The organism is Nostoc sp. UHCC 0870 (assembly GCF_022063185.1).
Taxonomy (GTDB): domain Bacteria; phylum Cyanobacteriota; class Cyanobacteriia; order Cyanobacteriales; family Nostocaceae; genus Trichormus.
The window spans coordinates 1-55,062 of sequence record NZ_CP091917.1 but is presented as its reverse complement, the minus strand read 5'-3'; the positions used below and the strand labels follow the sequence as shown (position 1 = coordinate 55,062).

The 55,062-nt window shown below is 41.7% G+C and carries 50 protein-coding genes and 5 pseudogenes; 33 read left to right on the top strand and 22 right to left on the bottom strand.

Translation table 11 applies throughout. The features are described from left to right. Window positions 1-102 precede the first annotated feature (102 nt). Together L6494_RS29620 and L6494_RS29615 are read right to left on the bottom strand one after the other, a co-directional pair. The gene (locus tag L6494_RS29620) at window positions 103-3,072 is read right to left on the bottom strand and encodes a plasmid replication protein, CyRepA1 family (protein ID WP_237997395.1); all 2,970 of its coding nucleotides are present in this window, start codon (window positions 3,070-3,072) and stop codon (window positions 103-105) included. A 454-nt stretch (window positions 3,073-3,526) separates the two neighbouring features. Continuing rightward, window positions 3,527-3,748, bottom strand: a complete 222-nt coding sequence (locus tag L6494_RS29615) for a ribbon-helix-helix domain-containing protein (protein ID WP_237997394.1) — start codon at window positions 3,746-3,748, stop codon at window positions 3,527-3,529. Window positions 3,749-3,996: 248 nt separating this feature from the next. On the opposite strand from L6494_RS29615, the gene L6494_RS29610 reads away from it, so the two are divergent. Next, entirely contained in the window at window positions 3,997-4,593 is a 597-nt protein-coding gene (locus L6494_RS29610; RefSeq protein WP_237997393.1) for a hypothetical protein, read from the top strand. A gap of 27 nt (window positions 4,594-4,620) precedes the next feature. Here the strand turns inward: L6494_RS29610 and L6494_RS29605 are convergent. The 3 genes and pseudogenes from L6494_RS29605 to L6494_RS29595 all read right to left on the bottom strand — a co-directional run. Then, window positions 4,621-5,202: pseudogene (locus L6494_RS29605) on the bottom strand (Tn3 family transposase); the annotation flags it as partial. Window positions 5,203-5,325: 123 nt separating this feature from the next. Then, complete coding sequence (locus tag L6494_RS29600; protein ID WP_237996935.1) at window positions 5,326-5,889, bottom strand: plasmid pRiA4b ORF-3 family protein; 564 nt, start codon at window positions 5,887-5,889, stop codon at window positions 5,326-5,328. Between the two features lie 54 nt (window positions 5,890-5,943). Then, window positions 5,944-6,546, bottom strand: a pseudogene (locus tag L6494_RS29595) (recombinase family protein); the annotation flags it as partial. A gap of 138 nt (window positions 6,547-6,684) precedes the next feature. Between L6494_RS29595 and L6494_RS29590 the strand changes: the two are divergent. From L6494_RS29590 to L6494_RS29570, 5 genes and pseudogenes are all read left to right on the top strand, one after another. Further along, entirely contained in the window at window positions 6,685-9,639 is a 2,955-nt protein-coding gene (locus L6494_RS29590) for a Tn3 family transposase (protein WP_237996429.1), read from the top strand. A 106-nt stretch (window positions 9,640-9,745) separates the two neighbouring features. Next, window positions 9,746-10,639: pseudogene (locus tag L6494_RS29585) on the top strand (tyrosine-type recombinase/integrase). 298 nt (window positions 10,640-10,937) lie between these two features. Further along, entirely contained in the window at window positions 10,938-11,192 is a 255-nt protein-coding gene (locus L6494_RS29580) for a hypothetical protein (RefSeq protein WP_237997392.1), read from the top strand. A 1,410-nt stretch (window positions 11,193-12,602) separates the two neighbouring features. Next, window positions 12,603-12,860, top strand: a complete 258-nt coding sequence (locus tag L6494_RS29575) for an HU family DNA-binding protein (RefSeq protein WP_237997391.1) — start codon at window positions 12,603-12,605, stop codon at window positions 12,858-12,860. Between the two features lie 109 nt (window positions 12,861-12,969). Then, on the top strand, window positions 12,970-13,296 hold the full coding sequence (locus tag L6494_RS29570) for a hypothetical protein (RefSeq protein WP_237997390.1): 327 nt from the start codon (window positions 12,970-12,972) through the stop codon (window positions 13,294-13,296). Window positions 13,297-13,769: 473 nt separating this feature from the next. Here the strand turns inward: L6494_RS29570 and L6494_RS29565 are convergent, their stop codons facing one another. After that, window positions 13,770-15,149 carry a WD40 repeat domain-containing protein gene (locus L6494_RS29565; protein WP_237997389.1) on the bottom strand — a complete coding sequence of 460 codons (1,380 nt, stop codon included), beginning with the start codon at window positions 15,147-15,149 and terminating at the stop codon, window positions 13,770-13,772. 76 nt (window positions 15,150-15,225) lie between these two features. Next, window positions 15,226-16,005 carry an iron-containing redox enzyme family protein gene (locus tag L6494_RS29560; RefSeq protein ID WP_237997388.1) on the bottom strand — a complete coding sequence of 260 codons (780 nt, stop codon included), beginning with the start codon at window positions 16,003-16,005 and terminating at the stop codon, window positions 15,226-15,228. Window positions 16,006-16,125: 120 nt separating this feature from the next. On the opposite strand from L6494_RS29560, the gene L6494_RS29555 reads away from it, so the two are divergent. Beyond that, a complete protein-coding gene (locus L6494_RS29555; RefSeq protein ID WP_237997387.1) occupies window positions 16,126-17,106 on the top strand; it encodes a LysR family transcriptional regulator in 981 nt (326 codons plus the stop codon). A gap of 342 nt (window positions 17,107-17,448) precedes the next feature. On the opposite strand, the gene L6494_RS29550 is transcribed toward L6494_RS29555, so the two are convergent. Next, window positions 17,449-17,757: an RNA recognition motif domain-containing protein gene (locus L6494_RS29550; protein ID WP_237997386.1), complete on the bottom strand. Its 309-nt coding sequence runs from the start codon at window positions 17,755-17,757 to the stop codon at window positions 17,449-17,451. Between the two features lie 242 nt (window positions 17,758-17,999). Beyond that, complete coding sequence (locus L6494_RS29545) at window positions 18,000-19,001, bottom strand: hypothetical protein (RefSeq protein ID WP_237997426.1); 1,002 nt, start codon at window positions 18,999-19,001, stop codon at window positions 18,000-18,002. A 175-nt stretch (window positions 19,002-19,176) separates the two neighbouring features. On the opposite strand from L6494_RS29545, the gene L6494_RS29540 reads away from it, so the two are divergent. From L6494_RS29540 to L6494_RS29525, 4 genes and pseudogenes are all read left to right on the top strand, one after another. Next, window positions 19,177-19,812, top strand: a complete 636-nt coding sequence (locus L6494_RS29540) for an AAA family ATPase (protein ID WP_237997385.1) — start codon at window positions 19,177-19,179, stop codon at window positions 19,810-19,812. Then, on the top strand, window positions 19,799-20,695 hold the full coding sequence (locus L6494_RS29535) for a ParB/RepB/Spo0J family partition protein (RefSeq protein WP_237997384.1): 897 nt from the start codon (window positions 19,799-19,801) through the stop codon (window positions 20,693-20,695). Before L6494_RS29540 ends, L6494_RS29535 begins: the two co-directional genes overlap by 14 nt. Window positions 20,696-20,699: 4 nt before the next feature. Then, complete coding sequence (locus L6494_RS29530; RefSeq protein WP_237997383.1) at window positions 20,700-21,041, top strand: DUF2281 domain-containing protein; 342 nt, start codon at window positions 20,700-20,702, stop codon at window positions 21,039-21,041. Further along, window positions 21,041-21,139 (top strand): annotated as a pseudogene (locus L6494_RS29525) (type II toxin-antitoxin system VapC family toxin); the annotation flags it as partial. The gene L6494_RS29530 and the pseudogene L6494_RS29525, both read left to right, overlap by 1 nt. 253 nt (window positions 21,140-21,392) lie before the next feature. On the opposite strand, the gene L6494_RS29520 reads toward L6494_RS29525, so the two are convergent. Further along, window positions 21,393-21,536, bottom strand: coding sequence for a hypothetical protein (locus L6494_RS29520; RefSeq protein ID WP_237997382.1), 144 nt, complete (start codon window positions 21,534-21,536; stop codon window positions 21,393-21,395). Window positions 21,537-21,740: 204 nt separating this feature from the next. Here L6494_RS29520 and L6494_RS29515 point away from each other — a divergent pair, with 204 nt between their 5' ends. From L6494_RS29515 to L6494_RS29505, 3 genes are read left to right on the top strand one after another with little or no spacing between them, the layout of a single operon-like run. Next, window positions 21,741-22,511 carry a ParA family protein gene (locus L6494_RS29515; protein WP_237997381.1) on the top strand — a complete coding sequence of 257 codons (771 nt, stop codon included), beginning with the start codon at window positions 21,741-21,743 and terminating at the stop codon, window positions 22,509-22,511. Beyond that, complete coding sequence (locus L6494_RS29510; protein WP_237997425.1) at window positions 22,511-23,578, top strand: ParB/RepB/Spo0J family partition protein; 1,068 nt, start codon at window positions 22,511-22,513, stop codon at window positions 23,576-23,578. The genes L6494_RS29515 and L6494_RS29510 overlap by 1 nt, the downstream gene beginning before the upstream one ends. Window positions 23,579-23,626: 48 nt before the next feature. Beyond that, a complete protein-coding gene (locus L6494_RS29505; protein WP_237997380.1) occupies window positions 23,627-26,500 on the top strand; it encodes a DEAD/DEAH box helicase in 2,874 nt (957 codons plus the stop codon). Between the two features lie 132 nt (window positions 26,501-26,632). On the opposite strand, the gene L6494_RS29500 is transcribed toward L6494_RS29505, so the two are convergent. From L6494_RS29500 to L6494_RS29480, 5 genes are all read right to left on the bottom strand, one after another. Next, window positions 26,633-28,840, bottom strand: coding sequence for a pentapeptide repeat-containing protein (locus tag L6494_RS29500; RefSeq protein WP_237997423.1), 2,208 nt, complete (start codon window positions 28,838-28,840; stop codon window positions 26,633-26,635). Between the two features lie 21 nt (window positions 28,841-28,861). Further along, entirely contained in the window at window positions 28,862-29,803 is a 942-nt protein-coding gene (locus L6494_RS29495; protein ID WP_237997422.1) for a PIN domain-containing protein, read from the bottom strand. 11 nt (window positions 29,804-29,814) lie between these two features. After that, window positions 29,815-30,267 (bottom strand): helix-turn-helix transcriptional regulator, encoded by a 453-nt coding sequence (locus L6494_RS29490; protein ID WP_237997421.1) that lies wholly within the window; start codon window positions 30,265-30,267, stop codon window positions 29,815-29,817. Between the two features lie 526 nt (window positions 30,268-30,793). Then, window positions 30,794-32,587, bottom strand: a complete 1,794-nt coding sequence (locus L6494_RS29485) for a relaxase/mobilization nuclease domain-containing protein (RefSeq protein WP_237997420.1) — start codon at window positions 32,585-32,587, stop codon at window positions 30,794-30,796. Next, a complete protein-coding gene (locus tag L6494_RS29480) occupies window positions 32,559-32,975 on the bottom strand; it encodes a plasmid mobilization protein (RefSeq protein WP_237997419.1) in 417 nt (138 codons plus the stop codon). Before L6494_RS29480 ends, L6494_RS29485 begins: the two co-directional genes overlap by 29 nt. Before the next feature lie 538 nt (window positions 32,976-33,513). Here L6494_RS29480 and L6494_RS29475 point away from each other — a divergent pair. Continuing rightward, window positions 33,514-34,035 (top strand): hypothetical protein, encoded by a 522-nt coding sequence (locus tag L6494_RS29475; RefSeq protein ID WP_237997418.1) that lies wholly within the window; start codon window positions 33,514-33,516, stop codon window positions 34,033-34,035. Between the two features lie 12 nt (window positions 34,036-34,047). Next, entirely contained in the window at window positions 34,048-34,854 is an 807-nt protein-coding gene (locus tag L6494_RS29470; RefSeq protein WP_237997417.1) for a hypothetical protein, read from the top strand. On the opposite strand, the gene L6494_RS29465 is transcribed toward L6494_RS29470, so the two are convergent. From L6494_RS29465 to L6494_RS29455, 3 genes are read right to left on the bottom strand one after another with little or no spacing between them, the layout of a single operon-like run. Then, the gene (locus tag L6494_RS29465) at window positions 34,851-35,090 is read right to left on the bottom strand and encodes a hypothetical protein (protein ID WP_237997416.1); all 240 of its coding nucleotides are present in this window, start codon (window positions 35,088-35,090) and stop codon (window positions 34,851-34,853) included. The genes L6494_RS29470 and L6494_RS29465 overlap by 4 nt on opposite strands. Then, window positions 35,065-35,370 carry a type II toxin-antitoxin system RelE/ParE family toxin gene (locus L6494_RS29460; protein ID WP_237997415.1) on the bottom strand — a complete coding sequence of 102 codons (306 nt, stop codon included), beginning with the start codon at window positions 35,368-35,370 and terminating at the stop codon, window positions 35,065-35,067. The genes L6494_RS29465 and L6494_RS29460 overlap by 26 nt, the downstream gene beginning before the upstream one ends. Beyond that, the gene (locus L6494_RS29455) at window positions 35,367-35,636 is read right to left on the bottom strand and encodes a type II toxin-antitoxin system ParD family antitoxin (protein WP_237997414.1); all 270 of its coding nucleotides are present in this window, start codon (window positions 35,634-35,636) and stop codon (window positions 35,367-35,369) included. The genes L6494_RS29460 and L6494_RS29455 overlap by 4 nt, the downstream gene beginning before the upstream one ends. A gap of 255 nt (window positions 35,637-35,891) precedes the next feature. On the opposite strand from L6494_RS29455, the gene L6494_RS29450 reads away from it, so the two are divergent. Both L6494_RS29450 and L6494_RS29445 read left to right on the top strand, forming a co-directional pair. Beyond that, on the top strand, window positions 35,892-36,416 hold the full coding sequence (locus tag L6494_RS29450) for a hypothetical protein (protein WP_237997413.1): 525 nt from the start codon (window positions 35,892-35,894) through the stop codon (window positions 36,414-36,416). 444 nt (window positions 36,417-36,860) lie between these two features. Then, the gene (locus tag L6494_RS29445) at window positions 36,861-37,301 is read left to right on the top strand and encodes a hypothetical protein (protein ID WP_237997412.1); all 441 of its coding nucleotides are present in this window, start codon (window positions 36,861-36,863) and stop codon (window positions 37,299-37,301) included. A 242-nt stretch (window positions 37,302-37,543) separates the two neighbouring features. On the opposite strand, the gene L6494_RS29440 is transcribed toward L6494_RS29445, so the two are convergent. The 3 genes from L6494_RS29440 to L6494_RS29430 form a co-directional block, all read right to left on the bottom strand. Continuing rightward, window positions 37,544-41,110, bottom strand: a complete 3,567-nt coding sequence (locus L6494_RS29440) for a PriCT-2 domain-containing protein (RefSeq protein WP_237997411.1) — start codon at window positions 41,108-41,110, stop codon at window positions 37,544-37,546. A gap of 277 nt (window positions 41,111-41,387) precedes the next feature. Continuing rightward, window positions 41,388-42,113: a hypothetical protein gene (locus L6494_RS29435; RefSeq protein WP_237997410.1), complete on the bottom strand. Its 726-nt coding sequence runs from the start codon at window positions 42,111-42,113 to the stop codon at window positions 41,388-41,390. 98 nt (window positions 42,114-42,211) lie between these two features. Next, window positions 42,212-42,400, bottom strand: coding sequence for a ribbon-helix-helix domain-containing protein (locus L6494_RS29430; protein ID WP_237997409.1), 189 nt, complete (start codon window positions 42,398-42,400; stop codon window positions 42,212-42,214). 237 nt (window positions 42,401-42,637) lie between these two features. On the opposite strand from L6494_RS29430, the gene L6494_RS29425 reads away from it, so the two are divergent. From L6494_RS29425 to L6494_RS29360, 14 genes and pseudogenes are all read left to right on the top strand, one after another. Further along, window positions 42,638-43,753 carry a ParM/StbA family protein gene (locus L6494_RS29425; protein ID WP_237997408.1) on the top strand — a complete coding sequence of 372 codons (1,116 nt, stop codon included), beginning with the start codon at window positions 42,638-42,640 and terminating at the stop codon, window positions 43,751-43,753. 4 nt (window positions 43,754-43,757) lie between these two features. Further along, a complete protein-coding gene (locus L6494_RS29420; RefSeq protein ID WP_237997407.1) occupies window positions 43,758-44,021 on the top strand; it encodes a hypothetical protein in 264 nt (87 codons plus the stop codon). Continuing rightward, window positions 44,018-44,284 carry a hypothetical protein gene (locus tag L6494_RS29415; RefSeq protein ID WP_237997406.1) on the top strand — a complete coding sequence of 89 codons (267 nt, stop codon included), beginning with the start codon at window positions 44,018-44,020 and terminating at the stop codon, window positions 44,282-44,284. The genes L6494_RS29420 and L6494_RS29415 overlap by 4 nt, the downstream gene beginning before the upstream one ends. Before the next feature lie 11 nt (window positions 44,285-44,295). Beyond that, complete coding sequence (locus tag L6494_RS29410) at window positions 44,296-44,493, top strand: hypothetical protein (protein ID WP_237997405.1); 198 nt, start codon at window positions 44,296-44,298, stop codon at window positions 44,491-44,493. Continuing rightward, window positions 44,493-44,993: a hypothetical protein gene (locus L6494_RS29405; protein WP_237997404.1), complete on the top strand. Its 501-nt coding sequence runs from the start codon at window positions 44,493-44,495 to the stop codon at window positions 44,991-44,993. Before L6494_RS29410 ends, L6494_RS29405 begins: the two co-directional genes overlap by 1 nt. Continuing rightward, on the top strand, window positions 44,993-45,598 hold the full coding sequence (locus L6494_RS29400) for a hypothetical protein (RefSeq protein ID WP_237997403.1): 606 nt from the start codon (window positions 44,993-44,995) through the stop codon (window positions 45,596-45,598). The genes L6494_RS29405 and L6494_RS29400 overlap by 1 nt, the downstream gene beginning before the upstream one ends. A 53-nt stretch (window positions 45,599-45,651) precedes the next feature. Then, window positions 45,652-46,032 (top strand): hypothetical protein, encoded by a 381-nt coding sequence (locus L6494_RS29395; RefSeq protein WP_237997402.1) that lies wholly within the window; start codon window positions 45,652-45,654, stop codon window positions 46,030-46,032. 31 nt (window positions 46,033-46,063) lie between these two features. Then, window positions 46,064-46,219, top strand: a complete 156-nt coding sequence (locus L6494_RS29390) for a hypothetical protein (protein WP_237997401.1) — start codon at window positions 46,064-46,066, stop codon at window positions 46,217-46,219. After that, window positions 46,216-48,009, top strand: coding sequence for a hypothetical protein (locus L6494_RS29385; protein ID WP_237997400.1), 1,794 nt, complete (start codon window positions 46,216-46,218; stop codon window positions 48,007-48,009). The genes L6494_RS29390 and L6494_RS29385 overlap by 4 nt, the downstream gene beginning before the upstream one ends. A 204-nt stretch (window positions 48,010-48,213) precedes the next feature. Next, window positions 48,214-48,420, top strand: a complete 207-nt coding sequence (locus L6494_RS29380; protein ID WP_103141026.1) for a hypothetical protein — start codon at window positions 48,214-48,216, stop codon at window positions 48,418-48,420. A gap of 405 nt (window positions 48,421-48,825) precedes the next feature. Beyond that, window positions 48,826-49,377 carry a tyrosine-type recombinase/integrase gene (locus L6494_RS29375; protein WP_237997399.1) on the top strand — a complete coding sequence of 184 codons (552 nt, stop codon included), beginning with the start codon at window positions 48,826-48,828 and terminating at the stop codon, window positions 49,375-49,377. 546 nt (window positions 49,378-49,923) lie between these two features. Next, window positions 49,924-51,291: an AAA family ATPase gene (locus L6494_RS29370; RefSeq protein WP_339394307.1), complete on the top strand. Its 1,368-nt coding sequence runs from the start codon at window positions 49,924-49,926 to the stop codon at window positions 51,289-51,291. Continuing rightward, complete coding sequence (locus L6494_RS29365; protein WP_237997398.1) at window positions 51,288-51,968, top strand: Rho termination factor N-terminal domain-containing protein; 681 nt, start codon at window positions 51,288-51,290, stop codon at window positions 51,966-51,968. The genes L6494_RS29370 and L6494_RS29365 overlap by 4 nt, the downstream gene beginning before the upstream one ends. 96 nt (window positions 51,969-52,064) lie before the next feature. Continuing rightward, a pseudogene (locus tag L6494_RS29360) lies at window positions 52,065-52,181 on the top strand (site-specific integrase); the annotation flags it as partial. Between the two features lie 401 nt (window positions 52,182-52,582). On the opposite strand, the gene L6494_RS29355 reads toward L6494_RS29360, so the two are convergent. Next, on the bottom strand, window positions 52,583-54,124 hold the full coding sequence (locus L6494_RS29355; protein ID WP_237997397.1) for a hypothetical protein: 1,542 nt from the start codon (window positions 54,122-54,124) through the stop codon (window positions 52,583-52,585). A gap of 334 nt (window positions 54,125-54,458) precedes the next feature. On the opposite strand from L6494_RS29355, the gene L6494_RS29350 reads away from it, so the two are divergent. Next, complete coding sequence (locus tag L6494_RS29350; RefSeq protein ID WP_237997396.1) at window positions 54,459-54,773, top strand: hypothetical protein; 315 nt, start codon at window positions 54,459-54,461, stop codon at window positions 54,771-54,773. Window positions 54,774-55,062: the final 289 nt, after the last annotated feature.

The following is a 55,062-nucleotide window of genomic DNA, read 5'->3' as shown; positions in this document are numbered from 1 at the left end:
CCTGTTCTAGACGTAACCAAGGCATGAGGAAACTAGCTGTAGTCTATGGGCTACAACTGGCACGGCTATTTATTTAGTTAGGTTTAAAGTTGGGAATTGTGGTTAAGCCGGGGCGGCATCCCTGGACAGCCAGTTTTGGAAGATTTCATCACGCCCATCGTCACCGCCAACCACACGGTAAATTCGTTGGCGATCGCCAGTTCCATCTCTACGGAGATACTTCAGTTTCAGCCCTATCTTCTTCAGCAGTCGCCGTAAGATGACGATGGGGCTGTCAAGATCATTGAGGGTAATCCCCAGAACTGTTTTGATTTGCCACTTCACAGATAGGGCATTATTAGCCATCTGCACCAAATCGTCATCAGTCCCCCTTAGCTCCCGGTCATTGGCGATAAAGTTGGGGAGATTGAGCATTTCTAAAGCATGAATCACTAAACCCAGTTGACCACCGTTAAAATCTGGTAGCCATGCGCTCTTAGAGGCGAGCATTTTTTCGCCCAGCTTGCGATCGCGCGACTCTACAAACTCTCTGCCTATTGTGAGAAAGTAACACAGCCTCAGTTGTGGGTAATAGCCAGCGTCGTCCTTTTTCACCAGTTCTCTTGTAACTTCCACACCATAACGCTGCTGTAGCTTGTATTTACGCTCAATGTAACGTTCTGTTTGGGTCTTAGTCCGTTGCTGCTGTAGTGCCTCATATTTAGCTGGTGTCATGTGGCTAGTGTCAGCCGCCGAAATCTCCTGACATTCAGCATCATAAGTTTCATGGGTCTGGGCGGTGATTTCGTTTTTTAATGTGCCTAGTGTTTTGTTGTCATGGACATCGATAATGTTGTGGCCTTCGTTGTCTAATTCCTCTAACACTGTTTGACGGAAATTAATCATGCCGGCATTGATGCGGCAGGCCATCTTTGCCCAGACGTTGAGGGCAGTACGGTTAATGTTAATTTCGTCACTGCTAATCACTAAGGACATATCTTGCAGCAATCTCAAATTAGCCTTAAAACATTGATGCTCACTGGCTAGGAGTGATTTCAGGTTCATAGCTCCGTTGCCAATCTTCCCAAGTCCATGACGGGCAACCCACAGATGGCGCGGTACATCCTCACGTACACGGGCTAGAGCTTGACGAGTGGCATTTTCTGGGGCAACCCCCTGGAAGCACCCCCAAACGCTCGTAAAATGCCCTCTAATGTCAATGCTGACCCCTGTGCCGATGGATGGGGAAGCCAGTACAATATCGTAGTCCCACAGCACCTTATTGAGTCGCTCAATACAGCCATAAGCGGCGTGTTCTGGGTCGGCAATGCTTTCAGAGTCAATGCGAAGTATTTTGAGGTTGGGGAATTGTTTCTTTAACCTAGCCTCTAAAACTTTCGTTCCCCATTTGGATTTAGCTTTTTGGCAGTCAACGGCAATAAACGGCTTACCCCCTGCTTTGATGTCGGCTTCCAGGGCAGCTAGCCAGTTCACCGGGGTGGTTTGTTTGTAGTGGTAAATGTTCCAGGGTTGACCCTTCCAGGTGTTGACCACCACCCAAGGGGTAACTTTGGTTTCTGCTAGACCCATGACTGTTTCTGCTGATAAATCCGATAAATCAGCATCAGCCACGATGACTCTACCACGTCCTGGAGCAAGGGCATTTTTAAATAATTGTGACAATTGGTTAAGAACTTCTACCCGATGTTTTTTCACTTCTGTGTTGGCAGAGAGCAAATGCCAGATTACCTGCTCGGATTCGTCAATGATGACTAAGGGTTCTTTCCAATTGGTAGCGTTAAATCTGGCTTGTCCATTGGGGTGTAAACTATCTACACATAACGCAAAGCCGAATAAAATCCCCGTTTCGCTGTTTCTGACTTCGGTGATGTAGGGGATGCCTAACCTGTCGGCGATCGCTTGGGCTAACTGTACCCTGTGGGATAACAACAGCACCGGTTGACCGTTGGCGATTGCCTCAGCAACGATGGCAGCAAAGGATTCAGTTTTACCTGTGCCTTTGGGGGATTTGAGCAAAATCAGCTTGGCGGCTTTGGGGATGGGCAATTCACCCAGGTAACGCTGATTCAGGATGAGTGCTGCTTCATAAGACAGTCGGCTGTAGCCTTTAACCTGCCATTGTTCTAAAGTTAGTGCTTGTGAGATGACATCAACAGCGACAGCTGACCCTCTGGCAACAATCAGGTCATCAATGCCTTTTTCTGGGTAACTCCAATCTGTAACTAGAACTTGACAGCCATACTTGGTTAACAGCTTTGTGGTTTGGGCGATCGCAATATTCACCCGTTGGATGGTTTCGGGTTTGGTGTCGTGGTCAAAGCAGATGGTGAATTTACGTCCCAGGGTGGCGAAGTGTTGCAGGTCTGGGATTAGATGTTTTTCCCCTGTGGGATGCCCCAATTCATCTTTAGGATTACGGTAGCCACCGTTTACCCCAGGTAGCGCAATCGCCGCATAACCCAAAGTCAGCAATGCCCCGGCTTTTTTCGCCCCCTCACAAATCACCACAGGGATGTTGTACTGCCAAACCCAATACCAGAAGCCTAATGCTCTATCCTCATCGCTAATGGGTTTGTCATACCGTGCGGCCACACTCTCCCAGATGTCATCCGGTACGGCCAAGAAAAATGCCCGTGTTGGCACTCGCAACGGATGTTCATATTTGATGACTTTATCAACTTTGTTCGGGTCGCGCCTGGGGCGGTCGGGTTTCATGCAGCCCCATTGCATCGGGCTGTAATCGTGGAGTGGGTCAACGCCGTTGCACCACCAGGAAAGTCCTTCGATGTGGTGATACTTCTTCAGTACGCCGTCTCTGAGTCGTCCATCGTTACGGCGGGGGACGTTCTGACCATAGAACAGGTAATCGTAGGCGACTGTGCCTGATACGGAAACAACGTTTAAGGTAATAATTTCTGGGTCAACGGCACTGGCTAACCATTCATGCCAGTGGGTTGCTTCTATATAAGATGGGCGGGATGTTGTCTCGAACCCCCCCATAACTTCATGTGGTTGAAGTGCGTAGTTGCTATTTATCACAGATGTACCCTCAAATAACTGGTTTTTCAGCATTTGGAGGGGGTTATCGCACTGCTACACCTGATATCTATGAGATTTACTGTTTTGCTGGTTTTAACAATTTTTTTTTGATTGTCCAAAAAAATTGTTAAATTTTAATCCCAAAATTTCCCAGTGAAAATATAGAAATTTTCACAGCAACTCATATAATATGAGTAAGCAGCGCGGAACAATCTCTGTTGCCAATTCAGTGGTGTAGCTTCCAACTAACAAGCCACTTCTTTGGTTTTTGAGAGATAAACCCCGCTCTTAGATATTCAAATATTTAATTTTTCAGTCGGGCAAAGCGTTTACGGTTTAGTACGCTTTGTCTTTTTTATGTTTGGCGTTGTTCTATCTGTACCTCCGTTAAACGTTTCATTTAAGCAATAGCTCGATTTTACAGAAGTTTTTGTCTTCTGTAACTTGGTATTAGTTTGATTTTTTACTTTACATTTCTCCATATTTTTTACTGATTATTTTGTTTGGAACTAGCCGGAGGGCTATCGTTTGTCTCCTCGCCATGCTCAAACCATAGTCTGAGTGCCTCTTCTAAAGCTTCACTTTGAGTCACATCCCTCTCTGCACAAAGAGCTTTGAACTTTTTGTACATTGCTGTAGGTATGTGGCCACTTAGTTGCCGATAATCTTCGCTTCTTCGCCGATCAACCATCCAATCTAAATAACTCATTCTCTCCTAATTTGCCTCCATGACATCTAATTGTCTAGTAATTTTAATATTGTGTTGACACAATGTCGTGACAAAGATAATATATCAGGTATAAGGCAGAAATGCCAAACCAATAATAAATCTGTGTTAGCTGGTGAAAATGCCGCAGAAATTCTATTGGCTACCACGTTAATGCAGAGGTAATCAAAACCAAGGCAGCAAGCCTATTTCAGAAGCTTGTCAATTGAATATTTTGAGGATAAAACCCTATGACAGAATTGGCAGTCATGCCCTTTAATGCCACCATTGGGCAAAAGGGTACACTCACCCTCATTGCTGGTTATGACCTCGGTAATTCCGGCGTGAAATTCTTTACGTCAGACCAAAAAATCAGATTTCCCAGTTATTTAGAGAATTGCTACTACCGTCCAACCGAGCTACCAACAGAGGGTTATGTAGAGTACCTAGAAGGAGATGCCATCACCAAACTCGACTACAAACAGTGGTTGTCAGGCTATGCCGCATACGACGCAAACCCCAAAAACCACCTGCGAGTCACCGACGATGCCACCGCCAAAGTCACCCAATCCCTCAAACACCTATTAGCAGCACTTTCTTACTATCCCTATAAGCCAGTAATTAACTTAATTATCTGTGCCTCCTTGCATGAGCGAGGAGATTTAGAAGAGCAGTTAATTGGTGCGATTGCAGGTAAACACATCGTCAAATTTGGTGGCAAGCCCATACCAACAACAGTCAACATCCACGTTTTAAAAGTTTACGACGAAGGACACGCAGCCATCGCCGCCAATGTTCACCAACTAGACACGGCATCACCGTGCCAAAACGGGAAAATTGTACGCTAAGGGTGAAACCTATATTGCATAAGCATTTCAGCGATACTTATTTTCCTTAACCCGTAAAGGGCGCAACTTGTCAAAACTAGTCGCCTGCTTCAAATTCCACACATAATCGCCAGTGAGATTGATATGCTCCCACCCCAATGGCGACAAATGTTGCAAATATTCTTCACTGATATCCAATCCCTGTTGTTTCAAATAATCCACGGCTTTTTCTAAGTACACCGTATTCCAAAGAACAATAGCAGCAATAACCAAATTCAAACCACTGGCCCGATAAAACTGATCTTCGTAAGAGCGATCGCGTACTTCCCCCAGCCGATTAAAAAACACCGCTCTTTTCAGGGTATGTTTCGCCTCACCTTTATTTAGGCCCGCCGTCGCCCGTCGCCGCAATTCTGGACTCTGCAACCATTCCAAAGTAAACAAAGTCCGCTCAATCTTTCCCAACTCCCGCAAAGCTAAAGCTAAACGATTCTGGCGAGGATAAGAAGCTAATTTCCTCAACATCAAAGAAGCTGTCACCGTCCCCGTCCGAATTGAGCTAGCAAGACGTAGAATCTCATCCCAAGACTCTTGAATCAATTTCACATTAATCTTGTCGCCTAACAAGGGGTAAAAGTAGCGAAGAGAGAATTTGCCGCCACGCAATGGCTGAAAAGCATATCTAGAAAGCATTTCAGAAAAAAAAGCTAATTTACCTACCAAAACTGTTATGTTATTGGAGATACCAGTAAATTATTTGAATTCTTGTAACCTTTGATTAACTTCATTGATGTCGAAGGTATCTGGATTAAAGCTTTCACCTACCCACTCCATCCTCTCTTCGTATTCTGGATGTGACGGTGAAGTAATAATTTCCAGTAACTCTGCATAGCCCCAAGAACCACCACAATCTTCAGGAGGACAAGCACGCTTCCCAGTGATACATATGGGGTAGTTTGTATTAGGAGTTGATGGTAGTTCTTTTTCTACCAAAATTTCGTGTTCCCAGCTATCTCCAAAATCGTAAGTGTAAGAAAATTTGAACTTCTCACTCTTAACCACCTGACTTAGCTTTACAGTCTTTTCTGAACGCACATTAAACTCTCTTTGAGTTTGACCATAATCAATGCCAGCAATGGAAAATTGGTGCATATGATAGTTATCCCAGCCCATTACCTCTTGCACAATCAGATGTAGCTGTTCAAGCGTCGTCGAACTTAATACCTGTATCCTTCTCCAAATAGGGGGTCGAATGTTCTTGAGGGTGATTTTGAGTTGGTAAACGGTTTGATTACTTGCAGATTTTTTTGAAGCCATAGTTGCTTGCTCAAGATTAGATATCAAATTTGTCTGATTGTCCTTAGCTGCATTTGACGAAAGTCGATGTCGTTTGACAATATCTAAGACCGTTGTTTTCGATAGATGTAGCGAAGCAGCAATTTTGCGGTAGGAGTAACCAGTTTGCACCATCTGCAAAACTTTGGGGGCTAACTTGTCTGCTTTCACCCGTTGTCCCGGTTGCCTGCCAAATTTTTGACCTCGTGCTTTAGCCGCCGCCACCCCCGAACGCACTCTTTCTCGCACCAAATCCCGTTCAAATTCAGCCAAGGATGCCATTAAATGAGCAATTAGCCTGCCTTGTGGTGTATTCAAATCAAATTGCAATCCAGTTTGAGCAATTAAGGAAACACCCCAACTATGGAGTGACTGCAACGTCTCAATCAGGTCAATGGTGCTGCGTCCCCAACGGGTCATCTCCGTTACCAGAATGGCATCAATTTTATGACTTTGAGCTAACGCCATCACAACAGATCGCTCGGTACGGCTATTTTTAGTCCCAGAAATTGTTTCCTTCCAAACTCCAACCACTTGATAGCCACTCAAGGCCGCATACTCTACTAAGTCCCGTTCTTGTCGCTGACAGGACTGATCAGTTGTAGAAACTCGGCAATAAATGGCAACTCTTTGTACCAATTAAACCCTCTGGATTTTGTCGGTCTCAAACCCGTACTGCACTGTTCAATTTTAGTGTATCAAATAACTTATACTTTAGCTGATACGATAATTAGATAAACTTTTGTATCCTATGACTAGGGTGAGGAACGGTAAGGAGTGAAACGTCAATGGGATGCAGAAGAACTGGTAGAAAATTTTACGCTCCTGCCAACAGAAATGGCACTGCTGTCAAATAAAAGTGAGGAAAATCGCTTGGGCTTTGCTGTGCTACTGAAATTCTTCCAGATGGAAGCAAAATTCCCCCGCACCAAACAGGAAGTTCCCAAACAGATTGTTTCTTACATTGCGAGACTTCTCTCCGTATCGCCAAAACAATATGGTGAATACTCGTTTCATGGACGCACTATTGAACGTCATCGCGCTGAAATCCGTGAATTCTTTGGTTTTCGAGAATTCAACCCACAAGACAAAACAGAACTGATTGCTTGGTTGTGCGAATTTGTCTTGGCATACGACCGTCAAGCCTCCTCATTAGAAGCAGCAGTGTATCAACGTTTACGGGAGTTAAAGTTAGAACCACCAATACCCGAAGCGGTAGAACGGCTGATTCGGTCTGCGGTCGTCACTACTGAAAAAGAATTCTGTGCTGGCATCTTCAACCAAATTGAATCAGAAACGCTGACCAAAATGGATGCCCTTCTCAATACTCAAGATGCTCTAGATGATGACCAGAGCCAATTTAAACAGTCGGTCTTCAATTTCCTCAAAACAGACCCCGGTCGTACCAGTCTCAAGAGTATCTTCAAAGAAGTCTCCAAACTTGAATGTATCCGGGATTTGGGACTACCGACCAAACTGTTTGCTAATGTTCCCCCCAAAATTATTACTCACTACCGTCGGCGGGCTAGCGCAGAAACACCCCGCGAACTGCGTCGTCATCCTGCGAAAATTCGCTACACATTAGTGGCAGCCTTCTGCTGGCAACGCAACCAAGAGATTACCGACAGTTTGGTGGAGTTGCTCATTCAAATTATCCACCGCATTTATGTTAATGCCGAACGGCGGGTGGATAAACAACTTATTGAGGAATTTAAACAGGTGGATGGTAAGCCACGCTTGTTATTTGAAATTGCTCAAGCTTCACTCGAACGTCCAGAAGAACCTGTTAAGGATGTTGTTTACCCAGTAGTTAGCCCGAAAACACTGCAAGCGGTAGTCAAAGAATATAAATCTAACAGTCCTACATATGAGGAAAAGGTTTACACAGTGATGCGTTCATCATATCTGCATCACTATCGGCGCATGGTTCCTCAACTGCTATCCACACTAGAGTTTCGCTCTAATAATGATATGCACCGCCCAGTAATTTCTGCTTTGTCATTGCTTAAAAGATACCAATCCAGCAATCAGCGATACTATGCAATCGGTGAGGAATTGTTCATCAATGGTGTTCTCTCCAAGGAGCAACGCCACCTGATTTTGGAACAGGACAAGGATGGGCAGGAACGGGTAAATCGGGTCAATTATGAAATATGCGTGCTACAGGCACTGCGAGATAAGCTGCGCTCCAAGGAAATTTGGGTAGTTGGGGCTAAACGCTACTGTAACCCAGAAGAAGACTTGCCCCAAGACTTTGAAGTACATCGAGAAACCTACTACTTGGCTTTAGGGCAACCATTAGATGCTCTCACTTTTATCAGCCAACTCCAGCAGGAAATGACTCAGGCTTTAACAATGCTGGATAAAGGAATGCCCAGCAATACTAAAGTCAAGATTCAAAAGAAGAAAAATGGCTGGATTAGCGTCTCTCCTCTAGAAGCACAGCCAGAACCACTCAATATCTTGCAACTTAAACGTGAGATAGAAAGACGCTGGCCCCTGACCAGTTTGCTGGATATGTTGAAAGAAGCCGACCTGCGGATTGGTTTTACTAATCATTTCAAGAATACGGGTGTGCGTTCTAACCTAGACCGAGAAACCCTACAACGACGATTGTTGTTGTGTTTGTATGGATTGGGTAGTAATACTGGACTCAAGCGTATGTGCGGAGGAATTAACAGTGACTTAGAGTATGATCTGCGTTATGTCAAAAAGCACTACATTCACCGAGAACACTTGCGTAATGCTATCGCAGAAGTTGTAAATGCTACTTTCAATGTTCGTAAGGTAGCAATTTGGGGAGAAGGTACGACAGCGTGTGCTAGTGATTCCAAAAAGTTTGGCTCGTGGGATCAAAATTTGATGACAGAATGGCATATCCGCTACGGAGGTCGGGGAGTGATGATCTATTGGCACGTTGAGAAAAAATCTGCCTGCATCTACTCTCAGCTTAAGACTTGTTCTTCTTCGGAAGTGGCAGCAATGATTGAGGGTCTTCTACGGCATTGCACTGATATGAAAGTAAAGAAAAACTATGTAGACACCCACGGTCAAAATGAAATTGCCTTTGGCTTTTGCCGTTTACTGGGCTTTGAGTTGATGCCTCGGATCAAGCGCATCGGCTCCCAAAAGTTATATCTACCAAGTGCTGGACAAAAACAAGATTTTCCTAATTTACAACTTGTACTGACTAAAGCGATTGATTGGGAACTGATTCGCCAGCAGTATGACCAGATGATTAAATATACTACTGCTTTACGTTTAGGAACGGCGGAAGCAGACACGATTTTGAAACGTTTTAGCCGTTCTTCTCCTCAACATCCAACACAAAAGGCACTTTCTGAGCTAGGTAGAGCAGTGAAAACTATATTTCTGTGTCACTACCTCAACTCTGAGGCTTTACGACGTGAGATTAATGAAGGGCTGAATGTGGTGGAAAACTGGAATAGTGCTAATGGTTTTATTTTTTACGGCAAAAACAGTGAAATTGCTACTAACCGCCTAGATGAACAAGAATTATCGGTTTTGTGCCTCCATTTGCTGCAAATCAGCCTTGTTTACATCAATACGCTGATGATTCAAAGGGTTTTAGCAGAAGCCACTTGGATGAAGCAGATGAGACAAGAAGATTTCCGGGCGTTATCACCGTTGATTTGGGTACATGTTAACCCTTACGGCACTTTTCGACTGGATATGAACGAGCGATTACAAATTGATGCTGCGTCTCCTTGATTTTTTTTTCTGAAACCTAATCTGGGTAAGATTTTCAGCCGTCGCGTGGCGGCAAATTCTCTCTTCGCTACTTTTACCCCAAATTATAAAAAGCTCCTCTAAAGTAATGATGACTTTAGCAGCTATAGCCACCAAGTTTCTAGAACGTCCAGGACTAGCCAAAAGTACTCTGCGTTCATATCAGTCTACGATTATCCCCTTGCTCAAGGAGTACGGTCGATGGTCAATAGAAATCATCGACAGACAAGTTTTGATGGAATATCTCAATCATTTAACTGATGTTTCCTATACGACCCACCACCGTCATCAAGCCGTAATCACGGCTTTGTTCAGTTTTGCTGTTGATATGGGATATCTCAAATCCAATCCTGTTGCGGGACTCACAAGACGTAAACCCAGTCGAGAACAAGGAGAACACGCTACAGATGAGGCTGTGCGTTACCTTACTCCATACCAATTAAGTATCCTGTATCGTGTCATCAAACAAGATGTTCGTTTGTCTGCATTAGTGCGTTTGTTGCATACCAGTGGCGCTAGGATTGCTGAGGTACTAGCTCTAAATTTAGATGACATAGACCTCAAAGCCCGGAAATTTCAGGTTGTTGGGAAAGGCAACAAGCAACGGTGGTGTTTTTACAGTGAAGTAGCTTCTCAAAGTCTAAATCAGTACATTGAATATTATAGACATCCTAAGTATCCAGCACTGTTTACTGCTCAACAGCCAAAGACTTTGGAAGTATCCCGCCTTTCTTACCGCATGGCGCATAAATCCTAGATTAAGCTCATCAGAGATAGTCCTGAACTCCAATTCATTCGTATTCACGACCTACGGCACACTTTTGCTACAGAGCGAGTGGGATTAATGGGGATTGAAGAACTCAGGGCGCTCATGGGGCATGAAAGCATTCAGACAACATTACGGTATCAAAAAGTAACGTCACAACGTGCAGAAGTTGTGGCACAATTGGCGTTAAAGAACCTACCTACTTTTTCTGAATAATTTTAGATATAACTCACTAAGTGTGATAATAAAAAAATACTTTTGCTAAAACATACCATCCTTGGTGCAAAGAATACATACTACTCTGCACCAACAAAATAAGGATAATCAACCACTCAGACAAAGCATCAGCCATCGCACTGAAAAACAATAAAACAAGATTATCCATCAAGTGACGATAAGGGAATTATGGAATATTACGTAGTTGAAACATATTGCCATCAATTGAGATGCTTTTTATACAAGATAAAAAGAAGTGTTACCAGTCATGACAGCGTTATTTTGATTTCAGATAGCTATGAGTGTTGCAAAGAGTTTGTTAAATCTCAAAACTAGCCAAGTTACGAAAAAGGAATTACAGCTAATGGAAGAATACAAGGGTTACAATATCAAGATTTTTTGGGATCAAGAGTGCTTTAGCTGGCTTTATGATATTTATGCTGCTGGGGTAGAGCAACCTATTGCGAAGAGTTGGGAAAGTTTTGAGCTTGAGAGTGAATGCCTAGAAGCAGCTAAAAAGCGGATCAACGAATTTGTGCTTGCAGCCAACTAACAAAACAGGAATTTTGACTATGCACCTAAACGAAGCAGAGAAAATTGATATTGATGCAGCATTAGCGCAAATAAAATGCTATTTAGATACTTTTGGAGAGCATATAAGTTGCCTTGATTACTCGATTGAATGTTTAGAAAAACGATGAACAGTGTAAACCTTTCCAGCAATTTGGTATTGTAAAGTTTTATGTTTCTCCACACTTTCACCCAAATGGATACATTGAAATTGTGGATGAAGTCGGCGACACAATTCTTTTCGGCAACGCAGTTAAAGGGATTCAGAAAGCGAAAACTTTTTAGTTGACTTTGTGAGTTGAAAAGGGAATTATGCTTCATTTAATAGTCGAAGTTAGAGAAGATGACCTTCAAGAAAACCATTAAGGCAGGGTAAATATGTCTAAAAATATAAGTATTAGTATTTTTGAGAATCTTATAGGCTGAAAGTTATTCATAGCAGTACTTTCAGCCTATCTTGCCTCTGCTGAAAGCTTCGCTGTATTTACGCCAAATTACACCTACAGGAAGCTCAATCTCACTTACGGGTGTTATTGAAAAATGGGTGGCTAAGATGCTTATGGAGGAAGGCTTTTAGCCTTAGCGTACAATTTTCCCGTTTTGGCACGGTGATGCCAATTATTAAAAACCATTTGTTGAAGCGGGAGAGATTTCCGCAATCACCCCTGGAACACCCCGCAATCACCCCGTAATCATCCCTGTAATATGTTTTGGTTTTTTCAAAGGGGTGATAAATTTTTCTCCTCAAATACCCCGCAATCACCCCGTAATCACCCCGTAATCACCCCTCAAATACCCCTAATCTTATTTCAGTGGTTCAATAGTTAATTCAAACACTTTATATTACTGAGGAACAACATTTAAATCAGTGAACAGTCAACAGTTAGTGGTTTTTGTAGTGCTTATGTAGTGTAGTGGTAGTAAACAAAGGTGCTGTGAACGCGATTTTTTGGTGATTTGGCTGCCGAATTGAAAAAAACTTTCCGCCAAAGATGGCGTATTGTGCGTCAATTTTTTGTGGATTTCAGCCGTTTTCTATGAGTCGAGAAATTGGTGAAAATGGGGAATGTTGGGGTGCAGTGGGGAATTACTGGGATTAATTGGGTTAGATTGGGTTAAATTGAGTTAATGAGAATATAGTCAATAGAAACTGCTGAAAATTTCAAATTGGGGGAAATAGTGGGGACTATTGAAATTTGATGAGGAATATTTGGGATGAGTTGGGAGAGATTGGTAAGCATTGGGATGAGTCGGGTGAGTAACGCTTTTTCTGCAAGGGATTAGCCATTTTTATGATGATGTCTGTGCTAAAAGTCTTGAAAACTCGTTGCTCAGTTTCTATTGGGATGATTTCGCAATAAACATATCTAAAATTTTTAGGTAACTCTTCAAGATGTCTATCGATAAAAAGGAACTGGTACGACGCGTTTCTAAACGCTTAACCAAAGGTAGTGGCACAGTTGAAGAAATTCTTGATGCCACTATAGAAGAAATATATGAATCACTCAAGCAGGGGGACAGTGTTTCTCTACGAAACTTTGGTACTTTTTATGTCAGAACAGGGCGAGAATGTTGGGTGTTTAAGTTCAATCCCTCACAACGGTTACGTCAAGCGTTTGGTTGGTCGTCAACTCATAAATCCAAGTCCTAACATGATTTGAAGATGATATTTCTGCCGTGCAGTCAAGTTGTGGTCAACTTCAAGCCTGATAAAATCAAGAGCGAAAAATTTGAGTCTTTGATCAGCCAGGGGGCAAGCTATGCAAGTAAAGAGCGAAGTTACAATTAAATTTAGTGGCTCACTGCCTGAAGCTAAACCAGCAGAGAACAAAAAAGTTGAAGTCTCGCTGACTGACCAGAACGGTGTAGTATTTACTGCTCTGATCAACGCGAAAAGTTGGCGCAAGGCAGAAACTAACACGTCTGAATTTGCTGACTGGGCGGGTGCTATATCTGGTAAGCTTGGTCAACGAACAGAAAATGGGTTTGAGGTAGTTGATGCTGGGCTTCAAATCTTTGAAAAAAAGGTGAAAGAGCCTAAACCAGATGCAGAGGTGGCCGTAGCTGAAGCTGCCGCAGCTTCGTAGATTTGTAGACAGCATTTAACAACAAATTTCTACCTCTGCAATGAAATGTGTGTAGAGGTAGAAGCACTTTTAATTGCCAATTCCACTTTTTTCTAACAACGTAGAAGCAATAATTTTCGTCCTAGATTCCACGAAATAGCCCAAAGGTGGAATGGTGCATGAATTATGAACCTTAACAATAAGCTAACGGTCACTTAAAGGATAAAGTGACCGTTTTTAAAGGATAAAATGGCCGCAGAACAGAACCTATGGCAGAAGCGTAGTTGAAAAGATTGAATGTGTTAGCGTTCGCGCAGCGTGTCGCTTTGCGACTCAGCTTAACGAAGTTATCGCTTGTAAAATATGGCGAAAGTAGGGCGAGGCAAAAATAAGCATTGCAAGTTTTTAGGGCAGCTACTTTATCCTTTAATTCCGGCCATCTTTTCCTTTAAGTGGCAATAAAATTAAGCTTTTTCAGGATTATAATTGACAATTTATCTTAGCCGCCACATTCTAATTGCCCCATCTGCATGACCACTAACTAAAATTTGTTGATTATGGCTAGGATGAAATGCTAATGATTTAACTTCTGCACGGAAATCACTCGCAAAAGAACAAACTTTTTTAGCTGCAAGAGAAGATGAGCTATTACTTAGTTGCCAAAGCGTGATATATCCTATTCCATGACCACAAGCTAGAGTTTGACTATCCGGGCTAAAGGCAAGAGAGTGAATAAACGAACCATAAAACTTGCTACCAACTCTGATGCGAGAAAGTTCTCTTCCTGTAGCTACATCTACTAAGCAGATGATCCACCTCTTACCGAGAGAATATTTTGTGGAGGCTAACAATTGTCGCCTATCATATGACGCATTTGGGTCGATAAATTTAGCTCCAAAAAATGCCGAAAATGCATCCAGAACTTTAATCCCCGAAATCTTTGGGATGGATAGAACGTCAACCCAGGATGTTTTATATACAGACCCAAATCCTTCAACTTGTTCTAATGCAACAGCAACCATTTGACCATCAGGACTAAATGCAAGATTACCAATACAACCTCCTGTTCTTCGGAAATCTAGAGAGATTTGCTGGTTTGCAGCAACGTCACATAATAAAAGTCTGTCATAGTCACCAATTACTTTAGCGAGGATTCGTCCATCTGGGCTAAATTGAGTAAGGCGATAATCATGTATTGGCTCAAACGGAGCTGACAAGGACGGAATATCAACTTGAATGTAGTTTTTTTTATTCCATATTCTTGTAGGAAAATTAGTTTCTCTTCGCTGAAAACTAACGAGTGTCTGAAAATCAGGACTAAGAGCAATACTCCAGTGAGCATCCACATTTTCAGCAATCTTTTGTGTTCTTTGCTTTGTTTCTATATCCCAGAGCCAGTCTCTTCCTGCTAATGTTTTTCCATCTTCACTGAAACCGAAAAAAAAATCATCATTAAAGGTATGTAGTTCTTCCCCTGTGGCAATGTTCCACAATTTGACCCATTTTTCGATGGAGCCATTATCTCTAAAAATAGATAAAGTACTAGCTAGTAATTCCCCATTAGGGCTAAAAGCAACTTTTTCAACACAATTGACGAAAGGGGTAGAGGGATATCCAACTTGATAAGCTCGTGCAGTACCCGTACCAGCATCAAGCATTGCTCCAAGTAAATCACGGTTGAGAGTCCTGAAAAAGTTAGAAGAGTCCTCAGACTTTTGAGGAATTACACCACTACCAAAATTCCCTAGTATAAATAGGTACGTATTAAAGCGCGAATTATCTTCTGCATATTGTAAAAAGTATTCAGAAGAATCAACATAATCTGCAATAACTTGCACGCACTGCCAAGCTTGATAACGACTCTTTCCAACCATACTTAGAACTTCCCCTTAACCTAACTGCCACCTTAAATACAACAATGGTTTTCAAGCTTAATTTCCGAATACGCAGCTATTTCTGCTTAATGTCGGCTTTAAATTCGTACTCATGCAGCAGATCGTCGAAATATTGTATGTGTCGTTTGATCCCACCCTCGACGGCTTTGATTACATTCTTTAGTTTGGTTGAATCTCCATCGTAGTGAGTCAGTACCGGACGAATAGAATCTTGGAAATGATTCACCTCTAATTTTGCGTGCAAGCTCAACCAAATCGGATGCTTCATACCATGAGCATCAAAGTAAGATTGCATAATTCTGGCATTTCGGATTGACACGCACAATTCCCGACCACTCAACGCAGCCAGGGCTTCGTAAAAATTGTCGCTCTCGTAGCCGAATTCATCGAAAAACGAACGTTCATAGGATGCAGTTGCGGCACTTGGTTGACTTGCCATAATTTCCGCATCACTCAATCCCAAATCGTAAAGAAATTCTGCGTACATCTCATTATGTCCATCTTGCAAGTCGGTAAAGGTGTGATCTGCCAAAGACATAATCGCGGATTTTTGGTCTGGGTCAATGCAACTGTCAGCTTTGACGATGCACAAGCCGAACCATCTATGCAGCCGATCCCGCCAATGATGGTATTGGAGAAAAGTATATTGCATCATTGGTGGAGTGATCGCTCCTGCTTTGAGCAGGCAAAAAAAGCGACTGCGATCAAGGACTTCGTTACAATAAGCGATTACTTGAGAACAAATTGCTGATTCTTGCGCTTTCACCGCAGGAGCCAGTTCTATGTCTCGATTTAAGCGGCTAGAGGTGTCAGTGATAGCAGGCTGCTCTTTCATAAACAATTTTCTAGTTGCGGGTTATGAATTCATGAAAGCAAGCTTAGGAAATTATGAATATGTTAGTAAGGTAATTTTAATCATATTAATATGACGTTTTAATTATATTATTGCGGGAAAATGACCCTTAAAATCTGGAATCAACTGGAAATGCGCCAGCTACAGTATTTTATGGAGCTTGTTGCAGAAACGGGCGAGCAAAAAAGCTTTAGTAAAGCGGCTGTTCGTTTAGATGTGGAGCAATCATACCTCAGCAAAACAATCGCTGCTTTGGAAGCGGCGTTGAGCGTGGAATTGTTTGATCGCTCTCGTCGCCCTCCGGTGCTAACGGTGGCAGGAAAGGTTTTTTTTACAGAGCTAAGAATTGCCATTACTGCGCTCGAACAGGCGGTGAAACACTCACAGGAAGCTAGCCGTGGCGAAATTGGCAAACTGGTGGTGGTGGTCAACACTGCGATCGCCAATAGTTTACTTCCCGACATTCTCAAAACCTTTCGCAATCGTTATCCGAAAGTGGAATTGGAACTGCGAGCAATGACGAATGAGGAAATGATGCAAGGACTACGAGATACCTCGATCAATGTTGGATTTGAACATCTGCCTAATCCTTATTCAGATGATTCAACTTTGAACTTTCTCCCGATTGTGCAAGAGTCTTTTGTGGTGGCATTACCAGAATCTCATCCCCTGGCGGCACTTGAGTACATTCCACTTGAAGCACTCAAGTACGAACATCTCATTTTGCCACCGCTTGATGCTGTACCTTCCTACAAAGTACTCTTATCACAATTCGAGCTTCGGGGATTCAAGGCAACATTGCTGGAAACGGTCAAAGCAACTTGGATGGTAATTAACCTCAGCTTAGTAGCAGCAGGCGCAGGTGTGTCAATTCTACCGGATAACGTACAAACGCTTCAACGTCAAGGAGTGGTGTACCGAGAGCTTCAAGATATTTCCTTTGCTCGACAAATTGCAGTGGTGTGGCGACGGGCGGATCTCAAGGATTTGTTACAGCCAGCACCAACCGATTCGATCTTGCTGCGCCAATTCCTCATAGTAGTTCAAGAGATAGCAAAACGTTGTGCATCGTCTGCCGATTAACGGAGTCACTGTGCCAAACGAGAAAATTGTAAGCTAAAAAATTTTCAAACCCCCACCGAGCAACAAAGGTATCCACCATTGGCTTCTGTAATCCTTTATAGATATAGCTTTGAAGTCAGTAAGAACTACCATTGCTTAGTTTTTTCTTACTGCTGCTGAATTCCATAATCAATGCCCTCATAGTGTTTATGAGGGCATTGATTATTATCTATGTCAGTTCTCAAGTGCGGAAACGTCTTTTATCCTGCTTTTGTAGGCCTAATCAGGGGCTAAAAGTGCAAAAAAAGATAAACTTCTTGTCCGACCTAAAAATTCGCTCTCTCAAATTTCAGGTTTCAAAGCTTAGTAGCGTCCGCGTCCACCGCCGCCACTATATCCCCCCCGTCCGCCACCAGATGAACCTCTATCTTCTTTGGGCTTGGCTTTGTTAACTTTGAGTCCACGACCCATCCATTCAGCACCATCAAGAGCTTCAATGGCAGCAGTTTCTTCAGCATCTGTTCCCATTTCCACGAAAGCGAAGCCTCTCGGACGGCCTGTTTCGCGGTCTTGTGGTACTTGAACCCGCTTTACAGTACCATATTCAGCAAAAACACCCTTAAGATCATCTTCTGTAACTTCATAAGAGAGGTTACCTACATAAATTGACATCGATTTTCTCCAAAATCATAAATTTGTAGAGATTTAAATTTCGGAGAGAAGCCTGTGAATACTAAAAACCAACACTGCCACCGAATTAACTCTCGTTTTCTAGAATGGCATAGAAGATAAATCTACGCATCCAGTAAATGGTTAATAGATGGTTAACCAGTGATGTGATGATGTGGGTGCAGTCGTCAACACTTGTAGCACGTTGAGTGATTGTAGGTATGGCTTACACTTGGATGCGATCGCTATTTGTCTGTTTCACCCTCAATCACTTGGGGCTTTTTTTTCGGAATTGGTTTAGGTAGAGGATTGCTGCTTAATTGTTCCTTTTTATATGGCCGATGCCCTTTGGGCTGAGTCTTTTTGGCAGATTGCTGGACTGTGGCTTTATCTTGTTTGGAGGCTTTGAGAAATCTGGGTGCAGTGTCTTGGGGTGGTGCGGTGAGTGCCACAAAACCAAATACATCACGCCCTGGTAGAAATTTTGCTTTGAGGGTGACAAACAGTGCGTGTCCTTGCTCAAGTTTTGGAATTTTGGGATTAAATCGGAAGGGTCTAACCGGCGCATCCTTCCAAAGCATTGGCACATGGCTAGCCTTCATGAATTTTACCTTTCGGGCTGGTTCGGCTTGCTTAATATATTCGAGTCTTTCACGGGTAAAGTTGCGGAACACAGAGATGCAGGGAGTTTGACAGACAGGAATAAACTGCCACAGTCCTGATAATTTAAACTCCAGGTCTTCTAACTCTCCTGAGATTGTCTCTTGGAATCGCCCTCTGTCAAAACCTACTAGCTGAAAAGCGATTTGATGGGGTTGTTCTCTGCGTGGAAAATGAATTGCCTTTGGATAAACTACTAAACGTTGAGTATGGTTGCCAGTAGTTTCTATTTCTTTTTTGAGAGCTTCAAATACTTTCAGTTTTCGCCCAATGTAGAAAAGTGGGTATTGATTTCGACCAATAGTAACAGTGCTGCTGCCTTCGGAATTTAGGTTTACCTCCCCTGTAATTACGCCAACAGCTTGAAACATCGCGCCTGAAGCTTCAATAGAATCTATTTGTGAAGCAGTATCAAGATGGACTTGTTCATTATCAGTTGGGGCTGACAGTGGAGAATCTGCCTCTAGCTCCGTTGTAGAAAGCTCTAGAGACTCTTGAGTTTTTTCCTCATCTTGATCTGCAAGAGGTTGGATAAACTGTAATTCAATATTAGTAGGCTTATTGGGCGTAGGCTCGGCAGATGCCATAATTGTTGTTTTTTTAAAATCGCGGTCTGATTCAATCTTAATGGTATGCACTGTGGGGAGCAAAGTTGTAAACATTAATATAGACATTCTGTAGACCAGAATCTACCATGTAGAAAAGCAGCATAATTGATGGCAGTAAGCCCAAATCTAAGCTGAAAAATATTAGGCAGAATTAATGTTGATTGGTATTTTAAACAGAAAGGGTGGGTGTGGAAAATCGACAACAGCAGTCCATCTTGCACACTGGTTAGCGCAGAGAAAGCAGAGTGTGATAGTTATTGACTCGGATGGACAAACAAGTTCCAGTCAGTGGCTAGCAAAACTTAACTTACCTTCTTTAGTTGTAAATGATCCTGATGATCTGTTTGACCAAATTGCAATGTATTCAGGAGAGTATGAATCAGTTATAGTAGATTCTCCAGCCGTGCTTGGTGAAACAGCTAAAGCCGTATTGTTGAGTGTTGATTTTGCCTTAGTGCCTGTGCAGCCATCAAATTTGGATTTACTAGCAACTAAAGATATTGTCCGTTTGGTCAACCAAGCTCAGAAAATCCGCAAAGGAACTCCCAAAGCCGCGATGTTTTTAAGTCGGGCTGCAAAGGGAACTGTATTATTGAGAGAAGCTCAAGAAGTTTTATCCCAAACCCAAGGGCTAACTTTGTTGAAGCAAGTGATTTATCAGCGACAGGTTATTGCTGATGCACCAGGTCAATCTGCTACCGTTTTTAATATGTCTGGTGATGCTGCATTTCAAGCTGCAAGAGAATATGAGCAGCTTTTCGAGGAGGCTTTGAGTTATGGCAAGGCGTAATAGCTTGAAAGATGATTGGAAATTTGATGCTGATTTGTCTAATGTTCGTGAAATATCTATCGATTCAATCATTCTTCCACCAAACCAACCTCGCCGCTATTTTGACACTCAAAAGCTTCAACAATTAAAGGAGTCAATTTCCACACATGGAATTTTAGAACCGTTATTAGTTCGTCCTGTAGAAAAAATCGGTCAGTATGAATTAGTAGCAGGAGAACGACGTTATCGGGCTGCCAAAGAAGCTGGGTTGGCTTTAGTGCCTGTAACTGTCAGAAAACTAACTGATGATGAAGCAGTTCAACTTGCACTTGTTGAGAACCTACAACGTGAAGATTTGAATCCTGTAGAGGAAACAGAAGGAATTCTTCAGCTATTAAGTCTCAAACTTAAAATTGATGTTGCAGAGGTTACTTCTCTTCTTTACCGGATGCGGAATGAAGTGATTGGCAATACTAATCAAAACGTTTTGATTAGTTCTGAAGCCCTGAGAATTCAAGCTATTTTTAATGAGCTAGCATTTATTGCATGGGAGTCTTTCGTTACAACTAGGCTAACATTACTGAATTTACCAAGTGAAATTCTTGAAGCCCTGCGAATTGGCAGAATCGCATATACTAAAGCCCAAGCGATTGCTCGCTTAAAGGATGAGGCATCAAGAAAAGAGTTATTGGAAGAAGCGATAACTCAAAACTTATCTCTTGCCCAAATTCGAGAGCGGCTTAAAGCTGTCCGCCCTCCCAAGGAAGAACCCCAAACGCTAAAGCAGAAGATGCAAGATATTACCCATCGTTTTCAAAAAGCAAAAGCCTGGGATGACCCGAAAAAACAGAAAAAATTAGAAAAGTTGTTGATACAAATAGAAACCATACTAGCTGAGGATTAATTATATGACTATCAAAGAAATCCTGCTCCAAGAAATTGAATCTTCTCCAGAGTCACTGCTAGAAGAAACTCTTGATTTTCTCCGTTTTTTGAAAACCAAACAAACAGTTAAAAAAGATACTCAATCACCGCATATTAAGCCAGAAACAGGAAGTTCCGATACCCTACCTCAACCAGAAGAAACCCCGATAGACAGTTCTCAGCTACCCTACCGTCCGGCTTCCGGTCGCTCTATTCTCAGACACGCAGGAACTTGGTCCGGTGATGACTTTGATGAGTGTCTTCAGTCTGTTTACGCGACTCGTGGTAAAGCCAAGTTCGATTATGATATAAATCCTTTTGAGTAATGTACCTGCTAGATACTAATCACTGTAGTGCTATCATCCTTGGCGAACCAAAGGTCATTCGTCGAATAACTGAGGTTGGAGAATTAAACATCGCTACCTGGGGTAAAAGTAGCGAGCCTGTCATGAGCCGCCACGCACCGCCTGAAAGTCTTGTTACGTAAAGGTTTCAAAAATAAAATAGCTCTTTAACCCGAAATCCTCAGAACTCGCTTGTTTTTGCAGTACCAATTGACCTTTACGCTATTTGGTACTGCATTTAGTAACGTAGCCATGCGGGTTTCAGGCTGTAAAAATCAGTGAGGTTTAAATGGTACACCTTTAAATGTGCATCCAATTGGTCAAAATCTCATTTTAGGGTAAAAGTTGAAAAATTTTGATGAAACCCTCTCTGGGTAGCGTTTTCAGCCGTTGCATGGCGGCTGATAGCAGCTTCGCTACTTTCTCCCCTATCTGTGATTCCAGTTTTTCTAAGTCAGCTAGGGAGTTAATTTTCATACTGAGATTATCGAAACTACAGTTATCTTCTTACGTAACTCAATTCTAACTGTGACCTTGTTAAATCTACAGACGGTGAAGTTATATAAAAACTGCTGGAATTTATATCTAAAAATAAACCTTTTTCACCTTCACCACGTAAACTGGAAACTAAAACCGAGTCGGTTGACCAAACGTTAACGTATCTTCTAGGGACAAGAGCCAGTGTCAACTACTGACAAGCAATGCCGCATTATAGCCCTGTTTAATCAGGCGGGTGGTGTCGCCAAATCGACACTGACCCAAAACCTGGGATACCACCTAGCCAAACGAGAACACCGCGTTCTCCTCATCGACATAGACCCCCAAGCCTCATTGACCAAATTCATGGGGTTAGTGCCATCTCAGTTACAAAAAACTGTTGCTGATGCCATTATCAACGAGCAGCCCTTACCGATTCATGAGGGCATTCACGGTATGGACTTAGTTCCAGCTAACCGAGTCTTGAGTGGAGCAGAAATGCAGTTAGTTAGTGCTGCTATGCGCGACTTACGCCTCAAGGAAGCCATTGAACCTATTCAGGATGAATACGACTTTATCCTTATAGACTGTCCCCCCAGTTTAGGATTGCTGTCTTACATCTCGTTAGTCGCAGCCACACACGTACTCGTCCCTGTGGAAACCCATCTCAAAGCCTTTGAAGGAACTGACGAACTCTTGCAAACTATCACCCACGTAAAAAATAAAGCCAACCGCAAAATCCAAATAGTAGGGTTTGTTCCTACGCGGTATGCTCAACAGAACTCAGCCGATAAACGAGCATTGGCAGCAATCCAAGAACAACTTTCAGCTTGGGGTCGGATTTTCCCTGCTATCCCCAGAGCTACTGCTTTTGTTGATGCGACAGAAGAACGTGCGCCCCTAGCAGTGTTTGACCCTAAACATTCTGTAGTCACTATCCTTGAAGAAATAGCTTTGGCTTTGGAGGCTTTGTGATAAGACGTAAACAAACTGAAAAACCCTTTGGGGGGCAAATTACAACTCCACCCCCTGCACCTTGGTTAGACTCACCAGATGTAGAAACATCAAGAGCTACTGAAACGACTATCAAGCTGGAAGATATAGTTCTACCCCCACACCAGCCCAGACGATACTTTGACCCACAAGCATTAAAAGAATTAGTAGAATCAGTCAAACAGCATGGCATCCTTCAACCTCTGTTAGTGCGTCCACTAGGCGAAGGGAAATACGAATTAGTAGCAGGAGAAAGACGTTATCGGGCAGCACAAGAAGTAAAGCTAAAAGCTGTGCCTGTGGTTGTACGTGAGCTATCGGATGACCAAGCGTTTCAGTTGGCTTTGATTGAAAACCTGCAACGAGAAGACCTAAACCCTGTTGAAGAAACTGAAGGTATCTTACACCTGTTAGCAATCCGGCTGCATTGTGATGTAGAAGCTGTCAAATCCTTGCTGTACCGCATGAAAAACGCTCACAGTAAAGAAGAAAAGCAGCAAACAGACTCATTAGATGAATCTAGGAGAAACGTTTCTCCTAACTCAGAATCAACGGAAACTGGGGATAACATTTCTGAGAATTTGGATGAGCAGACAGAATCTAGGAGAAACGTTTCTCCTAAAGTGGATATGGAGCAATCAAAGACGGTAGAACAGGTATTTGAGAGCCTGGGGCTGATGAATTGGCTATCGTTTACCACCAAGCGTTTACCGTTGCTCAATCTGCCTGAAGAAATTTTAATGGCACTGCGAGAAGGCAAGCTGGAATACACGAAAGCTCAAGCTCTGGCACGGGTAAAAGATGAAGAACTGCGACTTGAACTATTGTCAAGGGCAATAGCTAACGATTGGTCTTTAAGCCAAATCAAAGAACAAATCATTGCCAACATTTCATCTGAACCACCGTCATCTAAAACACCTAACCAAATACCAGAACGGCTCAAAGATATCACCCAGCGCATTAAAAAACGTCAGCTATGGAAAGAACCTCGTAAGGAAAAACAGATAGTAAATCTTCTAAACAAGCTAGAAGCATTACTATACGAATAGAGTTTTTAAAACTGTGATTCATGATTGGGTGCGAGGGGAGAAACAGAGATGGCGGAAGCTTCACAGATTCGAGCATTACTCAAAGCTTGGTTAGATTACATAAAAGTCGAAAATTTGAGTAATGCCAAAGTAGAAGCTGACGAATCTACTCAGCCCAACATCTGGGACTCTCTCGTAAGTCTGGTAGGAGATAAATTATTAATAGACGAGTCTTTATTTAAAGAACTAAAGCAACCCTTTAAAAATTCAAAGAACAAAGTTCAAACAGAATTACCATCAATTGCTGTAGCTTTCCCCCAGATTTATGAAATTGAAAGCAATCGCCGTCAATTTCGCCCGTTGTTCACCATTAACGTTTCTCCTATCTTTGAGGGGAATTATCGTAGTAGCGGATGGGATTTAACCCAGTACGAGTTTCAGCCTGTTATTCCCAATTTGATGCAGTGGTATGGGCTGGAGGAAGAAGCGGCTGAGTCTTTGGTCACAAGGGAAGGGTTGAAAGTTTTTCTCGAAACTACTTTCAATCGTCCCTTTAAGACGCTACAAGACTTTATGGGGCTGATTGAATTACCGCCGTTTCCTGTACGGTCAAAACTTCTTCCTTATTTGTTGGATTTTGACTACACTGCTTTTAATTACCACCTCAAAAAAGATTTTCAAAAAATCAGCGAACAGAATTATTTTTCCTGGGCAAAACCAGGACATCCAGCTTATGAATATCTGTTTGGGCAACCAAAAGCACCTCAGCATGATGTCGTTTTTCTAGGTGCTTTTCCCAACTCGCTACCCGATGACTATCAGGCACAAGCTCTTAAACATTCTCAGTTAAACTCTATTACTGCTGTGATTGGCCCACCGGGGAATGGCAAGACGACATTGTTGTTGCATAAGATAGCGCAGCAAGTGGTAAGTCGAGCCGTGGAATTAGCAACAACTGGGAGAGATAGAAGTAACCTAACTCTGGTAACAAGCACTAACAATTTTGCTGTCAAGAACGTTGAGAAAATCTTAGCCAGTAACTTGACCTCTGACCGTTTCTACTTATCAGGAGGTTCAAGGGATTTAGTTGAGAGCCAAGTTTTACCTAGTTTGCAAACTGCACTCGATTGGTTAACCAAAGAAACGTTTAATCACGATGAATGGGAATCAGCACAGCAACAATTATTAGCTGGTATTCAACAAATAGAATTTTACAGAAAACAAGACGAGGATAATCTTCAACAGAAAAGTGCTGATGAACAAGTATTAGAGGAACTATGCCGAGATATACAATCGGTTGAGTCAGCGATGAAGACCTCTCTTGTTAAGCCTTCATCATTAGAATCTTCACGCGACTACTCTAGGTTTCCACTAGAAGCCTACCAGCAGATAGGACAACATCTTGACAGTGCTAGGCGTTCTTTGCCTAGAGTTGATTACTGGCAGAATAAGAGTAGAAATGACAACTGGTTTGTCCAGATTTTGCAAACGATTAAACGATTTTGGCACTCGATAACTAAAAGCAGCCCACATCATATTCTCAAACGCCTGCATCAACAAATAGAGATGCCTGTGTTAGCGACACTGGCCACCCCATTTCCCTTTCAAATTCCACTGACAACTGAATCTCTGATAGCAGCACAGGAGAATGTTAATCAGCTTTTAGCAGAAGCATCTTCTTGGGAGCAGCAACAAAATAGTTTTGACAGCACACAACAGCAGTTAGAGTCATTACAGCAAGAACTCACAGACCTCATTAATCGCCGTTCTCAAATTGAAACCAGACTCGCTACTTATCCCACTAAAGATTTTTACAGTCGTTTCTACAGCGAATTGCACTCACTGCAAGTAGAGTTATTTGAGTGGTCTTGGCAATTTCAACAGCAGGAAGCTCGACGGCGGAAAGATGAAGTGATAGCTTCCATGAGGACTTACATCGCTGTCATGAATGGCGAATGGGATGCTTACCGTCAGTTAAGTCTAAATTGGAGAAACATTTATCGGGATATCAGTCTGTTGTTTCCGGTGTTTCTTTGCACTTTGCACTCCATCCGCAATTTGTTACCCTATCCCGATAGTGGCTGTATTGATCAAGTAATTGTAGATGAAGCAGGTCAAATTCCCCCACATCAGGTTTTTCCCGTTTTAGTGAGGTGTAATCGGGCTTTGATTGTAGGCGATCCATTACAACTGGAGCCGGTTGTTAATTTGAGCGACCAGAAGAAAGAGGAATATCGTAGCAAATCTTTTCTGGAACAGGGACTTACAGATGTAGATTATGACCGCTACAGCCCCACTGCTTCCACAGCTTATCACCGAGCGGCTGGGGCATCAGGGCAACCGCAAGATATTGGTCAGGGGATTATCCTTAAGTACCATTACCGTTGCGTTCCGGTGATTGCTGATTTTTGCGATCGCTTGTGCAATTACGGCATGATCATCAAAACTGAGCCTAAAGCTTCTCAGTTGGGTGCTAACCTGATTGCTTGTAATGTCGAAGGGAAGCTGGAGAACAACGTTAATTGGGCAGAAGTTGATGCAGTAGAAGCGTTGATTGAGGAGTTGTTAACGGCGGGTTATTGCTTAAATTCTCCTGACTCTGACAACACAATTGGCGTTATTTCACCTTACCGCCGTCAAGTAAATGCTCTGACTCAACGTTTAAAATCTCGCTGGTCAGATGATTTTTCTGACAAGAGCATTGGCACAGTTCATAATTTTCAAGGTGGTCAGAAGTCGGTGATAATTTTCTCGACTCGCCAATGTCAACCAACTGATAGTCTCTGGTTTATTAATCGACGACCTAATTTACTGAATGTGGCTGTGAGTAGAGCGCGAGAACTGTTTATTCTGGTGGGGAATTTGGGGCGAATTTCTGAAGGGGGTTACAGCAGCGAATTGGTGGAATATATCAAGGAATTTGGAGAGATGCGAGAATTTTAATCATTGCTAATTTCTAGGATTGAAAGCTATTACATTAAGCATTTCTTGAGTTTGTCTCAAAAAACCTAGCTGAAATTCCTATAGGCATCACCGTGCTATAACTTTTTGCATGGTCGCTCATTTACGCTTTCCCTATTCAGTTTCCAGCCAACTTTTAAGTTTTTCAACAGGAATGCTGAGAACTGGATGATTAAATATCGCCTTTAAGGCTTCTAGCCCTCCTGCTCTTAGGGCAGCTTGCAACCTAGCTTTCAAGGTTGGATTATTAATATTGATTTCTTGATAAATCGCTTCAAAAGCTGTCTCCGACGTTGCGTTAGTCTCAGCTAAGTCATTAAGTAGTTGTTGAATTTCTACAAAGTTGTAATGAGTAGTAACATTCTGGTTTACTTCAAACTTTTCAGTAAAACCACCACCAAATTTAGATCCACGCAAATCATATTTTGGAGCTTCCGCTATATTTTTTTGCACTGTTTGTAGCTGATTAAGTAATAAAAATAATTTATTGATATGTTCTGTCTGTCTTTGAATTTCTTCACTTTTACTACTAAGTTCTGCCCTGTATCTATCTTCTAGAGCTTTAAGGGCAAACTCATAACCTTGGATGAATTCGCTATGAATCTTTTCCTTATTTGCGCTAGAGGAAGTGTTTACTTTAATAACAAACACGCCTTCGCCTTTTGCTTCAATACTCTGGATTGATAGCTCAGAACTTTCGTTCTCAACTTGGATCTTTTTAAACGAGTAAGCAAAAGCTTCCCAATTCACACCATTCCTAAAGATGAGGTCAACTGTACTCAAAGCTTTCTGGAAAATCTTAGTAAAATCTCCAGGTGCAAACTCTCCACTACTGGGACGACGTTCTTTTTTAGATTCTTGTAAATAAATATAAGAGCAAATTACACCCTCAAGATTTGTTGCATTATTTATATGCCAATCCTGTATACAAACTCCAGTCAATAATGCTTGAGTAAAATTAGTATTCAAAGCTTGAGATCGGGTTAGATTAGTGTCTGTCAAATTAGCACCTCTCAAATCAGCATCCGTCAAATTAGCTTCAGCCAAATTTGCTCTACTAAGATTAACTCCGCTAAGATTAGCTCCAGCCAAATTTGCACCAGCTAAATCTACGTTTCTTAAATCTGGAAGCAACTCATGATGTTTTTCTCTCCACTTATTCCAAGCTTCTATTCCTTGTTGAGATAATCTCAAGTATTCTTTTTTGGCTTTCTGCTGAGTCACAAAACTTAGAGGACAAAGCTCTTGCCATGTAGGAGGTGGTTCTGCTGGATTTTGAAACAAAACAGGTAGCCAACTTGCACAAGGAAAATCATTTTCTAATCCTTGCAGTTTTGCTCTCGCTTCTCGCACTGAAAAGTATAAAGATTTTCCCCTAGAAAATAACTTAAGAAATTGATTTAAAAATTCATGAGCAACTAAGTCTGGCACAGGCTCACGCATACAAATAACTTGAGGAATGTGCAAATCAGCTAAACTTTGTGCTAAACCTAAACCATCACAAGAATTGAAAACTGCAATTTGTAACCGACGTTCAATTGATGCTTTTAAAGCATTTTTCAACTCACTAATTGTTAAAGTATCCGTTTGATTTATATAAAAATTACCTGCCTGTCCATCTATTTGACTATAACTATGCCCAGCAAAAAAAAGGATATCATAACCTTGCTCATCCCAAAGAAAACTATCTAATTTTCTACGGGATGGCTCAACCAAAAAATTAATTTCTGCATCAGGCAAACATTCTAGTAGTTCCCGGTCTTTTTGAAGATTAATTCCGTCACTATTTCCTAAAACTGCAAGAATTCTTACTTTATCACTAGAAATACAATTACTGAAGCGTTCTACTTTATCATAAGTTAATGCACCCAAAGCAACTTCAGTCTTAGGATAATAATCGAAAATATCCCAAAGATGCCAAGGTATTCGTCGCAATAAATCATCTTCAGTTTGAATGATTACAACATTTTCTTCAGAACGCTTTAATTTAGAAATAAATGTATCTTTTATGAAACGAAATTCTTGAGAATTAAGCCAAAAATTCAAGCTTTTTTCTAGGGTTTTAGATAAATCAAAAAATTTATGTCTACCCATTATAGAACTACTTGAATTTAGATTCCAATTCAAAGAACGAAAAGAATAACCAAGGTTTTCATAGGCTATTCTCCATCGTTCATATATTTCTAGTAAATCCGGTGAAGGAGGCAAATCTCCTCGAACTTCTGCTATGATACAAGAGTTTTCTCCGGCAAATTGAGCAATTGCTGAGAATCCAGTGTCAAAACTTCCTTTTCCAAACTTTAATAAAACTTTTTTAGTCATTATATTGCAAGGATTCTAAAGCTAATTCATTTGAAAGTATTCTAAAAAGCAATTATCTTTTTCTCTGACTTTAATACAAAACTTATCTCCTTTCTCGACAGTAAAATGTACTTTAATTCCAATATCACCATTTCGAGATTGCACCTCTAAAATATCTTGCTCCAAATCATCAGACACAATTAACTTAGTATTTTCTAATAAATAAGTTTGTTCTTCAATAGCATAAAGTTGCAAGATAACCTCCAAATTACTATTATCTTCAATAACAATATTGAAAATCAAAGCCATTGGGCATCTATTATTTAAATAAATTTTCTTAGCTCGATTAACTATTTGTTTATGTGGCTGGTTCGGACTTCTAAAAGAAAATCCCAAATGTGATATTCCCAAAATAGATTCAACAAACTGCCAATCTGTATCAAAAATATTTTCCAGCCAGTCTTTCAAGTTAATTTTATTTAAAGTTGGTTCAGGCTGCGAAATTTCTGGTATTGTATTTTTTGAGTCAGATTTATCTTCTGGTTGATTCAATAAAACTTCAAGACCAAACTGCTTTTCTGAATAAATTGGCAAGATAGAGCCAAGAAAATTATCGGGGTTTAAGGTAATAATACCCTCAAGATTATTAGCTATTGCACAGGCTACCTCTACAGCAGACTCGGCTTCACAAATATTTAGTAAACGAGCTTGCTGTATGACGTAGCTATCAACCTCACATATTGAAATTCTCATATTTTTTATCAGAGAAACCGTTTGTTTGGTCACTTCTTCCTCAGAATTCTCATACGCTTCACTATTCTTTACAGAAGCTCTTACGACAGAGCATACTTTCTCAAGACATATTGAAGATATATATCCTTGAACTTGCTGAGATTTTAGGATCTCAAAGAATCTTGGGGCATTTGGGAAGAAACCACTCCGGTTAAGAATAGCCTCAAAGATGAGGTCTGTAGCTACCAGCATCCTCATCATTTTCAGACCCCTAAATTCTGAGACTTGGAACTCTGGCTTGAGTTACTGGCAGAAGTAGGTTCTTGAGTATTGGCTAGTTTACGTAAATCTTCCAAGAAACCTGTCTTTGGTTGTGTCTCTGCTGGTTCAGTATCCAGAAGACAGTTATGACTACTTGGAGATGGTTCGTGAGTATTAATTAATCTACGTAATTCTTCCAAATGGCTTTTCTTTGTCTTTGGCTGTGTCTCTACAGGTTCATTATCTGGAACATACTCAACCAATATATCTGGTGTACATCGGAAAATCTTACACAACTTAATTACTCTATCTATCCATTCTAAGCTGCCCCTGCCTTTCTCCCAGTTAGCAACAGTATTTTCTGTTACATCTAACAGTTGTGCTAACTCTAGCTGAGTCAGTCCTATCTGTTCACGGAGAAACGCAATTCGTGAAACTGGTTTTGTCTTTTGCATGGACTGATTTTTGATTGTCTACAACTATCATTTTAGCAATTTCCCTAAAAAAAATTAGGCAAATTATTGCAAAATAAAAAAAAATTAGGTAAATTTATCTTACCCTAATTTTTTTTAGGGATATTTTTTTAGTCCAACGGCAAGTTAGGAAATCAAGAAAGCAATCATAGGAATTTTTTATGAAACCCTTGTCAAAGTACGAAATTTTGGGGCTTGTCGTTTTGGTCTTAGCAGTTGGCTCGTTAGTTCTAGCTGTTATTGACTCATCTACACGTCCTGCTTTTGCCGATCTTACGAAAATAGCAGTTGGTGCATACATTGGATTGTTAATGCCTAAATCATAATTACATAAGCATTGAGTAGCTAGTTGTAGCGAAGCGGTGACTGAGTGCTGCAATGTATCTAGTTGGCACAACACGGAGTTTTCTACAGCACTCGGTCAACAACTGGCGTTGGGGAGGGAGTCCAGAGGGAGGGGCGAAGCCCCTCCCTCGCGCCCACTTCATCGCGTCGAGGAATTCCTAAACTACCGACTAAAACCTCTAGAGCGTTGTTTCTGGGAAAGCATTTCTCGCTGCTGCGCTTCAATCAAAATCTCATTCCAAGTAAGGCCACTAGGTTCAATTCTTTTAGACTGTGGCAGCATTTTTTGAATGACTTGCGCTATTTCATTACCCTCTTCATCGTTATTAAATGCCAACCCAATTCTGCTGACGTTTTTAAGGACGGATAGCGGTAAGTTATGCGGGTCATCCACCACCATGTACATTGTTCTAACTGGTGGCATCCCCTTGTGTGCTTTCCTATCCATATCCGCAATTGACAGTGCATCAATGGGGGAATCACACAAAAATACTCTCTCGATTTTATCTTCAGGTTTTCCACCCAAGTTGACTTGAAACCACCCCTCAGAAGATTGGGTGTTTTCGGGGTACTGTGAACAGCGATTGTCTGGGCGTGTGGTGTCCCAAACCAGTGCGCCTGATTTTTTACCGTTTAAAGAACGCTTGATAAAAACAACATTTCGTTGCTGGTCTATGTAACCTAAGCCCTGCTGCTGTAATGGGTGTACAAGGAAATTGGAGATACCGCGCTTTTGAGTCAAGAAATGCTGTAATACTGAGCGTAGGCTTTCATCCTCTGCTGGTGGTGTAAACTGGGGTTCACTCTGCTTTTGCTCTCGATTGGATGCCAGTTGATTGTTAGCGATTAGAACTAATAATTTAGCTTCGTCATCAGTCCATCCAACAGGACTGGCTTTGATAATCTCTTCTACATCTGGGGCTGGGTGATTATCTAATAATGCTCTATTAGCAATTTCTTTGTCGCGGTCAATCACTAATAAACTTTGCAAGTCGCCACTGTAATACTGATATAACTCGACTGCTTGATTCTGGTTTAGCTTTGATTTATCTGTGGTTGGAATTTGAGCTTTATTTTCAGCAATTGCATTTATGGGTTGTTGACTCTCCACAGCTTGCTTGACAGGATTGTTTAACAGCTGCTCAATCCGGGCATCATCCCGTTGTGGCTGATAGTCAATTCGGAGATGTTTTTGCAATCCTGGGAAGGTATAGGCTGCACCTAATTGTGTACCACTAAAAGCAATTCCATCTTTCTCATAAGAAATACCTTTAGACTTACCATTCCTGGTAAATCCTGTCCTCACACTAATGCCTGCTTGCTGCAAGCGCATAATTAAGGTTGGCATCTGGGGATGATCAACAGATAAATTATCAATTGTCTGCTGAACTAGCTCTTTAATGCTGGGTTCTGGTGGAGTATCGCGCTTACCTTGCTCATATTCTTCTTGTTCTCGTTTAATGCGCCGAAATTGTCCTGTGCTTTGTGTACGATTTAGTCTTTCTCTACTGCCTTGAACTTGCACTAAATCATAGTCAATTTCAATCTGGCGTAGGACTTTCTCAGAGCGTACATAATCCCAGGAATCATCAACCAGTAAACCTGTGTCCATTCTGATGCGGCTGGCGGCAATGTGGACATGATCATCGTCGGTGTTTTCATGGCGGAAGATGACATACTGATTGGCATCGAAGCCCATCTCTTTCATGTAGCGATTGCCTATTTCACACCATTTATCTTCAGAGATTACGTCATCCTTGGCTGCTGACAGAGAAACATGATAAACAACACGTTCGGCATCTGGATTTAGTTGTCGAGATACCCGAAATTCTTTAGATAATTCTCTGGCATTTCTACCACTCATATTACCGCCAATTAGTTTGGCATTTTCACTGTTATGTAAATAATCCAGTAGCTTGCGAAAACCTCTACCCTTCGTCTGCTTCCCAATCATCATCCTCCTCCTCTTCTTCTTCCCAGTCGTTGTCTTCTTCCGTATCAACTTGTGCAATGTCTCGTCTGCACTGATGCAACACTTCTAAAAGTTGTTCTAACAGTTCTGGGTTAGCTGGGGGAGTACGCCCCATTTTTATCGCTGTGTTGGTGGCTTTGACAAGTTGATTTAAGTTGTTACCAATTTGTCCTAATTCCCAATATGTTTGTAGGCTAATTTTGCTCAGTCGTTTGGGCAGTGGTCGCAACAATCCGTTGCGCCTCATTAATTCACTTGCTGACATTCCCGCATCAACTGATTTTATTCGCAGCAGATCCAACTCAATATCACTCAGCCTGAGTGAAAATAGATGCTTTCTTACGACTCTTTTTGACTGCTTGCGATTAGCCATAATCAAAGATTTGGGGCAAAATGAACGCGGGGTTTTTTAAGGGGGTGCGCCCCCTTGAACCAGCCGCCGTCCGAGCGCAGCGAGGCAAAGCATCAGCTTTGAGGCATGGCTGGCTTCTAGCCCAAATTTGGGTATAGGGGAGGTGTCATCGGCTACGTATGTACGGAGGCAAAGCGAGGGGCTGGGAGGGGGAACACGGCGAAGCTGTGATGCTGACAATACTACTACTAACAAGGGGATATAACAACGGCTTCCGCAGTAATAACGAAAAATCAAGCACTGGGTAAATTCTAGATTAAGCTTCCGTCACAATAGGGGAGTAAAATCAGCTTGGGCGAAATGGTAAATACGGCGTAGCGGCAGTAACGAATTGATAAAGAGTATGGCTAAATAATCATCACGGCATAGCCGCCACAGTAAAAGGTAGTTCGGCGTAGCAGCAGTAGTCAAATTTTTTTAGTATTTTTAAAACAGATTGGTACAGATGTTTTCAAATAACCGATAATTAGTAGTTAATCAATCACTACATGAGATAACAATGGCTGAACATCAGAAATCTGAGGTGATCACTAAGAGCAAGATTGATAAGGCTATAGAAATTCTCAAGGAACAGAAGCCAAAAGAGCGAGAGGATGTATCTGACAGGGAAGCTGTTCGGAAAATGAGACGGTACATTGAGAAACTAACCTCTGACAAGTACGGCTACACTTATGATGAAGTGTCAGAGATGTTGAAGGGTCTGGGCATTAATTTGAGTGGCAGCAGAATCAAATATTTAGTAGGTGAGTTGAAAAAAAGTAGTCGTCGCCGTCAAAAGATATCTGAGGGGGACGAAAATAATCAATCAGAAAATCTAGCTACTGAAACTCAGCCATCACAGGTAAATACTACCTCAGTTCAAGGGAGTAGTCAGACTGAGAAAGCACCAATGAGTAGTGGCAAGGGGAAGAGAAAAAGTCAAGAGCCAACAGCACAGCAGCAAGAGGTTGAATCAGACTTAAAGAACGAGTTGAATAACCATACCTTTCAACCAAAACTTTACAGCCGCGAAGATTTATAAATTGGCTTAATTATGAGTAAAACAACTACTGCTAACAGGGAAAGAGCAGCAGTCAATAAAAGAATAGTGGTGTGTACTGGGGATAAGGGAGGCACAGGTAAAAGTATTGTGGCTCGGTTTCTCTTGGATATGTACTTAGCTAACAATATTCATGTGGCAGCGTATGATTGCGACCCTCATAATCCACAACTGTGGAGACACTACAACAGAGTCTTGACTGGAGGGGTGAAAACAATCAAGTTCAATCAATGGGGATTTAGTGAGATTTTAAAAAAGGATTTATCGTCATTAAATCCTGTTGTAGCTTTAATGGATCTGCCGTCTGGAGTGGGGGAATATTTTCAGGATTTTGTTCAAGATATGGCAGATGCAAGCTTAGGCTATCGCATCACTATGGTATCAGTGTTAGGTCGGGTGAAAGATAGCATCATTCAACTCAAACGGTTAATAGAATTTTGTGGAAATCAGGTTGATTATGTAGTGGTCAAAAATTTGTACTGGGGTGAAGACGAAGAAGAAGAGGAGATATTCATCAGGTACAACGAATCTAAAACTAGAAAATCTGCCTTGGAGTTAGGAACAATCGAGGTAAATTTTTTACGTCTTGTTGATAGGGTCTACGAAGCAATAGACTTTTCTGACTTAACTTTTACAGAAGCAGTAACCCACGAGTCACTAACCATCAGCAAGCAAGCTAGGTTATCTGTGTGGATACCAAATCAGGAGTCAGAGTTGATTAAGGGTGGCAACTTTTTGAGACTTGAAGGTGCAAAACCCAGAGATAGGAACAATTTAAGGAAAGGCTTGAAAAATTATTAACAGTCTTCTGGGTGTGATTCGGGGTGTTGGCACAACATCGGGAAGTATTCACTCTTCAACCACTTTTCATCATTGGTCAACTCTGGGAGATTTTTATTACTACCGCTATAAAGACTGTCTAATAGCAGAAGTAATATTTTTTTTAAAGGTAGCCCAGCCACCGCATAGCTTGGTAAATCGGCTTCATATCCCAGCCAGAAGATAGCTTGATTATTCGCCAGCCAGTTCTCGCACAATATCCATGTTGGCAGCGAGTACGCGCACGATTTCAACAGGGTTTTCCCCTCGGTAGATCAGGAAATAGCGGGGATGCACCAACCAGAAACGAACGGGTAACGGGGTCAAGTCAGAACGATACTGCCCTATTCTGGGGTTATCTGTCAGCAACTCACAGGCTGAAAGCAGTTTATCAAGCATCCGTTCGGCAGCATCTAGATTATCTCGCGCAATATAAGCATAAATTCTCGCCAAGTCTTCTTCTGCTTGCTCGGAGAGAACATAAGGTTTTGGGTTCATGAGTCGGATTTTTTCATCAACTTTTGCGCCTTGTTGCGAATGCGTAAGCGTGCGCCTTCGGCCGTCACAGTTTGGCCATTGTCAAGTTGGTCTAGACCAATGGCAATCTGTTCGTTGAGCCACAGTTTATATTCCTCGGAATGATCGTTAAAACGTTTCAACAGACGTAATCCTTCCCGAATCACTTCACTTTGAGAATGGTATAAACCAGACTCAACCTGTTTCTGCACGAACGCTTCTAGCTCAGGAGTCAGGGAAATATTCATTTATGCCTCACCTTATAACCAGAATAGCTATTATAATAACAGTTTTTGTTATTGCTGGCTTTGCAGTTGTCTTTGCAACACGTAGATATGGACGATACGGTGGAACTCATCGCTGCATAAAAAGTTGCCACCGTCACTAGTAAGTAAATGAAGACGCACTTTTAAATTCGTTAATCTCAAAAACTTACTAATTTTGAAACTTCAAAATTTTCAAAACCATAAAAGAATTTATTTTAATTTGGAAATGGGTTATTTATGAAATTTAAAAACTTAAATCTAGTAGTTGTAACATCTCTAAGTTTGCTGTGTGGAAGTCTAACGATGATTTTTGGATATTACACAACTCCGGCAAAAGCATCAACTAGAACTAATTGCTTTCAATTAAGCCGACCATCAGATCGTCGTTATCATGCAACACTTGTAAGACTGAACCTTACAACAGTTGAATATAATACTATGATTGGCTTACCAACATATTCATTAAATCGTAATGGTATTAACCCTAGAATACAATATGCAGTTGAATATAGTCTGAAGAATAATATAGCAGAATGTCTTAAAAGAGGCGTAAATATAAACGAATTCATCAAAGAATCCAACGGGGTAGTTGATAATGGTAACACAGGAAGCTATATCCTAGCTCCAACCAGTTCCAGGTATCGTTTAGAACACTATTCAAGCGCAGGTGGTTATCTATCAGATATGGTCTTTTCTTTTCGTAAATACAAGGTTACTTACAATCTACTTCGAGGTTATTACTCTGTAACTCTTGTAAATTAAGAGTCTGTTTAATATCTCCTAGTCAATCCATTAGTAATCCTGTTTAAACATAATCTGATAACAAATCGCTGTACCGGAATGTGCCGATTTGCTGAAGCAATTTCATCTTGGAGAATCTCATAACAAAGCTGAGATATGTTGAACGGGACGCTCACTCAATGATTAAGTACACAATCATGAAGCAGAGCATTTTTTACTACTGATAGGCCAGTAGAAATCAAAAACCGATAAATTTTAGAGCGTCACTGTCTGCTCACAGGTCGCTTGCGCCAAGCCAAAGGCACTGAGAATAGATTGGTCTAAGTAAACAGCCTATTTTAATACTCAAATTGAGGATTTTATACGCAAATCAACCGTATAATGTCTGTATTAAGAAGTTGAATATTTTCGCTTAAGCAGTTCCAGGCGTTTATCTGTCAGAGCAGATTTTTTGAGAAAAGAATCATGATCAAAAAAGCACAGGCAAGGACATATAACCTAGCTGCAAAATGGTACAACTTAATCTACGTATCACTCATTACAGTAGGTTCGCTCATTGCTTTGGTATATACCGCATTAGGTATATATGGAACAGATGTCGCGTTTGTAGAACTATTACGTTTGGTAGCTGTTGTAGTAGCTGGAATCTTTGCAGTATTAGGAATAGCTCGGCAGAAGCTATGGGCAAAGTGGTTAGCAATTGTCGTCTATGGTTTATATATTTTTTTAGCAATCGAAGGCTTGGTGAGTTCGTTTTCAACAGAGTCAGCCTTTAAACTGTTAAGCTCAAATACCTTAGTAGTTTTAAGGGTATGGCGGGTAGTTACAATAATTGCATCACTAATAGGAATTGTATTGTTACTAAAAAGACCACGAACAGAAGAAGATTTAGAAGAAACACGGTGAAGAAAATCAATTGCAGCTACATCAAATTCCTTATTGGTAAAAAGTGAGGCTTAGAAAATATTCAAGACGCAGCATAACAAATCGCTGTACCGAAATGTGCTGACTTTCTTTCCTCAATTTCATCTTGGAGAAGCTCATAACAAAGTTGAGATATGTTGAGCAAGACGCTCAGTAAATGATTAAGTACAAAATCATTACAAGGAGCATCTTTTACTACTGATGAGGTCAGTAGTAAATAAACTTTACAGCGTCACTGCCAAATTACAGGTCGTTTGCACCGGGGCAAAAGCTGAGAAAAAGGACTGGTCTGAATAAACTTCGCTGGGCAGACAACTCAGTACAATCATCAGCAGATTAGCCCTAACAGCCGGGGTACATTCGTGTAAAATTCGCTGCATTGCCCGATTACCAATGGTTGTGACAACGTGGGCTACATCATTAAACAAGGTTTCTGGTGGTGATTCCGACTGTTGACACAACGTTGGGAAGTATTCACTGGCGAACCACATTTCATCATCCGTCAACTCAGGGAGATTTTTATTACTATCGCTATGAAGATTGTCTAATAGCAGAAGTAATAATTTTCTAAACTTAAACCAACCCCCCCAGCGTTGGGTAAATTGGCTCACCCAACCCTGCGTAACGCCTATAATTTTGGCTATCTCCGTTTGACCAATTTTCTGCTTCGACTGCCACAATTGGGTAAAAGCGTTGACAATGCCTAGTCCAGTCTGCTGATCACGGTCGCCAGCTTCTGGGCATAATTCGCAAGCATCAATGCTTTTTAACTTCACATTGGGGAGATGGTCAGCTAAGAAACTCAGGTCATAATCAGCACAGAAGTAGAAACTAAGTTCCTCAGTAGGGCGACGGTGAGAACGTAATCGCCCAATTTCTTGGAGAATTTCCGCTTCTAGTAACTCAGTGATATTCTTTTGGAAAGAGCTTTCTGGGTCGTCCAGGTTGACTGGTTCTCCTGTCATCACCTGATATTCTGCTGCCAACACACCAATATTTTGGTAGGGAATGCCAAAGCTAGCTAGAGCATCAGCCTCACTAAATCGGTTAACACCGCGACCATCCACAAAGTGACCATATTCTCGGCGGTCAGTGGCAGTATCAGCGATCGCCTTCCAGTCAAGAATGCCCAAATGGGAATGCAGTTTGTTCAAAGCTTCCTTGAGGGCATTGACACGGGCTATCAGGGATGGAGAGCGATACTTAGGCAGTTTACCTAGACCAGTGACATTAATTACAGATAAATTGCCATAGTCTGGGCGTTCTTGTTCAATCACTAAAACCGGGTCAGAACTACCGAGTTTGAATTTCAACCGGCTCTTTGTGAGTGTAGCATCCAGAAAAATATTAAATTGGGCAGAGTTGACCAAATCAATATGCTTGGGGTTTTTACGATAAATGCTCAACACACCCCAGGAAGAGGTAAAAGCACCGTTACCTTTCCAGGCTTCTAGGAAATCAGGTAGCCAAAACAAGGGTAAATCTAAAAATTCCTTACCAGCATTACGTGCGCTGTCCCTAGTCACACGTTTAGCAGCATAACGAGCGGCGGCACTTTTTTTAAGTTGCCTATCTTGGTTAACATCAAGAGTGTCTAAATCTTCCAGGAATTTTAAATCAGGTTCTAAAGCTTGGCGTACAGCCTCAATATCTAAATCCGTTGGGAATGGGGGCAGGATTGACCGGATACTGGTATCATTAAAGCCATAGCGGTCAGGAGACTCAATATCTTGGGTGAACAGAGGGTGTAAAGCTTGAATAACAGGCTGTAGTTGAACTAGCAGTGAAGGTGCTGATAGTCCCAGTTTGCCAACAGTTTTTTCAAAATCAGCGAGATTGACCTGGAGGGAACGCACGGGTTTAATCAGTGTACCAGCTTCTTCCCAAATCCGACCCACAGTTAAAGCTTGATCAGCAACATTGATTAAATCAGTAGGGGTAGAATCGGGGTGCGCTCTCAGTTCTCGGAATGCGTGAATAGCTGTGCGTTTTTGGAAGCGGAAGCCGTAACCGTCACCACTGGCGAAACGGCATTGATTTTTCAGCGTACAGCCATTACAGATGGGGCTAATGTCACTTTCTTCAAAATCTAAGCTGCTAAAGTTTTTGTTACGAAATGCGTTGAATAAATAAGTTCTGTGACAATTGCCATCAGTGTCGGCAGTTTCACCTGGTTTAGTCCAGAGTTGGAAGTCCTCACCTAAAGGAGTTTGGCGGGTGGGATCAAGTTTAAAGCCGTTATTTCGCACGGGTAGGTCAACGAAATTAGCCTCAATGGGCAGTGTAGACGGGTTTCTGTGGTTGGCATCCTGGTAAATTAGTTTATCAACACCGAAAAGGGTAGCTGTCAGTTGTCCAGCATTGTAAGATTTGCCCAGTCCTGGGTGGGAATTATCTAAAATGTGTTTCCAGCCTTTGGAGACAGCTTCTAGCCAAGCGGGGATATGTTCTTCAGGCTGGCACTGGATTCTAATATCCTTCGTAACTTCGGTTTTATAGGGGATATTGCCGGGACTGTAGATAATAACCTTGGGCGATTGAGGGGCTGGGGGTTTAGCTTTTGGCTGTGGCGGTACTGATTGCGATTTACCAAAACCTTTAAAGATTGGCTCAAAAGGTGCAAGTGCCTGCTTTAATAAATTTTGGAAGCTGGTTAAGTCCTCTCTAATTCGTCCTAATTCCCACTGTTCACGGTCAATCAGTCCTTTGAGGGGTGGGGATGGTTCATACTGCCGTTGTGGGAATTTAAAGCCGTACTGCTTGGCAATGTGGAACAGTGTTGCGATCGTAATCCCACCACGTCTAAAACTGCGAATCTTGGCGCGAATGTTCCAGGTTGTACCCTTAATGCTGGGCGACCACTTTTCAGCGATGATTTCGGCATCCGTTGCGCCGTAGTGATTAACCAAAGCCATTAGCACTTGGCGGCATTCGTCGTAATTACCACTGCCAAGGCTACGGGGTGGGATAAATGATAGTGCTTGTTGGATTAGTTGGTCAGTGTCCCAGCCTTCGGTGTCGGCAATCTCACGAAACTGTTGACGGCGTGATTCAATTTCGAGTATGCGCTGCTGGTATTCTTCCCTCTCCTTTTGGGCGATCGCAATTGCCTCTGTCACCCACTCATCTGGTAAAGTGGCTTCGGGATTGACCAGGAGAAATTCTGCTTCTGTGTTGCCATAAAAAACCCGGCTGGCATCCTTACACGCTGGGTCATGGGGCAACTGCTGCATCAGGAAGCGCGTGCAAGCTTCTACAGTGTCAGCACCCTCAACATATTGGGGGAGAGGAAAAACTAACCTAAATTTATGCCAGTCGGGTCTGTGACTGACAGTGGTGTACATTAAAGCGCAGTGTTTTTGAATGAAGGGATGGGTTAGGGCTTCTTCAATAGTTAATTGTGGAGTGTAAACCTTGATGGAATTGCCGTTTTCATCCAGTATTGGCTTGCCATAGGCATCACGGGCGATATCAGAATTATCGATGTCAAGTAGTAGCCACTGAGAACCGATAACGTTGGACTTACTCCGCCATTTACTACCCAATAAGCCAGCACAGATGGCGTGACCTGCTTTAATATGTTGCTGGACATCTTCTAGAGTGCCTTCTACGTCTTGGAAGTTAGCCGACAGCTTTTTAAAATCCCAGTCTTTATTTCTTCCAGTCGCGTTAAACGCGAACTTGATTTTATTAGCTTTAACAAGCCCTGGTTCTACCTCTAATGCTTCAACACGTTTAGTAGTTAATTGTTGATGCTGAAGCGAGTTATTAAATTGTTGTAATGGTGACATTTAGCTATTCCTCCTTGATGTGTGGTGGAGGAATTGGAGCTATCCCGTGGCAGTAATCTTAAAATACAAACTTTCAGAAAAATTAGACCAAAATTACATAAAATTCCTGAACTACTGTTTGTTGCTGGGTGGGCAGTGTAACAAGGGTTTAACACTCCAATCATGTAAGATAAGATTACTATTAGGGATATTAATCCGGGCTTGTGAAAACCAGATACCCCAATTCCGTTGGAAAACCTCGCTGTCCTGCCGGGACGCGGGGTTTTCAGCTTTTAGACTATTCGTACTTGGCTAACCAAGCCTTAATAAACTCTGTTACTTCCTCCTTTTGAATAACAAACGCAGTGCCTTTCCTTCTGAGAGCCAGAATTTTCATGTTTCCAACTTCAGAATAAAGGTGCGAATTATGATCATCAGCCGCTTTGGTGGGAGACCATAAGACCAAAACTTTTGCTGAGGGTGTTTTCGTAGCTTCTCTTGAGGACATCCCAAACAAGTCTCTGTTCTTGCTCAACCACTTCTCGTAATCTGCCAATTCTAGTAGTGGGCAAGGATTCCAAACTTTTAGTCCATGTTTGTCTTTCCTCTTGATCTGCAAAACCTCTCTGGCTTCGTTGTAGACAATCTCCTTATCTCCTATTGAGCGAATTGAGATAAACAGGTGAACTTTTCGCTCAAATCTCACAAACAAGTCGATAGGATTCTTGTCCTCTACCTTCAGCACTGGAAAAACTTGTATTCCTTGGCTTTTAAACTCATCTAAAAGTAAGGTGGTTAATTTTTCTAGCCTTGCCAGTTTTTGAGTTGCTACCAATGGCTTGTAAGCCAATCCAAAAAGTAACCAGCCTAACGGATGAACTGTGCCACCTGTGGCCAGTGCCGCACCACCAGCTGCTAGAGCAATAGTAGACTCATAGTTTTTCGCCTCCCGAAGCATCTCTAATGCCGCTTCGTTGTGCGGCGGGAGGCGAAAATTGCTAGGTGGGTCTTTCACTGTAGTCATTGGAGGCATCAAAAGTTGTTTTGGCTACTGACTAATCTATGTAGTTGGTTTCTATCGGTTATGTATTTTTGGGCTAAGTTCAACTGAGAGTTTTTGCCCTAATCTTCATCCTGCTTTTTTAACTTGGTTTTTTTTGGGTGTCTTGCTGCGATCGCTTCAGAAGCAAGAATTTTTACCATTTGACTCATAGAGCGTTTTTCAGTTTTTGCTTCAGCAGATATCAATTCATAAAGTGCTAAGTCATCTTCATCTGTGAAATAAATATTTAGTCTAGTTCCTGTGGGCATCGTAACACTGTCTGGTGTTGGAATAACCCTATTGTCAGTCTAAACCTTTTACTTGTCACTGGTGTTATACAGTGTTATCATAACACTGTAAGCCGGAAAACGACACAAAACAAAGGCAACAGAAGCCAGAAAGTGATGTTTAGGCTTACCAGAAACTGGATGTGTGGATTATTGGCGATTGTGCCTTTAAATTCTCCAAAGCCAGAATAAATAAGACTTTTACTAACCATCAGAACCATGACAATCACATACACCAATGACAAAAATTGGCTCGTTCAAGCTAACTTGCTTGCCAATTCTGGGTTAAATGCCCTGATTGCAGGAAAAGACCCTGGTGCTGGGTATGGCAAGGCAACCTATGATGATTTTTGTATCATGATGCCAGCCGCCTACTCAGTAGTTCGCAACCGCAACAACCAACTTCACGAAACAATTTCTAAAGATGGGTGCTGGGTTCGCTATATCGAAGGGTCACGCAAAGACTTAAAGGACACTCAATTTTTTTGGGGAAGTGCAGCGCAAGCAAAACTTGACCACACCCTACTGCACGAAGATAAAGCCAAAAAAGCAGAACTGGCGTTAGAAAGCATCCTTGCAGACTTGGCAGTTCTGAATATTCCAGATGGCATGAAACTTTCAATTAGCTTGAGTAACCACAACCCAGAACGCTGGGGAGGAGAAATCAAGCGCAGAGTTCAAGGTACTCACACCTTCCAACATAAACACCCCGTAAATCGTGAGATTGTTACCAAGACAGTAGAAATCGTAGTCACAGGCATTTATCCCGAAGGGTTTGGCAGCATTGCTCATTGCCTATTTGGTGAACCAACCCTAGCCCTGGAAGAATCAGAAATTGCCATCGCCCTTGATATCGGTTCATCAACTTGGCTGATTACCGTATTTAACGGCAACGGTGCAGTCATAGACCGCCATCTAATTGAGGGTGGATGTGGTGAACTGCACTCCATGATCGCAGAAGCATTGGACAAGAGAAACGACAAAGTAAGTCTGCTGTCCAAAGATGTCAAACATTCACCTTCTTTAGTCAACAAGGGCATTTTAGAAGGGACTTTAACTTACGGAGGAAATCACCTCACAGGTAAAAAATTTGAGAATGAATATAGGCAATGTCTTGATGATTGGTGGGCTACCAGGATTGAGAAATTTGCTAACTTTGTCACCTCTGGTAATTACCTGGATAGAGCTAAATACCTTGTGGCTTGGGGTGGTGGTGTTGCTTTACCAGTAGTGGATCAGAATCTTGCTGGTTTAGGCTTTGTAGTCTTACCTAATCCCCAATTCATCAATGCGTTTGGATTGAAGTTATTAACAGAAAACTCAATAGGAGTGTAAACAAGTGGCTGATAAAACTTCCTACGAATCTCGGCGTATAAGCATCTCGTACTTAGCAGTTTATGAATTGTGTCAAATGTTTGGTATCCCTCAAGATGCCCCAACACAGGCACTATCAGCAGCAGTAGAGAAGCTAATTTTTCAGGGTGGGGTCAATTTACAAACACTACCAAAAAATCAAAATCAGGTGTCTACACCAACAGCAACTCAACCCAATAAAGCAGGAATAGCTTCTATGGCTAATCAATTTAAAGGGGTAGCCTCATGAAAAACTTGAACAGAGTGTATGACTCAACCTTACTAACCCAATCCAAGGTTTACCAGATTGAAAGAACGCTTTACCAGTACCTCTACAAAACAGGGACAATCCAAGCACCACAATTTATTTTTCGACCACTAGCAGGACAACGAAAAAAAGCGGATTTAAGGCTGAATCACAAAGCTTTAACTACTCGCTGTTATGAAGTTGAGGGTGTGACTACAAAGAGTTCTGTAATTTCTCAAGAATCACTGCAATTATCAATATTTTGATGAGGTGAACTATGCAGAATCAACCACTACCAGAATTGATTGCACAAACCCAACAATTACTCACCCAAATCAGACAGCATCCCCAATTTCTAGCACTACAAATTGATGCAGATGTCACAATCGGCGACGTTACGCAATTTCTCAATGCGCTGGGTTGGGAAGCAACAGCTTGTGCTGTGGATGTATCGAAGGAAGGTTTTTTTCAGTAATGGGGAGAGCGATCGCATCCGCCGACCAAAGCAAAGCGATCGCAATCCCACTACTGAATGTATCTCCGCCAATGAAGAATACACTACACAAGGATTTTAGCAAGATGAATAACGAGAATCTATTTACCGCCGCATTAAACGCACTAACTAACAATGGATGCCCTGTTGAATTGGCACAAGAGGCAGCTTCTATTGTGGCCAATGATGATCCATACCAACCAGACTTAGGCAGAACACTAGAGCAACAGCAAATCATTCGAGAAGCACTGCCATACTTACAATCTAGAATCTATGACCAGTTTGAAACCATCGACTCAACGCCAAACCCTTTAACTCACGGTCAGTTTTTAGGCAATTTTGGGGCAGAACTGCCAGACGAAACGATTTGGAGACTTGGGGAAGGCGATTCAACAGCACTAAACGATATCACTGATGACGCAACTAGAGACAAAGCCAACAACATCTTCACAAGACTAGAAGAACTAGGAGCGTGGGAGTGATGAACCGGACAGTAAAACTCAAACTAGATGCACCCATCACATACGCTGCCTTACATTCCTTAACCAACATCAGCCAAGAAACCATATTTCAAGCCCTAGACGGCAATGAGACAGCCGCAGCGCAGGTGGCAGACTTCCGCATCCAACAAACTCAACGCGCCCAAAATGCCAAAGCCGTATTCGGTAATCTCAGCCAAGGGTTAAAAGCAACTGAAACAGTCATGGCAGAAGAAACCCAGTTTCTTACCGCCGCCGGTACTAGCATCAACAAAATGGCTGATGGTTGGTCACAGGTTAGAGTTAGCGACGCACGTTTAGGCTATGGACTACAGCAAAAAGTAATTGCATCTGATAACCAACTAGCCCAAGAACAGTTTCGGCATGGGCGGACACTTAACTTATTGGGTGAATCGCACCGTGCAACGCTCAGAGGGATTGAGATTGATGCTACCAAGGCACAAACTCAGGTTTGGCAGCAAGTAAAAGACAAGCAACAAGCACTTTCACCCACAGACCGAGCCAAAGAAACCTTAAAAGATATTCACAGACACGGTTCTAACGCTGTTAATCGTGCCAAAGGTTTCTTTAGACGGTTGATTGACTAACGCACAAGCCCAGGTTTTGCGCCTGGGTTAATTTCTTCCCAAAGGTGTTGCTAATGTTGACCAACAATCAAAAACAAACACCAATTTACTTTGATGCAGAGATTGTAGACGAGCGTACACAGCATATTGACGGTGAACAGTACGATGCTGAACAAGTACAACAGGCGATTGCTGAAACTGACAGCAGCATCACCATCATTCAAGGCATTTCCCAAGGTGCATTCTTGGCAGGATTGCAAATCACATCAACTCAATATCTCTACCTTGCTGGCAGCGTTGGACTATTCCCCGCCGTCATTGCTGGCTTACCCGTTGGGGCATCTTTGGCGGCTACCCTCTGCTACTTGCGATTTTCATCACAGCATCATTCCCCAAATCAGCGACCGCCAAAAATTTGGCATTGGTGTAATTCGCTCTGCCACCCTGGCAGCTAGTTCATGGAAGTTAACAGGCGATGCCCAAGACATGGACAAAATAGCCCGTAACAGTTTTTCTACCGTAACTGAACAGGTAAAAGCCTATGAGGGCATCAAGAAACCCAAGGAAACTAATTACGGTTTAATTCTTGGGTTAGCCGCAGTTGTTTCTGTTGTCCTATTTTTCTACTGGCGTAAGAAATGAAAGACATAAAACCATCAGAACTTAACCAGCGTCGTTATAGTCTCCCACTGCGTCTAAATCTGCTGATGATGGCATCAGTAGTAGGTGCGGTGATTTGTGTTGTAGTAGGACATTTAGGGGATGGGATAGCCAAGAAAGAAATATGTTTTTACCCAAAATCAGCCAGGATACACGACGCACCACTAGAAGCAGAAGGAGACACAGAGAGTTTACTTATAGGTAATAAGTATTGCCGATATGAACAGCGATCGCAAATTCCAAAACCCTACTTGAAGGCTAACCAGTACCGCACCAGTAACCCCAACTATAACGAGTGGGCATTTCTCCAGCATGAAAGCCTGTACGTATTTCGAGAACTAAGTGCCGATAATCCGTTTAAGATTCACTTTGGGATAGGGGCGATGGTGTTGGGGGGAATCGGGCTGTTGTTGACGAATAAAGCCAAAGACTATCTCAGCGATATTAGACCCCACTACCGCGCTACTAAACAATTTGAAGGCGTGAGAGCGTCTTACAGTGTAAAACTTGGTGAGCAATTGTTAGACCTATCTGGTAACGAACTACTGAAATACTTGCGTGGTATTAAAATCGCTGAGGCTAGACAGCAGTTTATAGCAAGTATTACCCCACAGCAGCAGATAGCCCTACTCATGGCGATGTCGGCTGATGATTATTATGACTTTGGTCACTTACTTGATGGTGGCGCAAGTTTTTCTAAGTTTGAACCACAGCAACAGCCAACCGCACAGCTACCACATGGCACACCTGGAACTGTAACCGAACAAGCCCAGCAGCCAGTTATCCCACCTAACAGTAACACCGCATGGGTGCAAAACCTCATCAAACAAACTGCCCTAATTTGGGGCAACCAGGGGGGCGGTAAAAGTTGGCTTGCTCGTTATGTCGTCAAACAGAAAAAACAGGCAGGCTACAGGGTGATTGTCCTTGACCCTGACAGTAATAAAGCAGAATGGCGAGGGGTTGAAAGTTATCACTCTTGGGAGGATATTGAACAACAAATCCGCGAATACGTTGAGGAATTGGAATCAAGATTGACTACTTTTAATAATTCATCTTTAAGTGAAGAGCAATGGCGGCAGAAACTTTGGAGCGAGGGCAAAGCAACAGCCCTAATTTGTGAGGAAGCAACCACCTACGGCGACTTTATTAAGGATGCTGAACTGTTAGATAAGTTCGGCAAGCTGGCGTTAACCAAATCCAGAAAACAGGAGATGCCTTTAACTGTGGTAGCTCACAACAATACCCAGACTTGTTTATTTGGGATTAAAGGCTTACATAATCTGGTTTCTAAAATGCTGCAAGTTGAATGTTTGGCACAGGTAGATCCAATTACACTACAGCCCAAATCTACTGGTAAAGCCAAGGTAAAACTCGATAGTTCTAACGAATGGATATTAGTTGAACTGCCCACAATGACTGCAAAAATATCTGATTTTAGTGACACCGTATCAGCAGCACAAGCTAACCCGAATCCACCCATTGATAAAGCCACATTGGAACGGATTTATGAACTAGAAATCAATATTGGTGAGCAGGCAGGTGACACCCAAAATCCACCTAAAAAACTATCACCCCAGGCGCAAAAGTTATATGAATATCTCACCAGAACTGAACGAGTAGAGGCTGATGTTAGAGAGTTTAAAAGTAACTTTAAAGTCAATGGTGAGAGATTTACTGTGGAGCAAATTAAGGGCTGGATGTATGAAATTGTTGGGGCATCTTTAGCAGACTGGATAGGCGAGGGTGTTATCAAGCTCAATCAAATTTGATTGCGATTGGTGTAGGCGTGTCTGCCCTTAAAAACACCCTTTTTTCGCGGACATTGGACACTCCTCACCACAGACACCAAAGCCTGAAATCCTTATACAGCACAGACACGACTCAGACACCACCACGGACACACCGCAGACACTTGGTGTCTGTCAAATGTCTGCTCGGCACTGTTAATTAATCTATTGAAATAGCTGAATAATATGCACCCTATTGAGTTTAAGAAAAAGTGGCAGTTAACTTATAGTGAGCTTGCACTTGTCCTGGGTTATGAAAGTGATTACACTGTCCGTTGCTGGGGTATGAAAGGAGGACATAAGCGCAATCCTCAAAACGTTGTTTACGTCGCTTGTCGCCTTCTAGATGAAAAATGGTCAACTCAAGGTAAACTTGTGGATTCTTACCTTTGACCGAGAAGATTGGAGATTCCAGATTTGAGAAGCAGCAGATTGATTGTTTTTGGTACAAGCTTTGCCCCTTGTGGAGTTTTAATTCCCTTGGTGGAGAGAAAAAAGATATCGGTTTTGATAGCAACGATGGAGTAACCAGGGGTGTAGAAGCGAGTATAGACAACTCATGCAAGCCGCAACATGAACGAATCCTATTGGTGTGGATCATACCTGTAAGTGGTCATCGCGTTGCAATCATAAGCAAATTTTATCAGCCAACGAGAGAATGAGGGTTGTAGCGGTTTTCATTGATAAGTTGAATTTGATCGCTCGTTGTCGCTTTCGTGTCCCCAACGAAGATACAATACTTTTGGTCACTTGTTACACGTTATCAGTATTTGGTGTAATTCCTGAGAGAAGAGAAAAATGAAAGTAGACGGCAACGGACAAGGCAAGATTTTAACCCAAGACGAACTGAGGCGATTATTCACCGAGGGATTTCTCAGCCCCCGCGATCGCGCTCTGTTTGGAATTTGCCTGTTCACTGGTTGTCGCGTATCAGAAGCGTTAGCACTACAGACGACTGATATCAAATCTGGTGCTATCACTTTTCGCAAGTCTACCACCAAAGGTAAGCATAAAACCCGGATTGTGGACATCCCACCAGGGCTAGCCGCAATGCTGACCGAATACCAACCAAAACCGGGGGCAATATTTCCCGGTATGCCCGGTGTAACTGAGCGTCTGACCCGATTTATGGCAGACAAGATTCTGCGCGATGCCTGCAAGCGAATTGGAGTTGAGGGAGTCAGCACCCATTCGTTTAGGCGAACTGCTCTCACGCAGATGTCAAGCGCCGGGATACCTTTGAGAACTATTCAAGAAATCTCTGGTCACAGTGACCTGGGAACGTTGCAGCGTTATCTGGAGGTCACGCCAGAGCAGAAGCGCAAGGCTGTTTCGGTGATTGGGTTCTAAATTGGGGTTTTTTATACAAACCCTCGAAAAGGGGGATTAGGGATTTTATGACAGAGAAGCGGTAAATTTTTCGTTTTTTTTACGTCTCATTATTCTTTAGACTTTGAGAGAATTGCATTTTGAGACATAAAAAGAGACATGATTTAGGTATGTCTCAAAAACTATAGTTTCTGAGACACATTGGGGGAAAAGCAAAGCTTACAAGGATTTGAAGGTAATAATGCCAAACCTCGTTTTTGCTATTCCCCCTTTTCGAGGGGACGTACAAAAAACCCCAACATCTGAATTTAGAACAGTTGCAGAGATATTTGGAAGTGACTGACGCTCTGGAATAATTCTCAACTAAGTTCTCACTATTAAGAATACAACCACCTTCAGCGATCACACTGCGTTATGAATGCGATCGCTAGATGCGGATTATGTGGGTGGCGTGTGGCGTGTGGGGTGTGGGTGTGGGTGTGGGTGTGTTAGTTCTTATATCGATACGGGAACTCTAAAAAGGTGACTGCTTATTAACTATGACTCAGCTAAAGCTGCCTTGTTTTTATGATGAATGTCCAATTGTCCCTTGAACAAGTGTTGATCAGCCTTCCTGATGATGCGCCAGAGGCTACTGTAGGACACCTGTTTATGCCTCCCTTTTTTGAAGCGCTCGGTTTTCAATCAACGGAGATTTTAGCAGAATTTAGTACAAAGAGAGGTGCAGAAAAGGTTGATTATGCTCTACGTCATAACAAAGAAGATTGCGATAGTTTTGTAAAAACTAGAACCAATCCTAATGTCATAGTTGAAATAAAGAAAAGAAACGATAATCTTCAAGAAGGAACACCCCAATACAAGGAAACAGTCTGCCAGCTAAAAAGTTATTTACTTGCACCAAACTGCAAAACAGTTCAATGGGGAATTATTACTAATGGTTCTCATATACAGTTATTTAGAAAGCATGGGAAAGTAGTTCATCCATCTTCGCTCTGTCTAGAGATAACGCCTGATAATATTACTAAGATTACTAAAGATATAAGACAAAAAATAGATAATACACCTAGAGCTTTAACAGTAGCTATCTATAACAATAAAGGAGGTGTGGGAAAAACGACAACTACAGTTAATCTAGCAGCTACGTTAACTGTTCAGGGCAAAAAAGTATTGATTGTAGACTTTGACCCCAACCAAAAGGACTTAACTCGCTACTTTAATATCAAACCCAAAAAAGACTCTCTTTTCTCCCTATTAGAAGATAAAAATGATCGGATTTCTTTTAAGGGGGAATTGGTCAGTTATACAGTTAATTTTAAAACTCCAGCCAAAACATTGAGTTTTGATATTCTGCCATGTGACGAAAAACTAGGGGATTTAGATGATGCAGAACTTAAAAAGCTTTTCAAAGAATATAGATTACGTCAAGTTTTGGACAAAGTAAAGTTTGATTATGACTATATTCTAATTGACTCTCCACCTAACTGGCGTTTTTTTAGTAGAAGTGCTGTTATTGCCTCTGATGTAGTAATAATTCCCACAAAACCAAACAATATTTTTTCTTTAGAAAATGCTGCTATAACTATCAAAGATTATATACCTGAAGTTCAAGAATTGAAGAAAGACGGTACTCCTATTGCATTACCTATATTTTGGAATGGCGAAAAGATTACTGAACCTCAAAAGCGTACTGCATATAAAGCAATTGATAACCTGATAGAACAATCTGAAAAAAATCAAGAGACTCCATTTGATTTACAACCTTATTTTTACCCACGGTTTAAAAATTCTGTCAACATACAGAAACAACTTATATTTTCACTGCCGAGCTATGCACATATAGCTAATTCTGCCTTTTCTCATTTACCTGCTGTCTATAAAGATATAACAGCTTATAACTATTATTTAGACTTAGCAAAGGAATATTTATTGCAATGAAAATAGATGATATTGGTAATTTAATGTATTTGTATAGAAAAGAAATCTCTTCATGTGTAGGTACAGATGCTCCTGAGTTTTTAATTAAATCCACGGCACAAGCCCTAAATAACTTGGGAGGTCGTAACTGGATACCTATAATTGTTAAAGAGACTGGTGAAGACCAATATGAAGTAATAGGTAACTCGTTTATTTATGCAGTCGCCGAAGAAGCAAGGTTAGATAAGGTTTGGTGCATCATCGCCGATGATAGTAAAGAGACATCTGAAGTTACTAAGATTCTGGCTGGGGAGATCAGACCAAAAATTAACCTATCCTATGCTGGTAGAGATGAAATAAAATCTGCACTTGAATATTTAATTGAGAAACCAGATAGTGTTCTTAAGAGGGTGAATCTTTCGGTTGCTACTAACCGAATTGAGGAAGCCCCTCGTAAATATTGGACATCTCTAGACCCTATAACAACACTTAAATGTCAAATTACCAAAGGGGTTAAGTTAAATGCTTTGAAGGAAGTTTTTGAACTCACGCCTGAACCATTACCTGATGTTATAAAAGATCCAATTATCTTGAGGACATTGACAGTTACAGAATTAAGAAAAATGGCTAAAAAAAGGGGAATACCTGGATGTAGTAGAAAAGGTAAGGATGAATTGGTTCAAATATTAAGCCAGTGATAGGTAATCGCTCATTACTACCTTAAGTTAAACAATTCTGACTAATCAGGTGTCAAAACATTGTAGGCTGTGGATTACAGGGTCTACAGTCTGGTAATGAAAATCAATCGGCATGGACGCGCCAAGGTTCTAACGCAGTCAGAGATACAGCTAATTTTCAGTCATGGCTTAGACAATGACCGCGATCGCACTTTGTTCGGTGTCTGCCTATTTTGGGTAAATCTAGCGAGCGTGTCATGAGGGGCAAGATAGCCTGAAAGTATTGCTGTATATCCTTTTCAATTATTAGTGTCTATTGAATTGTCTAGACAGAGTTCGCGCTTATCTGCCCAAAGTCACCACAAGGTGGAACGAAAGAATAAGGGTTTTAGCCATGTTCTATCATACTACAAGCTCAGATTTTGTACTACTTGCCCCTGGTAACAGGCTCGCTAGGTTTACCCCAATTTCCGGTATAGTTTTTAGCAAATATCTAATTTAGTCTATCATGAGTGAACAAATCCCGTAAGTGGAACAATGGCATTTATATGTTACTTATTTTTCCTACTATACGGAATGATAAAATTGTTCGATAAAAGTTGTATAAAAATAAACTTGACCCTCTGTACGATTATTCACTTACCGCCCTTATGCTTTTTATTTCTTGAACGAGATTCTTCAGGAATATCAAGACGCTGATAAAGTTCTTCTTGCTTCTCGTATAAGAAGGAATGAGCAAAAGTTCTATTTGTTTGAGAACTTAAATTTTGAAGAATATCATTGAATGATTTGTTTCGCATTTCATGTAAAACTTGAGATAAGTTAAAACCAGCACAAACATGAGGTTGTAAAGCTTCTAGTTCACAAATCGATAGTATTTGCCAGTCAAGTCCAGTTACACCTTCGGCAGCTAATAATGTATCAAGATACTCTTGAAAGGGTCTGCTATTGATTAAATATAGCGGCTCTAGCGACACAATAATTGGCTTAAACGTACTACAATGATGAAATATTTGAAGTTCAGGGACTTTAGCCTGACAAGCAGATATAAAGCTGGCAAGTTGTTTTAAGCCCTTCTTGACCTGTGCCAAACTATCTTTAACCGCATCTTCACTAGCTATTGCTTGTGCGGCTCTAGAAAAGCGAGTTGCTTTACATTCAAGGAAAATTGCTGTTGAGCCATCGATCATAATCCAATCAGGAACTTTACCTTTCTTGGTTGGATAGAAGGTTCGGATATCTGATTCTGATAACAACTGTTCCGACAGGAGACATTTTTCAAGTACAAGACCAACATATCGTTCAAAAATAAAACCGAAATACTGAGAAAACTCAGTAGTATAGGCGTTATACATTTGGTAAAAAATCCCTGTGGAAATTCTTGAAGCAACAAGCTCAGGCACAGGTGCATGAATAAAATCCTTATCAGGAGTAGAGAATTGTTTGTTTTGGCAAGGTCTAATAATTGGATAAGATAGCAGTGGATTGAAATCATACATCTTAAAACGGCGATCTTCGTTTTTTCGACTTTCATACAACTCAATCAATCTCAATTTATCTGCTACAAGCTGGTTTAGAATAGCTTTCAAAATTTGGTCATTTGGTATGTTAATTCCTTGCTTTCGAGTTTTTTTGAAATAGTCTTGACTGACTGCAAAATTTCCACGAGATGCGGAAGATATTACAAAACCTGTAGTTATAAAGTCGAGGACAGAGACCCCAGTGATAGCCTGAAATTTACTCTCAAAATCAAATTGCGGAATGTCTGGCAAACCTTGTAACTGTCTCGGAATTTCGTAAAATAGTAAAGCTGGACGTGAAAATTCACTAAAAAGACCAGGCTCAAAAGGAAATTGACTACTAACGAGCCTTAACATCATGAATATTGAATTTGAGTTCATGAATTCCTTATGTAAATCCTTGTCAAAAGTTATGGGGTCAGCAAGGTAGTACTCATTATAAAGATCGGCTAGATGCCGAATATCATAGTTTTTTATCAACTGAGATGTTTTGCTCGGAGGGCAAAATCTAGCTGCAAATAAAGCAACACCTCCAACCATAAAAGGTCTAAGTTCAGGCGTACTTTTTTTAAGTAAATATAGAGAATGTAAAACATCTCCAAACTTGAGCTTCCCAAAAACTGATGCTATCTGGGGTAAAAGTAGCGAGCCTGTCATGAGCCGCCACGCACCGCCTGAAAGTCTTGTTACGTAAAGGTTTCAAAAATAAAATAGCTCTTTAACCCGAAATCCTCAGAACTCGCTTGTTTTTGCAGTACCAATTGACCTTTACGCTATTTGGTACTGCATTTAGTAACGTAGCCATGCGGGTTTCAGGCTGTAAAAATCAGTGAGGTTTAAATGGTACACCTTTAAATGTGCATCCAATTGGTCAAAATCTCATTTTAGGGTAAAAGTTGAAAAATTTTGATGAAACCCTCTCTGGGTAGCGTTTTCAGCCGTTGCATGGCGGCTGATAGCAGCTTCGCTACTTTCTCCCCTAGAACAGCAGATGCAGCAACTTAGAGAAGCCCTGATTGCGGCGGGAGCTATTAGCCTTGCTAGTGGAGTAGAGGAGCATTTAGCAGAGAACACCAGCATCGAGGGCGGTAAGTTCCTCTACTCGGTCAAGGAAGCCAGGGAGGGGTTGAGTAAAACCGAAATTATGCGCCGTCTAGACATGACCACTACCACGTTAAAGCGGCTGGCTGAAACTGAGAGGCTATCTGAGGAAAAATATTTGGTGAAAGTCACCGGCTGGCAGTTAGGTTCTGGTGAACGCCCAAAATTTTACCCGCCACAGCCTAACGCACAAGAGCAAGGTTAGTTAAAAACAGCTTTTCTCAGTATGGCTAATTTTAGGTAACAAAACTGTTCAGTGCGCCATGCCAGTTTTATGTGAAATCTATGGTAGACCCGCAAGCCGCCCCAACAGCATATATAAAATATTGGGGGTTTTAGGGGTGATGAGTATTGGATTGGACTTTATTGCTTTACTTGTCCAGTAACTTTGTTTATCTATTTAATTACCGTTAGTGGACGTAACGAAAAATTAGCATTTTGAGGCTATTGGTAGGCCAACCGTCACACTGTTAAGCATCCTGGAGGGTGAAAAA

What these genes read in the sequence shown, in the direction of transcription:
- L6494_RS29620 (WP_237997395.1), bottom strand. Translation starts at nt 3,072, where the DNA reads ATGCTGAAAAACCAGTTATTTGAGGGTACATCTGTGATAAATAGCAAC.
- L6494_RS29615 (WP_237997394.1), bottom strand. Translation starts at nt 3,748, where the DNA reads ATGAGTTATTTAGATTGGATGGTTGATCGGCGAAGAAGCGAAGATTAT.
- L6494_RS29610 (WP_237997393.1), top strand. Translation starts at nt 3,997, where the DNA reads ATGACAGAATTGGCAGTCATGCCCTTTAATGCCACCATTGGGCAAAAG.
- L6494_RS29600 (WP_237996935.1), bottom strand. Translation starts at nt 5,889, where the DNA reads ATGGCTTCAAAAAAATCTGCAAGTAATCAAACCGTTTACCAACTCAAA.
- L6494_RS29580 (WP_237997392.1), top strand. Translation starts at nt 10,938, where the DNA reads ATGAGTGTTGCAAAGAGTTTGTTAAATCTCAAAACTAGCCAAGTTACG.
- L6494_RS29575 (WP_237997391.1), top strand. Translation starts at nt 12,603, where the DNA reads ATGTCTATCGATAAAAAGGAACTGGTACGACGCGTTTCTAAACGCTTA.
- L6494_RS29570 (WP_237997390.1), top strand. Translation starts at nt 12,970, where the DNA reads ATGCAAGTAAAGAGCGAAGTTACAATTAAATTTAGTGGCTCACTGCCT.
- L6494_RS29565 (WP_237997389.1), bottom strand. Translation starts at nt 15,149, where the DNA reads ATGGTTGGAAAGAGTCGTTATCAAGCTTGGCAGTGCGTGCAAGTTATT.
- L6494_RS29560 (WP_237997388.1), bottom strand. Translation starts at nt 16,005, where the DNA reads ATGAAAGAGCAGCCTGCTATCACTGACACCTCTAGCCGCTTAAATCGA.
- L6494_RS29555 (WP_237997387.1), top strand. Translation starts at nt 16,126, where the DNA reads ATGACCCTTAAAATCTGGAATCAACTGGAAATGCGCCAGCTACAGTAT.
- L6494_RS29550 (WP_237997386.1), bottom strand. Translation starts at nt 17,757, where the DNA reads ATGTCAATTTATGTAGGTAACCTCTCTTATGAAGTTACAGAAGATGAT.
- L6494_RS29545 (WP_237997426.1), bottom strand. Translation starts at nt 19,001, where the DNA reads ATGGCATCTGCCGAGCCTACGCCCAATAAGCCTACTAATATTGAATTA.
- L6494_RS29540 (WP_237997385.1), top strand. Translation starts at nt 19,177, where the DNA reads ATGTTGATTGGTATTTTAAACAGAAAGGGTGGGTGTGGAAAATCGACA.
- L6494_RS29535 (WP_237997384.1), top strand. Translation starts at nt 19,799, where the DNA reads ATGGCAAGGCGTAATAGCTTGAAAGATGATTGGAAATTTGATGCTGAT.
- L6494_RS29530 (WP_237997383.1), top strand. Translation starts at nt 20,700, where the DNA reads ATGACTATCAAAGAAATCCTGCTCCAAGAAATTGAATCTTCTCCAGAG.
- L6494_RS29520 (WP_237997382.1), bottom strand. Translation starts at nt 21,536, where the DNA reads ATGAAAATTAACTCCCTAGCTGACTTAGAAAAACTGGAATCACAGATA.
- L6494_RS29505 (WP_237997380.1), top strand. Translation starts at nt 23,627, where the DNA reads ATGGCGGAAGCTTCACAGATTCGAGCATTACTCAAAGCTTGGTTAGAT.
- L6494_RS29500 (WP_237997423.1), bottom strand. Translation starts at nt 28,840, where the DNA reads ATGACTAAAAAAGTTTTATTAAAGTTTGGAAAAGGAAGTTTTGACACT.
- L6494_RS29495 (WP_237997422.1), bottom strand. Translation starts at nt 29,803, where the DNA reads ATGCTGGTAGCTACAGACCTCATCTTTGAGGCTATTCTTAACCGGAGT.
- L6494_RS29490 (WP_237997421.1), bottom strand. Translation starts at nt 30,267, where the DNA reads ATGCAAAAGACAAAACCAGTTTCACGAATTGCGTTTCTCCGTGAACAG.
- L6494_RS29485 (WP_237997420.1), bottom strand. Translation starts at nt 32,587, where the DNA reads ATGATGATTGGGAAGCAGACGAAGGGTAGAGGTTTTCGCAAGCTACTG.
- L6494_RS29480 (WP_237997419.1), bottom strand. Translation starts at nt 32,975, where the DNA reads ATGGCTAATCGCAAGCAGTCAAAAAGAGTCGTAAGAAAGCATCTATTT.
- L6494_RS29475 (WP_237997418.1), top strand. Translation starts at nt 33,514, where the DNA reads ATGGCTGAACATCAGAAATCTGAGGTGATCACTAAGAGCAAGATTGAT.
- L6494_RS29470 (WP_237997417.1), top strand. Translation starts at nt 34,048, where the DNA reads ATGAGTAAAACAACTACTGCTAACAGGGAAAGAGCAGCAGTCAATAAA.
- L6494_RS29460 (WP_237997415.1), bottom strand. Translation starts at nt 35,370, where the DNA reads ATGAACCCAAAACCTTATGTTCTCTCCGAGCAAGCAGAAGAAGACTTG.
- L6494_RS29455 (WP_237997414.1), bottom strand. Translation starts at nt 35,636, where the DNA reads ATGAATATTTCCCTGACTCCTGAGCTAGAAGCGTTCGTGCAGAAACAG.
- L6494_RS29450 (WP_237997413.1), top strand. Translation starts at nt 35,892, where the DNA reads ATGAAATTTAAAAACTTAAATCTAGTAGTTGTAACATCTCTAAGTTTG.
- L6494_RS29445 (WP_237997412.1), top strand. Translation starts at nt 36,861, where the DNA reads ATGATCAAAAAAGCACAGGCAAGGACATATAACCTAGCTGCAAAATGG.
- L6494_RS29440 (WP_237997411.1), bottom strand. Translation starts at nt 41,110, where the DNA reads ATGTCACCATTACAACAATTTAATAACTCGCTTCAGCATCAACAATTA.
- L6494_RS29435 (WP_237997410.1), bottom strand. Translation starts at nt 42,113, where the DNA reads ATGACTACAGTGAAAGACCCACCTAGCAATTTTCGCCTCCCGCCGCAC.
- L6494_RS29430 (WP_237997409.1), bottom strand. Translation starts at nt 42,400, where the DNA reads ATGCCCACAGGAACTAGACTAAATATTTATTTCACAGATGAAGATGAC.
- L6494_RS29425 (WP_237997408.1), top strand. Translation starts at nt 42,638, where the DNA reads ATGACAATCACATACACCAATGACAAAAATTGGCTCGTTCAAGCTAAC.
- L6494_RS29415 (WP_237997406.1), top strand. Translation starts at nt 44,018, where the DNA reads ATGAAAAACTTGAACAGAGTGTATGACTCAACCTTACTAACCCAATCC.
- L6494_RS29410 (WP_237997405.1), top strand. Translation starts at nt 44,296, where the DNA reads ATGCAGAATCAACCACTACCAGAATTGATTGCACAAACCCAACAATTA.
- L6494_RS29405 (WP_237997404.1), top strand. Translation starts at nt 44,493, where the DNA reads ATGGGGAGAGCGATCGCATCCGCCGACCAAAGCAAAGCGATCGCAATC.
- L6494_RS29400 (WP_237997403.1), top strand. Translation starts at nt 44,993, where the DNA reads ATGAACCGGACAGTAAAACTCAAACTAGATGCACCCATCACATACGCT.
- L6494_RS29395 (WP_237997402.1), top strand. Translation starts at nt 45,652, where the DNA reads ATGTTGACCAACAATCAAAAACAAACACCAATTTACTTTGATGCAGAG.
- L6494_RS29390 (WP_237997401.1), top strand. Translation starts at nt 46,064, where the DNA reads ATGGACAAAATAGCCCGTAACAGTTTTTCTACCGTAACTGAACAGGTA.
- L6494_RS29385 (WP_237997400.1), top strand. Translation starts at nt 46,216, where the DNA reads ATGAAAGACATAAAACCATCAGAACTTAACCAGCGTCGTTATAGTCTC.
- L6494_RS29380 (WP_103141026.1), top strand. Translation starts at nt 48,214, where the DNA reads ATGCACCCTATTGAGTTTAAGAAAAAGTGGCAGTTAACTTATAGTGAG.
- L6494_RS29375 (WP_237997399.1), top strand. Translation starts at nt 48,826, where the DNA reads ATGAAAGTAGACGGCAACGGACAAGGCAAGATTTTAACCCAAGACGAA.
- L6494_RS29370 (WP_339394307.1), top strand. Translation starts at nt 49,924, where the DNA reads ATGATGAATGTCCAATTGTCCCTTGAACAAGTGTTGATCAGCCTTCCT.
- L6494_RS29365 (WP_237997398.1), top strand. Translation starts at nt 51,288, where the DNA reads ATGAAAATAGATGATATTGGTAATTTAATGTATTTGTATAGAAAAGAA.
- L6494_RS29355 (WP_237997397.1), bottom strand. Translation starts at nt 54,124, where the DNA reads ATGACAGGCTCGCTACTTTTACCCCAGATAGCATCAGTTTTTGGGAAG.
- L6494_RS29350 (WP_237997396.1), top strand. Translation starts at nt 54,459, where the DNA reads ATGCAGCAACTTAGAGAAGCCCTGATTGCGGCGGGAGCTATTAGCCTT.